The sequence below is a fragment of the Fluoribacter gormanii genome (assembly GCF_900156395.1).
In the GTDB taxonomy this organism is placed as follows: Bacteria; Pseudomonadota; Gammaproteobacteria; order Legionellales; family Legionellaceae; genus Legionella; species Legionella gormanii.
Map to the genome: position 1 here is coordinate 1 of NZ_FTNL01000012.1, position 57671 is coordinate 57671.

The window sequence follows — 57671 nt, forward strand, 5'->3', positions numbered from 1 at the left end:
CCTCTGGTATCAAGTGCTGGTTTTGATAGTACACAATCCAAGAACGGACTCTGTTTCCATATTGGGTATGTGCCTTTACTTCCGAGGGAAAAGAGGCGGTGACCTGCTTTTGACAACAGGAGCAGAACTTCATTTCCGCACGATGCTCTGTCACCTCAACCTGCACGATTGGTAAATCAAAAACTTGTCGTTTGATTATACCTTTGGCTGCTTGCTTTGCCAGAGACCGACCACAATCGGGGCATTCTTCTAGCTTATGGGTGACACCATGATCCGCATGAACAACCTGCTTGAGCGTTGTGCCTTTATGCCCCTTATGACCGCCGCTTTTATGCTTGCCATTTTCACGCAATGAAGTAGTGCGTGGTGGTTTTCTTAAGCCATCACTGGATGGTGGTTTTGAGCTGTTGCTGCTGTTCTTGTTTAAACGTTTTTCCAGCTCTGCTATCCTTGCCGCCTGTTGCGTCATTCTCTTTTCTAGTTCCGCAATTCTAGCCAATAGTGTGCTGATGATTTGTTTCGTAGTATTTCATGCAGCTATTTGATCACAACCACATAATTATTAAAATGTTTTTTTACATGACTGTATCCGAGATACACCGCAGGAGATCCCTCACCCTCGCTGCGCTCGGGTTCGGGATGACGTGGGGAGTTACTGATAATCAATAAATTGATTTATTTATGTACTAAAATAACTATAGATTTTTCTGTAATTTTAACCAGACCAAGGAGTGATAATCATGGATTTTAGTACGTTAACGAGTCAAAGCCCCAAAGTTATGGCTGTAATGGAGGCTCTAAAGAATGATCCCAATTTTTTAAATGAACTCAAGGAAGATCCACAGCAAGCATTGGGTAAAATTGGAATAGAGCTTAATGAAGAAGAAATGGGTATGGTTCAGAAATTAAGTGAGTTCCGTGAACTCGAAGCTGAGGCTGAAGGTTTTTTTGCCAAGATCAAAGGCTTTTTTGGTTTTAAGAATGCAAATTAAGCATAAGGTACTAATCAGGTTTACTACAAATTAACTTTGCGTTGCTCCTGTTTTAAAACATAATGAAGTTCAACTGGACTTCATGGATTCAATAAATATGGTCTATATTATTTAATGTCATTTACTGAAATGGAGTTTTCAAATGAAAAATGCTAATTTAGCTTCAAGATGGGTAAATCGATGTATTACGATTCTTTTTTTATTGGGTAGCCCGTTAGTTGGGGCATATGCGGCTTGTTGTTCAGGGCATGGTGGGGTTGCTTCTTGTAATACTACTACCGGATTCCAGATGTGTAAGGATGGTACAGCCTCTCCAACATGTAAGTGTAAGAAAGCAAAAAGCACAACAGCAACAACAACCACTACTAAGTCACATACCACCACTAAAACAACTCCAGCAACCACCACAACGACTACAACTAAATCTAAAAGCTGGTGGGGTGGAAAATCGACTACGACTCAACCTGCTACGAGTACAACTAAAACCACTACCACAACTACTACAAGTTCTAAAGGCTGCTGTTCAAAGCATGGAGGGGTAGCTCAATGTGATGCATCTACTGGCCATTTAAAATGTAAGGACGGAACACAATCGCCTTCCTGTGCGTGTCATTAAGCATTTAATCTTGCTGTTATCGCATAGCCCGGACGGAACATCCGGGCTTAAAATTAATTCAACTTGTCTCCTGTTGCTTGCAGCCCGGAGTTCTTTAAATCCTATTTTCAGTAATATCAATCATCATTTGCAGGGATTTTTTAGCATTATCGATAACCCATTGTTGATCATTTTCGGGTAATCTGTTTCTACTTCCAGTAAATTCATTGACTACATCACCTGCCTTAACTTCATTATAAGACATTGTTTTTCCTTGTCTAAGTAAATCGACAAGGGCAACTAGATGGGGGGGATCATTACGTGACATAGTAGCACAGCCACAACCTATTCCTTTTTCATTTTCTTTTTTAGGTGCTTCTGCTAGATTGACTACCTCTATATTTAAACTTTTGCAGTGTTGTTTTAGATTTTCTACCATGTGGTTTTCGGTACCAATGGCATAACGTTTTGTGTTGGCGCGATCGTGGACTACATAATCCCATATAAACGCTGTGGAGCCGGATTGTTGTGCTACTTTAATTACTGAGTTCCGGCATTCCGGATGAACGATCGTAGTGTATCCTTGATTATGCCAATAATCACACATTTCAGGTTGATAATGGGTATGTACGGCGCATTGACTCGCGAATAATATTAATTGGGCGTCATCAAACTGTTTTAGAGTTTTTGAGTCTTGGGTCGCAAGTGAATATTGAGCTCCTGCAGTTCCACCCGGCCAATAGGCAAGATTTTTTATCCCTAACCAATATGCTACGTTTTCACCCATATGTTGATCAGGAATAAAGAGTATCTTTTTATTTTGTTTTAGTGCCCATTGAAATATTTTTTTTACATTGGAGCTTGTGCAAACGGCTCCGCCTTGAGCACCAGTTAAGGCTTTGACTCGACCCGATGTATTCATATAGCAAACCGGTAAAATATTCTCGGAACCATAACGTTCATTCAAATCAAGAAAAGCAGGTTCAACCATGAAGTCCTTGGCAAGCATTTCCATAGTGCAACCGGATTTGGGATTGGTTATATAAACCTGTTGGTTTTTATTCGCCAAAATACTAATTGATTCGGCCATGAAATGCACGGCAGACTCTATAATAACGGATTTTTCAGGATGTTCCGCTGCCATTAACGCTAACTGATAGGAGTCACCAATAAGTCCTCCAAATTGTTCAACCAAGCGGACAATATCACCACCCATGTAATAATGAGCTAACAGCAATAATCGCTCACCAAAATGATCTTGAGCTTTTTTAAGATAAGGGGTCATCCACTTCAAGACTGTCGTGAGTTTACGATCTGGAAGTGCTTGGTATTCCTGGGCATAGGGAATAAATTCTTCTTGGTACCAGTCAATTGGGTAATCAGTCTGGCAAATGCTCATATCATTTCTGATCTGCATTAACGTGGTTTCAGGGGTGTAAAGCGTGGAGTTTTTAAACATCTATTTTGCCTCAAATCATTTTAACGTATCGCTCAAGAATCTTATTATTCAGGTGAAGTATCCATCAGTCCAAGTTTAGCAATGCTTTCTTGTGCCTCGGCATTTTTATTCGGATAATCTTCACGGAAGTGACCCCCACGTGATTCCCGTCTTGCCAGAGCAGCTCTTACAATTAATTCAGCATTAAGAATGATATTTCTTAACTCAATAAAATCTCTCGTGATGCAATGTCTCCAATAATATTCTTCAATTATTTTTTTACGTTTCATTATTAATTGTAGTAGATCTTCAAGCCCTGCTTCAGTTCGCACTATGCCAGCATAAGACGTCATTTCTCCTCTTAAACCACGCCACTGCGCATTGATTTGGCTGGCACGCCTGGTATTAACTTCACTGGGCGCGCTCCAATTAGGAATATGGTCTGAGTATTTCCAAGGAGCAGAAATATCTTTTAAAGTACATCGTGCTGCATTGGAGCCCATGACCAATGCTTCGAGTAATGAATTACTTGCGAGGCGATTGGCTCCATGTAAACCGGTAAAAGCAACTTCGCCTATGGCATAGAGTCGTTTTAAATCGGTACGGCCATCAATGTCAGTAAGTATTCCTCCACACTGGTAATGTGCTGCTGGCACAACAGGAATCATATCCTGACTCATATCAATGCCAATGGATAATAGAGTCGCATAAATTTGTGGAAAACGTTTTTTTAGGAATTCTTTGGATTGATGGGTTATATCAAGATAAACATATCCCATTTGACTGCGTTCAATTTCACTAAAAATAGCACGCGCAACGACATCACGCGTTGCCAGTTCCATTTGCTCTGGGGCATAGTGTTTCATGAACCGTTCGCCTGTTTCCGCGTTTTTAAGTAAGGCGCCTTCACCACGGACCGCTTCTGAGATAAGAAAGTTATTTAGAGAGTGGTGATGTAGTAGAGTAGGGTGGAATTGGTAGAATTCCATGTTACCAACACGAGCCCCAGCACGATAAGCCATAGCAACACCATCTCCTGTAGCAACCATGGGATTAGTGGTATATCTGTAGGTTTTACCGGCGCCACCTGTTGCTAGAACGACACAGTTTGCTAGAAAGGTATGAATTTTATTTGCTGCACAATCCAGAACATAAGCACCTAAAATCTCTCCTTGAATATCGGTTCGATGTGGATGATAGTGCGTAATCAGGTTTACAGCGACATGATGCTCAAAAAAATGAATCTGGTGCTGTTGTCGTGCCAGCTGATTCATTATTTGAGTAATTGATAAACCGGTTTGATCGCCACAGTTAAAAATACGTCGGTGTGAATGTCCTCCTTCTTTTGCAAGATGAAAATTTCCGTTGTTATCTTGCTTAAAGTGAACATTATACTGGCCCAGTTGTTTTATTATGTCCGGACCTTGTCGAATAATGAATTCGACGGCGGGTAAATAGCACAGCCCATCACCGGCAACCAAAGTATCAGAGATATGTGATTCCAGGGAGTCTTCTGCTGAAAAAACTGCAGCAATTCCACCTTGAGCATAGCGACTGTTGCACTCAATCGCTTCGGCCTTGCTGATTAGAGCAATTTTTAATCGGGGTTGCAGGCTGATAAGCTGTAAGCAATATTGCAGTCCTGCCAGCCCTGTTCCCATAACAAGAACATCAAATTCAAAGGTTTGCCCTTGTTGTGAGGGGGTGTTACTCATAAAAAGGCCTTTACTAACTGGGTTGCCAGACCCGTATAGTTCTCTGGTGTAAGTTTGATTAATTGCTCTTTGGCTTCTTCAGGTATCGATAACTCTTGAATGAATTGCTTGAGACTTTGTTCATCAATTCCATGACCTCGGGTTAACGATTTTAGTTGTTCATATGCATTAGGCACATTATAGCGACGCATCATGGTTTGTACCGCTTCAGCCAACACTTCCCAATTTGCTTTTAAGTCTTCTTGTAAAGCACGCTTATTGATTTGTAATTTGTCATTACCTTTGGCTAAAGATAGATAGGCAATGAGGCTATAAGAAAATGCCATACCTATATTACGCAATACGGTAGAGTCTGATAAATCTCGTTGCAGTCGCGATTGAGTGAGCTTATTAGCAAAGTGAATAAACAGGGCATTAGCCATCCCCAAATTTCCTTCTGCATTTTCAAAATCAATGGGATTGACCTTATGAGGCATGGTGGATGAACCAACTTCTTCTGCTACTGTTTTTTGTTTAAAATACCCTAGAGAAATATAACTCCAAATGTCTTGTGTATAATCGAGCAATATGTTGTTAATACGCACCATAATTTGCGATACTTCTGCCAAACCGTCATGTGGCTCGATTTGGGTCGTATAAGCATTAAAGGATAAGCCAAGAGATGTTACAAAGTTGGCACAGTGTTTGCGCCAATCTACCTCAGGGTAGGCGACAATATGAGCGTTATAATTGCCAACAGCACCATTGAATTTACCAGGAATCAAGACTTCACATAATTGTTGTTGTGGTCTTTTGAGACGGGCAACGAAATTGACTAACTCTTTCCCCATGGTTGTGGGTGTTGCTGGTTGACCATGTGTCCTGGATAACATAGGGACATCAGCATGTTGCTTACCAAGCAGAGTAATGCCCCCCATGATTTCAGCAAGCGTAGGTTGTATGACTTGGGCAATTGCCTGCTTTACCATTAATGCATAAGCTAAATTGTTGATGTCTTCTGAAGTACAAGCAAAATGAATAAATGCAGTAATTGCTTTCAAATTGGCATGATGCTGGAATTTGTCCTTTAGATAATATTCTATTGCTTTAACATCGTGATTTGTTTGCTTCTCAAATTCTTTAATTTTAAGGGCCTCATCCTCATCAAAATTAGCAATAATGTTATTGAGAAAATCTTTAGCCTTCTGATCCAAGAGGGGAACCTCAGTAATAGCATTATTAGCTGCTAAGGATTCAAGCCAGCGAATTTCTACAGTCAGGCGATAATAAATTAAGGCGAACTCACTAAAATAAGGACTCAAAGCCCGTGTTTTATTAATATAACGCCCGTCGATTGGGGAGATCGCATTTAAAGCAGTAAGAGTCATAAGTAGCTAGCCCTAATGATAAAGCACATATAATATTAGATGCGCGAACAGATGTGAATTAAAGTGAGGAATTTTATCAGAAAATTGATATTTTTTTAATATGTTTGTGTATAATGATTTCATTTTTAAAAAAGAATCGCAGCATTTTATGAAAACAATCATTGAATCATATCAAGCAGGCCTGTTTCACAAGAAGTATTGGGTACAAAATATTATTTCCGGAATTATCGTAGGGGTTGTTGCGTTACCTTTGGCAATGGCATTTGCTATTGCTTCGGGTGTCCGACCAGAACAGGGTATCTATACAGCGATTATTGCTGGTTTAATTGTTTCAATTATGGGGGGAAGCCGTTTACAAATCGCTGGCCCTACTGGTGCTTTTATTGTTGTGCTTTCTGGTATCACAGCAAAATATGGAGTTACTGGTTTACAAATTTCAACGATACTCGCTGGATTCATGTTGTTATTTTTTGGCCTTGCTCGTTTAGGGGGGATTATTAAGTTCATACCTGCTCCTGTGATTATTGGTTTTACTGCAGGAATTGGTGTAGTGATTTGGGTAGGGCAATGGCACTACTTTTTTGGTCTTCCCTCAGGAGGAAGTGGCCATTTTCATGAAAAATTATGGTATTTATTACAGTCTCTCCCCCATCTCGATATAACTACAACCATTTTAGGCTTTTTCTCACTGTTGTTGGTTATTTTTTCAAACAGGATTCCCGGGTTAAAACGCGTCCCAGGTCCACTTGTGGCTCTATTGATCGTGACTGGATTACAATCAGTTTATCATTTTTCTGGAGTTGCTACTATAGGCTCCCTATTTGGTGGAATACCTCAAGGCCTGCCAGAATTTAAATTGCCCAATCTGACAATCGATAAAATGATTGAGTTAATCGGCCCCGCTTTTACTATCGCAATGCTTGGTGCTATAGAGTCGCTGTTATCTGCTGTTGTTGCTGATGGTATGGCAGGGACAAAACATAATTCAAATCGGGAGTTAGTAGGGCAGGGAATAGCAAATATTTTTGCACCATTGTTTGGTGGGTTTGCTGCAACTGGAGCTATAGCCCGTACAGCGACAAATATTCGTAATGGGGGCAATAGCCCTTTGGCAGGCATAATCCATGCGCTCACTTTGGTTTTAATTATCCTTTTCCTGGCCCCTTTGGCAGTAAACATACCGCTTACTGTATTGGCTGCAGTTTTGTTTGTTGTAGCCTGGAATATGAGTGAAGTAAAACATTTTATCAAACTGATAAGGTGTGCCCCAAAAGCGGATGTAGTGATTTTGTTGGTAACTTTTTTTCTTACAGTATTTGTTGATTTGGTAGTCGCAGTAAATATAGGTGTTATCATTGCTATATTACATTTTATACGGGGTATGGCTACCAGTGTTGAAGTACAGCAAATGACCTCGGAAGAGTTAGCCCATGAATTGGCAAAACAAAATATAGAAACCCTACCCGATGGAGTATTGGTTTATGCTGTAGAAGGGCCTTTTTTCTTTGGTGCAGCAGAAGCATTCCAGCATGCTTTGGCAGTAACTCACACAGATCCCAAAACATTAATTATTAGGATGCGCTGGGTACCATTTATGGATGGTACTGGTTTACAAACCTTAGAAGAAATTATTGAAGATTTGCAAGAACGTAATGTAAGAGTAATTTTAAGTGGTGCTAATCCACGTGTAGAGGAAAAATTGCGTAAGGGTGGTATTATTAAACTTTTAGGCGACGCAAATTTCCATAAAGAATTTTCTCAAGCTTTAATTGCATGTAATGCATAAACTCATTCGCACATCAGTACTCATGCACAGGATTAGATAAAACAACTCATTTATTCTGAGCTATGAGTACTAATGTTTTCTGACAATTAAAGTTTCTAATTCCCATAGCCGCACATTTTCAGTAAAATGATTATCATTTTATGGACTTGGGGTAGTTATGACGGTCAAAACACATATTATTGATTTAGCACATCTTGGCATGCACGACCTGGAGCAGGTTGGTGGAAAAAATGCTTCTCTTGGAGAGATGATCAGTCATTTATCCTCAGCGGGAGTATCTGTTCCTGGTGGATTTGCAACCACTGCGGATTCATTCAAAGAGTTCCTGTCTCAAGATAATTTAGATAAAAAAATCTATGCAAAATTAGCTACCTTAGATCCAGATAATGTCCAGCAATTAGCTGTTGTTGGGAAAGAAATCAGGGAAATGATTGTTAATACGCCATTTACTCCTGAGTTTGAACGAGCTGTGCGAGCTGCATACGAAAAACTGTCGCAATCTATAGGCCATGATAATTTCAGCGTTGCCGTTCGTTCATCAGCGACAGCAGAGGACTTACCTGATGCCTCATTTGCTGGTCAACAAGAAACTTTTTTAAACGTCAAAGGAATTGATGAAGTTTTGCTCTCAATAAAACATGTTTTTGCATCACTATTCAATGATAGAGCAATCACTTATCGAACACATCACCAGTTTGCTCATCATGAAGTGGCCTTATCTGCAGGTATTCAACAGATGGTTCGTAGTGATATGGCTGTAAGTGGGGTGATGTTTACTATGGATACTGAGTCAGGTTTTGACCAGGTAGTATTTATTACTTCATCTTATGGTTTGGGGGAGATGGTTGTTCAAGGAGCCGTCAATCCTGATGAATTTTACGTGCATAAACCCGGAATACAAGCGGGTAGACCGGCAGTTATTCGTAGGAACCTCGGTAGTAAGGCCTTGAAGATGATTTACTGTGATGACCCCAGCAAGCAACAGCGAGTCAAAACCGTAGAGGTTGATGCAAAAGAGCGATTACTGTTTTCTTTAACTTCAAGTGAAGTAGAAAGCTTAGCCCGCCAAGCCATAATTATTGAGAAACATTATGGTCGACCAATGGATATAGAATGGGCAAAAGATGGTTTAAATGGTCAATTATATATTTTACAAGCTCGGCCTGAAACCGTAAAAAGTCGGGATAATAAACAAATATTGGAGCGTTATACCTTACAACAAAAAGGTACGGTGTTAGCTGAAGGGCGCAGTATCGGCCAACGTATAGGTCAGGGTAAGGCAAGAATTATTAAAGATGTTAGTGAAATGGATCGTGTGCAACCAGGCGATGTGTTGATTTCCGATATGACAGATCCTGATTGGGAACCTGTAATGAAACGTGCTGCTGCAATTGTGACTAATCGTGGGGGCAGAACATGCCATGCAGCTATTATTGCACGTGAATTAGGTATTCCTGCTGTAGTTGGATGTGGAGATGCCACGAAAACAATACGTGATGGCGATGAAGTGACCGTCAGTTGTGCTGAAGGAGACAATGGCTATGTCTATGCAGGTTTGTTGCCATATGACCAAGTGCGTCTTGATGTAGAAACCATGCCTGAATTACCAATGAAAGTCATGTTGAATGTTGGTAATCCTGAAAGAGCGTTTACATTTCAATCGATTCCTAACTCAGGAGTAGGTTTGGCTCGTCTTGAGTTTTTAATTTCCAATACTATTGGTATCCATCCGCGTGCATTACTTGATTTTGATCATTTGAAGGATAAAGAATTAAAACAATTTATTGCTGAGAAAACAGCAGCCTATAATTCTCCAGTCGAATATTATATTGAGCGACTTAAAGAAGGAATTGCGACAATCGCTGCGGCATTCTATCCCAAGCCCGTAATTGTACGATTGTCAGATTTTAAATCCAATGAATATGCAAATCTTGTTGGCGGGAACTTATATGAGCCGCATGAAGAAAATCCAATGCTGGGTTTTAGAGGTGCATCTCGATATGTTTCTGAATCATTTGCAGAATGCTTTGCTTTGGAATGTAAAGCAGTTCGCCGCGTTCGTGAGGAAATGGGTTTAACTAACGTGGAAGTTATGATTCCTTTCGTGCGAACAGTTGCTGAGGCTAGTAATGTAATTCAAGTTTTAAAACAACATGGACTTGAGCGAGGTAAGCATGGGCTACGGGTGATTATGATGTGTGAATTACCTTCAAATGCATTGCTGGCCAAAGAATTCTTAGAGTATTTTGATGGATTTTCTATAGGTTCTAATGACTTAACTCAGCTGACGTTAGGTCTAGACAGGGATTCAGGATTAATCGCCGCTCAGTTTGACGAGCGTAATGAAGCAGTGAAGGTTTTATTGCATATGGCAATTACTGCTTGTAAAAAGGCGAAAAAATATATTGGTATCTGTGGTCAAGGTCCATCGGATCATCAGGATTTCGCTCAATGGTTAATGAAAGAAGGAATAGAAAGCGTTTCACTCAACCCGGACTCTGTTTTAGAAACATGCCTATTTTTGGCAAAGCAATAGATTAGATAGAGTAAATGTAACTGTTCAATAAGCCTGATCAAAATAACCTGTTCCGCAACTTGTGGAACACGGATTTTTTTGAGCAAGCTGCAGTATAGGGGCATGTAGTTGGGTGGACATTGATAAGTTATGCTAAATTGCTGAAGAGGCATTCTACTCCAGACAATTTTCAAAAAAGTATTTAAGCGAGGTATAAAACAGCAATGCAGGGTTTCAAATGGTGGCTTCTAATTGCAGGAATATGTCCTGTCATGGCTTTCGCGTCTACTGAGGCCGATCATGTTGATCCGGTTACATTCGTATTACTTGGCGTCACTACTATTTTTTTCTTTGCAATTATTGGTCGTTATACCGCAAGGAGGATAAATCAACCCAGTGTTCTTGGTGAGCTGCTAATAGGAATTCTTATTGGCAATTTATTCTATTATTATGGATTTCCATTAGCAGTTTTATTAAGAGAAGGCTCTTCAATTTTTGATGCTGTTAAAGAAGTACTCCTGGGGGTTCCATTAAATCAGGCAGTTAGTTCAGTTATTTCCAATGAAAATTATGCACAACAAGTTGTAGGTGCTTTAAGTGGGCCTCATGGTTCAGATTATCTGAAAATTGCTTATATAGTTGATATTTTCTCGAGATATGGGGTGATTTTTCTCCTATTTATGGTTGGTTTGGAAAGCTCTATTGAGGAAATGAAGCATACAGGGCGTGATTCAATTATTGTCGCTTTGATTGGTGTGATTGCCCCCATGTTATTGGGGTTTGGTACTGTTTATTTGTTGATGCCTAATGGTTCTTACCAATCTGATCTATTTATTGCAGCAACCTTGAGTGCAACAAGTATAGGAATTACTGCACGTGTTCTTTCCGAAATGAAAAAATTACGCACCAGAGAAGCAAGAACCATATTGGGTGCGGCAATGCTTGATGATGTATTGGGCCTGATTATTTTGGCTGTAGTTAGTTCCTTGGTAATTAGTGGGGCAGTAGATCCCATGGTTGTGTTGCGCATTATTGTAAGTGCTATGCTCTTTTTTGCAGGTACCTTATTTTTAGGTCCAATTGTTTTACGCAAGGCAATTCATTTTTTTCGTTTTCTCGAACCTTGGGAAGCAAAATTATTCATTTCTTTTCTGTTTATCATGACACTTTCTTGGCTCGCTTCAGTGCTACAACTTGCAACTATTATTGGAGCATTTACTGCAGGAGTCATTCTTCATGATGACTATTTTGATGGTGTCCCTTTGAGTCAACAAGAAAATCGCAGTATTTATCACTTATTATCCCCATTAGAATCAATCTTGGCACCGATGTTTTTTATTGTGATTGGCATCCAAGTCAAATTGGAAAGCTTTTATCATTTGAATGTAATTGTTTTGGCAACAGGTTTAATCATTGTAGCGGTGATTGGCAAATTAGTAAGTGGATATGGGGCACGCGCGCCAAATGATCGATTACTAATTGGTATCGGTATGTTACCTCGCGGAGAAGTGGGGTTGGTTTTTGCTTCTATTGGCCGAACTCTAGGTGTTATTTCTGATGATTTGTTTTCAGCAATTGTTTTAATGGTAATGGTGACGACATTTATTGCTCCTCTCTTATTAAAAATACGATATGCGCAGAAAGACAGGAAAATAGTACATGAATAAAGCTTTGTTACAGATAGAGGCAGAGGTAACACATGCATTGCATGAAGATGTAGGTGAGGGAGATATTACTGCAACTTTATTATCTGCCGATCTTCAGGCTGAAGCAGAAATTATTTCTCGAGAGCCTATGGTGGTATGCGGCCAGCTTTGGGTTAATGAAGTTTTTAATCAACTTGATACTCAAATCAAACTGGAATGGCAAGTTACAGAAGGAGAATGGTTAGCGGCTCCATCTACTTTGTGTACTTTATCTGGCTCAGCAAGAAACATCTTAACTGGTGAGCGCACCGCATTAAATTTTTTACAAACTCTTTCGGCTACGGCAACACAAACTTATCATTATGCTCAAAAACTTCATGGCACACAGACGCGCTTATTGGATACGCGAAAAACACTTCCTGGATTTAGAGCAGCACAAAAGTATGCAGTGACTTGCGGAGGAGGTTTTAATCACCGTATGGGGCTTTACGATGCCATTCTAATTAAAGAAAACCACATTAAAGCCTGTGGTTCCGTAGCTCAGGCCGTTGCTTTGGCAAGGAAAATCAAAAAGAATGTGTTAGTTGAGGTGGAGGTCGAAACTCTGGATGAGTTACGTGAGGCAATTTGTGCTCACCCTGATAGAATTATGTTGGATAATTTTAGTCAAGACATGCTCGAAGAAGCGATTAGAATAAATCAACCAAAACGTTGTGCTTTAGAAGTGTCAGGAGGAGTTACTCTGGAAAATATTGCTACAATAGGTCAATTAGGTGTTGATTTCATTTCTGTTGGTGCGATTACCAAATCAATTCAAGCCATAGACTTGAGCTTACTAATTAGGAAAATTTTATGATGCCAATGATAATTTTTACGGGAGGAGGTACAGCAGGACATGTGGCACCAAACTTGGCATTAATAGATGAGTTTAGCCATAAGGGTTGGGAAATCGCTTATATTGGTTCTGCCAATGGTATTGAGAAACAGATGATCGAACCACTTAAAATTCCATTTTATGGCATAAGCAGTGGTAAATTGCGTCGGTATTTAAGTTTAAAAAACTTATTGGATCCATTTAAGATTATACTGGGTATTGTGCAATCTTTTTTCTTGCTTAATAAATTAAAACCTGATGTGGTTTTTTCCAAGGGTGGTTTTGTTGCATTTCCGGTTGTGGTAGGTGCGTGGTTAAATCGGATCCCTGTTGTTGCTCATGAATCTGATATGAGTCCTGGACTCGCCAATCGACTGTGTTTTCCCTTTGTTAATAAAATTTGCTTAACTTTTGAAGCAGGAAAAAAACACTTTAAAAAGCAAGATAAAATAGAAGTAACTGGTACTCCAATCCGTAAGCAGTTGTTCGCCGGTAATAGCGACCGTGGACTCGAGTTATGTGGGTTTAATGCAGAGAAACCTTGTCTTTTAGCTATAGGAGGCAGCTTGGGAGCAGGTTCTATCAATCGGATTATTCGCGAGGCTTTACCCGAATTAACCAAGGAGTTTCAAGTTATTCATATATGTGGAAAAGGAAAACTAGAGTCATCCTTAATTAATCGCCAAGATTACAAGCAGTTTGAATATGCTAATGAAGAATTAGCTGATTTATTTGCCGCAGCATCAGTTGTTGTTTCACGAGCTGGTGCTAATTCTCTTTATGAAATTTTAGCTCTCGGGAAGCCTCATATCTTAATTCCTTTACCAGCTGAGGTTAGTCGAGGGGATCAAATTCAAAATGCTCGCTATTTTCAAAGACTAGGCATAAGCCTTGTGATTGATGATCGGTCTTTGGATATGGATACTTTACTGCAAACTTTACATGAACTGGAGAATAATAAAAGGGATATTAATAATAAAATCAATGCACTAAATATTAAGTCCGCTACAGACCAAATCGTAGCTATTATTGAGGAGCAAGTTCATGTTCAATCCGCAAGCGCTGTATGAGTTCGTTTGTCACCAGTGGGATGAGGAAATTATCCCTAGTCTATGTGATTACATAAAAATTCCTAATAAATCACCCCATTTTGATCCTAAATGGCAGGAACATGGACTAATGGATAAGGCTGTATCCCATATTGCTGATTGGTGCAAGGCACATGCCCCTAAAGGAATGATGCTGGACATTATGAAGCTCGAAGGACGTACTCCCTTAATTTTTATCGAAGTTCCTGGCGAAATTGACGAGACTGTTTTGTTGTATGGCCACCTTGATAAACAACCGGAAATGTCAGGATGGAGTGAAGATTTGCACCCTTGGCAACCGGTGTTAAAAAATGGGCGTTTATATGGTCGAGGCGCAGCAGATGATGGCTATTCTGCATATGCCTCATTAACTGCAATTTGCGCTTTACAGAATCAAGGATTGCCCATTCCTCGTTGTGTTTTGATTATCGAAGCATGTGAAGAGAGTGGTAGTTATGATCTGCCATTTTATATTGAACAGTTAAAAGATCGGATTGGCAAACCTAAGCTGGTTATTTGCCTTGATTCTGGCGCTGGAAATTATGAACAATTGTGGATGACTACTTCATTACGAGGAAATTTGGTCGGTGAATTGTCAGTGGAACTCATTCAAGAAGGCGTTCATTCGGGGGCTGCAAGTGGAATCGTAGCAGACAGTTTTCGAGTTGCTCGGCAACTAATTAGTCGTATTGAAGATGAAGTTTCAGGAGAGGTGAAACTATCCGAATTGTACTGCGATATCCCTGAAGAACGAATAAAGCAAGCAGGGCAGTGTGCCGAAGTTTTAGGAGACTCTGTTTACGTGGAGTTTCCTCTGCATGAAGGGGTAGATCCTATAACAAAGGATAGAGTGCAATTGATTCTAAATAGGACATGGAGACCTGCCTTGACTGTTACTGGAGCTGATGGGTTTCCTGCTATAGAGAATGCAGGGAATGTGTTACGACCACAAACCGCACTAAAATTGTCTATGCGTTTACCACCTTTAGTAGATCCTAAAAGTGCAGCAACAGTGATGCATGATGTATTAACTAAAGAACCTCCTTATCATGCTAAAGTTAGTTTTAATGTAGGTGATGGTTCGCAAGGATGGAATGCGCCTCCACTTTCTTCCTGGCTAGAAAAAGCTGCTGATGCAGCATCAATGGCTTACTATGGAAAACCGGCTGCTTATTTGGGTGAGGGGGGAACTATTCCTTTTATGGGAATGTTAGGTAAGAAATTTCCTGAGGCCCAATTCATGATTACTGGAGTTTTGGGACCTCAGTCTAATGCCCATGGTCCTAACGAATTCTTGCACTTGGATATGGTGAGAAAATTAACTGCATCTGTTGCATATGTACTTTATCATGTAAGTTAATATATTTTAACGCTTGATTAAGAAGTTGTTTTTCTCTTCAAAGCGCTTACAATTTTTCCTTCTCCCCCATGGGGTGAAGGTACCCGCAAGGGCGGATGAGGGTGAAGCACGAAAGATAATCCCTCACCATAACCCTCTTCCCATCATGGGAGAGGGGATACTAGCTGATGTTTATTTTAGTTAGGTAAGAAATTTCCCAGCCTTATTTCAATCCAAATTTTTGTTACTCATTGAACTTAAAGCAAAAAAATTAAAAAAACTCTCGACAGAGCACTCAAATCTTGGGATACTTTTGCCGGCTCTGGAACGAGCCACTTAGTCCAACAATTAGGAGAAAATTATGAAAGCAAAATTTATTGCTACGGTTTTGTCATTATCTGTAGTTACATTTTCAGCTCATGCAGTTGTTCCCAAAGAAACCTCAGTCAAAAAGAAGCCTCCTGTGGTAATTCATAAAATTGATCTCAACTCGGCTGATGTATCAATGCTTACTGGCTCAGTTAAAGGCATAGGAAAAAAGCGAGCTGAAGCCATCATTGCATATCGTAAAAGTCATCATGGCTTTAAATCTTTGGAAGAGCTTGCTGATGTGAAGGGCTTAGGCCAACATTTCATGACGGCGAATCGAGATAAATTAAATCAGGTATTTGTTATAAATAAAATAGAATAAAAATCATATTAAATTAGAGGAATATTATTTTGTCACTGTTGTTAGCAGTATTAGTACAACAGTGACATGCAAATTAAATTTTTTAGAGTACTTGTTCAGGTGCTTTAATCGCTTCCAAATCAAGTTTTAAATGACTAATTTCGCTTTTAAAGAATGTAAAACTTGTTGCTGATCGAATCGGAATAAATCCTCTTTTATGATGAATTGCTTTAAGAAATTTTCCGATATCACTTTCTTTACCTTTTTCTTGGCTCAATTGATCATTTATTTCTTCATCAGACAATCCCGCTAATTTATTTTTGTCTTCAATGGATAGCTGTTGGAACGATGTTTCAATTGCCTCAATTTTCTTATGTGGATCAGAGGAGAAGAAACCAGCTCGCTCTAAAATTCCCTTATTTATTTTTTCTATAAATTCATTAATCTTTTCCAATCGCCTGATTTCAGTAGCTATCTCTGATAATCCTTTCTGATCGTTACAGTTAATTATTTTTTGTTTTATCTTACTTGTATCTGCTTTATTTAAGCGCAATCCGCCAAGGGCGATAAATAGTTCCGGTTTTATATTATTGGCTGGTAATTCGACTTGCTGATTTGAACTATTTGCTACGAGTATTGGTTGTTGTGCTTTCAGCAATAATTCTTTGAGTTGAACATTCTCTTTCCGCAAAGTTTCTAGCTGTACTTGAAGATGAATCACATCAGGTGGAACCTCACTTGCAGGTTCCGGGAGCTGTTTCTCATTTTCTACTCGCTTAAGTAATGACTCATATTCTCGTTGTAATGCATCCAACTGATATTGAAGCGGGTTTATTTCGGGTATAACTTCTTTACTTGATGATTTTGAAGTTTGTTTCTCTAGTTCAAGTTGTTGTTGCAGTAATTCATTTTCTTGTTGTAAGAGTTCTAGCTGTTTTTTAAGTTCATGAATAGCTTTTTCGTGATTTTGTGCAGAAATCAAGCTTCTTTTTAATTCTTCGTTGTCCCTTTGAACAATCTGTAACTCTTGCTTCAAATGTTCTAAGGAAGCACTGTGTTGTTGAAGAGTGATACTTGCTAGCTCAATTTCTTTTTTTTGTTGCTCAATGGTTTCTTTAGATTTGGACTCGACTTTTTCTAGTCGCGCAAGCTCTAAACCTTGTTCTACCAGCTTGTGGCTCGCTTTATCAGCATCAAGCTTAAGCTGCTCATATTCTTGTTGTAGGGTTTGTAGGTGACTATTAGACTCCTCTAGAGTAGTCGTTCTTTGGGATAAGAGTTCATTTGTCTTTTGTAACTCTTCCCTGGAAGCAGATAGTTCTTTTTTTATTTTATCTAAAGCGGCTTGCCATTGTGTGCCATAAACTTTAATAAGTTGAGTAAGGGGCATGGCTTGTAATGCTGCGGCATTCTCAGGATCTTTCTCCATGAGACTTTTTCTAAATTCACTAATATAGTGGTTAATTTTCTCTTGATTACCTTCTGGAAAACCAAGAGCTTCAAAAGTTTCACTAAAGACTTCTTGATGTTTTCTGGCTTCTGCAGCAAATTCTTTTTGTGCTTCATGACGTGCATTAGCTATTCCAAAGCATTGTTGGCATTGATTTATCGCAGGTTTTATATCTTTAAGAAATTTTTGTGCTTCTTCTGCTTTACCCTTTTTTAAAAGGATAATATCTTGTAAGCTTTGCTCAATGGCTTTACGCATGGAAGTCCATTGCAAATCGATCCCAGAAGTCTGAGCCTGCTTACCTAATTTTTTTGCTGCAGCTATGGCGGCTTTCTCCTCTTCAGGTAAGATGCTAAAAGGAGTTCGCATGAAATCAACTAAGCTAAGGATTGAATCAAGGAGGTTATTTACTTTTTCTGCATACTTGGCTTTGAACATTTCCTTTTGTTGTTGAGGAGGTATGTCTTTAAATATTAGAAGTTTTAATATCGTTTTATGTTTTTGGGAGGGAGACCCATCGAGACTGTCAAAAAATTGTTTTGGTGTAAAGTTTTCGGGAATTAATGGTCTAACAAAAGTATGCACTGCCTCAATTTGTTCGTCACTTAATTCAACAATTGGCTTGTCATTAAGTGTAATTCCTAAACGTAAATACGCGCCTAACAATGCGGATGCATCAATTGCTGCTTTGCCTGGTTGAGGGATATGAAGTCGCTGGTCTCCTAGCAGGCTTATAAAATTAGCAATGTTTTGCATTACCTTTTTATATTCCGCGTTATCTTTACCTTTATTAGTCGCTTCTTTTAAAAATGAAAAAAGGTTGAAAAGAAGTTTACCCATTAAATCAGGATCACCATGGGTCCACTGCGATAATTCATTTGATTTTAAACTGGTTGGCATAATAAATAAAAACCTTAGGGACGTTCATTTATGTCAGAGCAAAGAGTATATAATATAATCAAAATGATTACAAAATATATTTTTAATTTGAAATTGAACCACAATGAACATTTGAATCAATTTCAAAATTTTAATTTTTAATAAATGAATTATAATTATTTGCTTAAATTTATTGCCAAATACGCATAAATAGAACTTAAAGTAATTTATATTATTCCCAATGCTTATCAAAAATTGAAAATCATCTTCATGTATAAAAATTCACTGTTTAATTTTAAATTGTTGTGTAAGAACTGTCGATTTTTATCCAAATTTAGTATAAAGTAGCGCAAAAAAAAGAACGGGATAGTGCGGCTTATGTTCAGAAAATTAAGGGGCGTGTTCTCCAATGATTTATCAATTGATTTGGGGACAGCTAATACATTGATTTATGTAAGAGATAAAGGGATTGTTCTAAATGAACCCTCTGTTGTTGCTTTACGTAATGAATCAGGACAAAAACGTGTTGCGGCTGTAGGCCTTGAAGCGAAGCGAATGTTGGGAAGAACCCCAGGAAACATCAATGCCATTAGACCAATGAAAGATGGCGTGATTGCTGACTTTTTTGTTACTGAGAAAATGCTGCAGCATTTCATTCATAAAGTGCATGAAAATAAATTCTTACGTCCAAGTCCACGGGTTTTGGTTTGTGTTCCTTGTGGTTCAACACAAGTGGAACGTCGTGCGATTCGCGAATCTGCAATGGGTGCTGGTGCTCGTGAAGTATTTCTTATTGAAGAGCCGATGGCAGCTGCTTTAGGATCTGGAATGCCAGTTGAAGAAGCCAGTGGCTCCATGGTTGTGGATATAGGTGGTGGTACGACAGAAGTTGCGATTATTTCTCTAAGTGGAATTGTATATCATCAATCCGTTCGTATAGGTGGCGATAAGTTTGATGATGCTATTGTATCTTATGTGCGTCGCAACTATGGAACACTTATTGGTGAAACTACGGCAGAACGTATTAAACATGAAATTGGCTCAGCCTTCCCAAGCCGTGATTTATTTGAAATAGAAGTTCGCGGAAGAAACCTTGCTGAAGGTGTTCCCCGAAGTTTCATTTTGACTAGCGCAGAAATTTTAGAAGCACTTCAAGAACCTTTATCAGGTATTGTTGGTGCAGTTAGGGCCGCTTTAGAATTAGCTCCACCAGAGTTGGCAGCTGATATTGCTGAGCGCGGTATGGTTTTAACCGGCGGCGGTGCTTTGTTGAAAAACATAGATACATTGCTAATGGAAGAAACTGGTTTACCTGTATTGATTGCTGAAGATCCGCTTACCTGTGTAGCACGTGGTGGTGGTAAAGCTTTAGAAACCATGGACTTGCGTGGCGGTGATTTCCTCTCAACAGAATAATACGTATAACAGATTATTTAGTCGACGCGGGTACAGTTCTATAGGATTTGTGCTCGCTCTTGTCTTTTCTGTTTTTTTGATGTTCTCTGATTATCACTATCGTTATTTAGATAATGTGCGTAGTGGTTTTTCTCTTGTTGTCGCCCCTTTGCAATATGCAGTAGATTACCCAGTACGCGTTATAGGCTGGGTGCAGTCGCTTGTTAGTGCGAAGAAAGCTTTAATTGCTGAAAATATGCAATTACGCTATCAGCAAACCATGCTGGAAGCAGAGCTACAAAAGTTAATCATAATTCAAGAAGAAAACTCACAATTAAAGGAATTGCTCCTTACCTCTTCAAAAGCAGATATGAGTGCAATGGCAGCACAAATTCTGGCTGTTGATACAAGTAACTCACGTCAGGTAGTTATTTTAAATAAAGGAAAACGTGATGGTGCCTATGTGGGCCAACCCGTTTTGGATGCAAAAGGCGTTATGGGGCAAATTGTTGATGTTGGTCCTATAACAAGCACTGTCCTACTTATTTCTGACTCCAAGAGTGCTGTCCCTGTTCGCAATAATCGTACGGGAGAGCGCGCAATTCTTGTTGGAACAAATGACATAGAGAAATTATCGTTAATTAATTTACCGAAAACTTCGTCGATTCATCCTGGTGATGTACTGGTTACTTCAGGTTTGGATAGACACTATCCTGAAGGTTACCCGGTGGGGAGCGTAGAAGAGGTGAACAGTATTCCCGGTGAGGATTTTGTTAAGGTTAAAGTAAAACCTGTTGCACTTCTAAATCGTAATCGACTGGTATTGCTGATATGGCAAGACGCAGAGCAAGAGCAATTGAATACACAAATTAGTGAACGTTTAAATGCTAAGGAGACTATGTGATGAGAAATCTTCGCATACGCTTATTTGCAGGATTTATTGTGGCTCTCCTTTTGTCTATATTGCCTATGCCTGAATTAATCTCTGCTTTTAGACCTCCCTGGGTTTTATTACTCGTTCTTTATATAGAATATTTTTTGCCAGGTAATTTTAGACTCACTACATTACTGTTTGTGGGATTGTTACTGGATGTCTTATTGGCAACCGTAATTGGAGAACATTCATTTGCCTTGCTTTTGGTGACCTGGATTGCTTCGAGTAAATCAAGACGATTTCAATTTTTTTCCATGATGCAGCAAATCTTTCTAATTGGATTTTTTTGTTTTTTATACCAATCGATTATATCTTTAATTACTGCTCTACTCGGCTTCAACTATAGCTTATTCATGCCTGTAGCTAGCGCTTTGGTAGGCATGTTTATCTGGCCATGGATTCGCCTGCTTGGCGAAGATACTTTGTTAAAACGTTTGGTTTATCGTTAAGCCGACATACCTCTTGGCACTTGGGATGTCGGTTAGGCTTTATTGGGATTGATGATTTATTATTCTGTATTCACCAGGTTGTAAATTCTCTAGTTTCCAGTCACCAATTTGATGACGAACTAATCTTAACGTAGGGAACCCAATTGCTGCAGTCATTTTGCGAACCTGATGATTTTTTCCTTCTTTTAAAATAATTTCCAGCCAACTGGTAGGAATGTTTCTTCGGAAACGAATAGGGGGAATACGTGGCCATAATTGAGGCTCATCAATCAGTCTGACTTGAGCAGGTAAAAAGCGAATATCTTTAAGAATCAAACCCTTTTTAAGAGGAACTAAATCTATTTCATTAGGTATGCCTTCCACTTGAACCCAATAATACTTTCTTTTATTGAATTTGGGATGAGTTAACTGATGTTGCAAGGCCCCATGATTTGTCAATAATAATAGACCTTCGCTGTTTTTATCTAACCTTCCTGCTGCGTAAAAATCAGGTTTATTAATAAAAGCCGATAAAGTGTGTTCCGGAACATCACCAGAGAATTGGCTAACGACACCATAAGGTTTATTGAACAATATAATTTCTGGCATGAAGTATGATATAAAAAAGAGTTCTAAGTGTGCTTATAGTAGGAGCTTTCGACATGATGAGCAATTCCAAAATTCAATTCATTGTTTTTGTAGGTTAATTCTTATACAATAACTCAAAAATTATACTTTATGGTGATAATTGTTTATGAAATACACAATATTAGTTTCTCTCTTTTTTTGTCAATTTACGTATGCGATGAATCATGTTGTAATGGTTGGTGATGAAAAAGTTGAAATTAAGCACATTGTGGGTAGAGGTAAGACTTTTGTTCACTTGCATCATAATGAGCAAACTGCTTTAAAAGCGGCTCAGGCTGTGATCCAGAAGGAGGGTGGAAGTCTTATTGCTTTAGTGCACTCCGGTGGTCGCAATATTGTCTTTCATCTGAATAACCAACGTTATGAGTTTGATCCAAACCGAATTTTTACTGATAATGGGATCAAAAGAACGCTCTCGCAGTTTGGTCAATATAATCCTCAGGCTCATCAGGAAGTACATAAGCTGGCAAGTAAAATCAAGCAGTTACTGCCAAAAGGTAAAATAGTTGCTGTTCATAATAATTCAACTTATTCACTTAAAGATTATTTGCCAGGAAACACTCTGGAAAATGATGCACAGGCGATACACATGATTCCTGAAAAATATTTCCGGAATTTTTATTTAGTTACTAAAATTAATGATTTTCTTCGTTTGAAAAGTAAAGGTTACAATGGAATCTTGCAAAAACCTTCTGCAACAGATGATGGATCGTTGTCTATTTACCTGGCCAAAAATGATTATATCAACGTTGAAGCCGGATATGATCAGCTTGTTGAGCAGATCAAAATGTTGCAACATGCATAGTAAACATTCAAGCATGGATAATTAAATAAAAATGGTACTTGGGATTCCAAGTTATCACATGCTATCATTGCTTTTTCTCTAATTTTACGGAGTTGTCAATGACATACGATAAAATCAAAGTGCCTTCACATGGTGAGGCTATTACAGTTGCTGCTGATCTGTCACTTCGTGTACCTAATAACCCCATAATTCCTTTTATTGAAGGAGATGGAATTGGTGTTGATGTAACCCCTCCAATGATTCAAGTTGTTGATGCTGCTGTTGCAAAAGCATACGGCGATAAGAGAAAAATTGCCTGGATGGAAGTTTATGCCGGCGAAAAGGCAACTAAAGTTTATGGTGCTGATCAATGGTTACCAAAAGAAACCTTAGATGCGATGAAAAAATATGTTGTTTCGATTAAAGGCCCACTGACAACTCCAGTTGGAGGCGGAATTCGTTCGCTCAACGTCGCTATTCGTCAAGAAATGGATCTTTATACTTGTTTGCGTCCAATTCGATATTTTACCGGCGTTCCAAGTCCACTAAAAGAACCTGAAAAAACCGATATGGTTATTTTTAGAGAAAACTCTGAAGATATCTATGCTGGAATCGAATGGAAGGCTGATTCTCCAGAAGCTAAAAAAGTAATTGAATTCTTAATAAAGGATATGGGTGTTAAAAAAATCCGTTTTCCTGAAAATTGTGGCATAGGCATCAAACCTGTTTCTAAAGAGGGAACTATGCGTTTGGTAAGAGCTGCAATCCAATATGCAATTGATAATGACCGCCATACAGTAACTTTGGTCCATAAAGGCAACATCATGAAGTTTACCGAAGGTGCGTTTAAAGATTGGGGCTATCAAGTTGCACGTGATGTTTTTGGCGCTAAAGAATATGAAGGTGGTCCTTGGATGGAATTCAAGAATCCCAAAACAGGCAAGCAAATCATCATCAACGATGTTATTGCTGATGCATTCTTGCAACAAATCCTTTTAAGACCGGAAGACTACAGCGTAATTGCTACACTTAACTTAAACGGTGACTATATTTCGGACGCATTAGCTGCCCAGGTAGGCGGTATTGGTATTGCTCCAGGTGCTAATATAAGTGATGACGTTGCTGTATTTGAAGCAACGCATGGAACAGCACCAAAATATGCAGGTAAGAATAAAGTAAACCCAGGGTCAATTATTCTATCAGCTGAAATGATGCTACGTCACATGGGATGGAATGAAGCTGCTGATTTAATTATCAAAGGTATGCAAGGTGCCATCGCAGCTAAAACAGTCACCTATGATTTTGAACGCGGTATGACCGGTGCAACTTTGGTGAGTAGCTCGGGCTTTGGAGATGAAATAATTAAACATATGTAAATCCTATGGGTAAATGTAGCCTCAGTGAAATGCAAGACAATTTAGGAATATTTCCAATTTTGTTTTTTCATCAAAGGCTACGTCTTTACCCATTTCAATTTACACCTTAAATGAATGTAATCTAATCAATATGTTTTTGATTATTTCAAAGACTAATTTTTTCATTAAAAATAGATGATTTTACTGGCCAAAAGTGCGTAGGGAGTCTATAAAAATAATATAGAGGTTGTATGTTATGAGCGGGCAAAATCTAGAGGAAATTGTAAGGCATAAAGTTGCTGAACCGGAGTTAAGTCCGGAAATCAGGCTGCCTAGAAAGTACAAAGTAGTGTTGCTCAATGATGATTATACACCTATGGATTTTGTAGTTGAGGTACTGAAGCATTTTTTTCACCTAACTGAAGAAACTGCAATTCAGGTGATGTTACAGGTTCATATCCAAGGAAAAGGCGTGTGTGGGGTATTTACACGAGATATAGCAGAAACAAAAGTAGCACTGGTAAATGAATACGCCAGAATGAATCAGCACCCATTGCTATCCAGCATGGAACCCGAGTAATTTGCTGTGGGCTGAAGAGGAGCAACGACAATGTTAAATAAAGAACTTGAATTCACCTTGAATTTAGCCTTCAAGGAAGCAAAAGAGAAGCGCCATGAATTTATGACCGTTGAGCATTTGTTGTTGTCATTGCTTGATAACCCGGCGGCAGGAAGTGTATTGCAAGCTTGTGATGCAAATATTGAAGCATTACGCCGCGATTTAATTGAATTCATTGATGAGACAACTCCCAGAATTCCTGAAGATGAATTGGATAGGGAAACTCAACCTACACTTGGTTTTCAACGCGTGTTGCAACGCGCAGTATTTCATGTTCAATCTGCAGGAAAAACCGAAGTAACAGGAGCTAACGTTTTAGCAGCAATCTTTAGCGAACAAGAAAGTCAAGCGGTTTATTTCTTACGCCGTGAAAACATTACGCGACTTGATGTAATTAATTACATATCTCATGGTGTATCTAAATACCAAAACAATGATATGCATGAAAATATGAATTCTATGGAAGATGACATGAACTCATCAGAGGGCAATGAATCACCTCTGGAAAGTTACTGTACGAATCTCAACCGACGTGCGAAACAAGGAAAGATTGATCCTTTGATTGGACGTCATGAAGAAATACAACGCACTATTCAAGTATTATGCCGACGCAGAAAAAACAATCCATTGCTTGTTGGCGAAGCCGGGGTAGGTAAAACTGCAATTGCCGAAGGCTTGGCTCGACGCATTGTAGATGGTGAAATACCCGACGCAATCCGAGATTGTGTTGTCTATTCCCTTGACTTAGGTGCTTTGCTTGCTGGAACCAAATATCGTGGTGATTTTGAAAAACGTTTAAAAGCAGTGTTAAAACAATTAGGCCAACAAGATGGCGCCGTACTGTTCATTGATGAAATTCATACAATTATCGGTGCTGGAGCTGCATCAGGTGGCGTTATGGATGCATCTAATCTAATTAAGCCCCTGTTGGCAAACGGTGAGCTAAAATGTATTGGTTCTACAACGTATCAGGAATACCGAGGTATCTTTGAAAAGGATAGAGCTTTAGCAAGACGTTTCCAAAAAATTGATATTCCTGAACCAACAGTAGATGAAACTTTTGAAATATTAAAAGGATTAAAAGGACGTTTAGAAGAGCATCATGGTGTGAAATTCACTATTCCTGCACTAAAAGCAGCTGCTGAATTATCTGCAAAATACATCAATGACCGCTTTTTACCTGATAAAGCAATCGATGTAGTTGATGAAGCAGGCGCCTATCAGAATTTATTAACGGCGAGTAAACGCAAGAAAATCATTAGCGTGACCGAAATTGAGAGTGTTGTTGCGAAAATAGCGCGCATACCGATTAAGAAAGTATCTGCTCGAGATAAAGATACGTTACGTAATTTGGAACGCGATTTGAAACTCTTAGTCTATGGACAAGATCAAGCGATCACAGCGTTAGCTTCTGCAATTAAATTAGGCCGTTCAGGACTTAGAGATCCCCAGAAACCTGTAGGTTGTTTCCTATTTGCTGGACCAACGGGTGTTGGAAAAACAGAAGTAACCAGACAATTGGCTAATGTTCTAGGAATTGAACTATTACGCTTTGATATGTCTGAATACATGGAAAAGCATACTGTTTCACGTTTAATTGGGGCACCTCCTGGATATGTTGGTTATGATCAGGGTGGTTTGTTAACTGAAGCAGTCACCAAAAATCCTCATGCAGTGTTGTTACTTGATGAAATAGAAAAAGCGCATCCAGATGTATTTAATCTGCTGTTGCAAATTATGGACCATGGTACATTAACCGATACTAATGGCCGTCAAGCAGATTTTAGACATATTATTCTGGTGATGACCTCTAATGCAGGGGCAGGAGAGATGGTACGAAACTCCATTGGTTTTTCACAACAAGATAACAGCAATGATGGGCTTGAGGTGATTAAAAAACAATTTAGTCCTGAATTTAGAAACAGACTCGATGCGATTATTAATTTTGCTCCATTGGATGCTGTGACAATTGGTTTGGTTGTTGATAAGTTCATTATGGAGTTGGATGAGCAATTAAGTCATAAAGGTGTTACCTTTAACGTCGATAAAATGGCTCGTGAGTGGCTTATTGAGCATGGTTATGACAAAGTGATGGGTGCTCGCCCAATGGCTCGATTGATTCAAGAGAATGTAAAAAAACCACTGGCTGATGAGCTTTTATTTGGTAAATTAATGCACGGTGGCCACGTCACCTTGAAAGTTAAAGATGGTAAGCTACATTTTGACAGTCATGATCATAGAGAGGGTGTTTTTTAAATGTCATTGACTGTAATTATAATAACTAAAAATGAAGAAAGAAATATTAGAAGATGCCTTGAATCCATACGATTTGCTGATGAAGTGGTCGTACTGGATTCAGGAAGTACCGATAAAACAGTAGCGATTGCCAAAGAATACACTGAGCACGTTTTCTCTACAGACTGGCCGGGTTATGGTGCTCAAAAACAAAGAGCATTATCAAAAGCGACCGGAGATTGGGTATTAAATCTTGATGCTGATGAGTCAGTCAGTGAGGAATTGCAGCAAGAAATCATTTCGGCGATGTCGTCGAATTCAGCCGATGCATTTAGAATTGCAATCCAAATGTTTTTTTATAATCAACCGCTAAAATATTCTTCTAGCCCTAAGCGTCACGTTCGTCTTTTTAAACGTGCAAACGCCTATTTTAGTAATGACATTGTGCATGAAAAAATAGTACTTCCAGAGGGTACACGAATTGGTAAAATCAAAAACGTGATTATGCACCACTCATTTAAAGATGTAAGTCATGTCTTGTATAAGATGAATAAATATTCATCTTATAGCGCAAAAACATACATCTTAAATAAGAGGAGATCCAGTTTTATTAAAACTATGGCAAGTACTTCATGGATGTTTTTCAGATGTTATTTCTTGCAACGTGGTTTTTTGGATGGCAGAATAGGTTTTTTATTTGCAGTGTTTAATGCGCAAGGTACTTTTTATCGCGGTGTTAAACAATTGTATCAAGACAGCAATATCGATCAATTGCCCAAAAGCACAGAGGAATTAATTTGAGACTGAGCTTATTAGAAGGAACAAATAATTTACTAATACCCACGCTTCTTGTTTTATTAGCTTTTTTTATTCCTATAAGTGTGAGTATTAAGTCAGTTTTAGTAGTGATTAGCTTAGTAGCTCTGGTGCTTGTTCCTTATTACCGACAATACTTGTATTATTCTTTTAATACATTATGGGCTCGGTCCGCCATAGGTTTATTTCTTTTTGTCATTATCGCCTGTTTTTGGTCAGAAGCACCGTTCTCATTGCAATACAATGTTGTTGATAAATATTCTAAATTAATTTTCCTGCCAGTGCTTGCTGTAGGCTTTATTAAGCCAAAAACAAGAATCTGGGTTCTAAATAGCTATATATTAACCATGCTATTGACTTGTGTTCTTTCAGTGCTGAAGGACGAACAGTTATTAATGTTTCATTCCATAGATCCTGCTGATGTATTTTACAATCACATTATTACTGGGTTTATGGTGGCCTTGGGCGTGTATTTTGCCGCAATTTTAGTATTACGACCGAATATAAATAAAGGATTACGAGTTTTCTATTTAATTATGGTTGTGTTGGGAACATATCAGACATTTTTTCTTAATCCTGGCAGAACAGGCTACATTATCTATGGTGTTTTAATGTCTTTATTGATTGTGCAAAAACTGCCTCTTAAAAAAGCTTTGATCGGAATTGTAGTATTTTTAGGAGCAATGAGTTTAGCCTATACCCTGAGTCCTGTGATGCAAAATGGAGTCCGTATAATGATGGATGATATTAAGCTCCTGCAACAGCATCAAGCAGATACTTCTTTGGGATTTAGAATTCAGTTTCATCAATATGCTCAATCTTTATTTGAAAAACATCCACTGATAGGAGTCGGCACAGGAGGTTTTCAATATAGCTTTGCCAAAGAGCAACCTATTCCCGCCTGGGGGAAGAAACTTAATGAACCCCATGGTCAATATTGGCTGACGCTTGCAGAACTCGGCTCAATTGGGATGGTTCTTTTTCTTTTTTTTATAGGCACGTTATTTGTTACTGCTTTCAAGCTTAAAGAAATGAAACCAATTCTTTTGGGCTTATTGGTTTCTTTTTGTGTGTTATCTTTCTCAGATACTATATTTTGTTATTCAACAATAGGTTACTTGTTAATTCTTTTCAGCGCCTTATGTTTTGGGGAACTAATTGAACAACATCAAGAGACAATAGTCCAAAAAGCTGAGTTGTAAATAAGCATCAGATCAGAAAGAGCGGGTATGTTTTAAATATCCGATAATTGTACTGGCCAGAGATGATAAAAATGATGGACCGGTCCATTTCCTAAACCAACGCAGTTTTCTTTTGCTGCCTGTATTGCATTAAATAAATAGTTTTTTGCAATACTGCATGCAGAAATTAAGTCCATTTTTTGGGCTAGGCAGGCTGTTATTGCTGCAGATAGGGTGCATCCAGTTCCGTGAGTATTTTTAGAGTTAATTCTCGGGCTTGAAAACCAATGAGTATCTCCGTTTGATCCTATTAACAAATCATTCGACTCTTGTGAGTGCAAAAGGTGTCCGCCTTTGAGTAAAACGTATTTAGGTCCAAATTCTAGCAGCTTTTGACCCACATAAAGCATTTCTTTTTCAGATGATGCCTGGGCTCCTGTAAAAGTAGATGCTTCTGGTAGATTAGGGGTTATCAAAGTAGCAAGAGGCATAAGTTGTGCTATCAAGGAATTCACTGCCTCGGGCAATAATAAGGGGTCACCACTTTTTGCAACAGTTACAGGATCAATGACAACAGGAATATCTATCGCTCTTCTTTTAAGGAATGAGGAAACCAGCTCGATGATTTCATTATTGAAGAGCATCCCTATTTTTATACTGTCAGGTTTAATGTCATCAAAAATAGCATTTAGTTGATCTTCTATAGCTTGCAATGGAATAGTGTAACAGTGTCTTACACCACATGTATTTTGTACGGGTAGTGCCGTAAGTACAGTCATTCCATAGCAACCTAATGCAGAAAATGTTTTTAAATCAGCTTGAATTCCTGCTCCACCTGAGCCATCAAATCCTGCTATAGATAAGGCTTTATATCGCATATAACTACACTCTCGTAACCGCTTTTGACATTGAAATCCAGTCAGGATCAAACAGGTTATTAATAAATGTTTCTTTGAATGTGGCAGGTCCTTTGACGTGTTCGTGGGCCAATTGACCACATAAGCCAAAATAGGTAGTTGCTTGTACTGCAGCTTGAAAATGATTAGAAAGGCAAGCAACAAAGGCACTAAGAACGGCTGTCATTGTGCAACCCATTCCCGTGATCAGTGGCATAAGGTTAGAACCAAATGGCAGTATCTTGTCGTCGACTCCATTAGTTATAAAATCTTCAGGCCCACTAATTACAACTGTTTTTTGGGATTTTGCTAGTCTATGCGCGCTGTTGATTGCTTTAGTTACAGGATCCGAGCTTTCAACCCCTTTAGTGCTTCCGTTTGCACCAGCTAATGAAATGATTTCACTGGCATTGCCTCTGATAACTTGAGCGTAAGAAAATAATTCCATTGCTGCAGAGGTTCGAAGTTTGCTTGCTCCTGCGCCAACTGGATCAAGAATGAGTGGTTTACCTATCGAGTTTGCAATCTTTGCTGCACATCGGGCTCTGTCCATAAATACATCATTCAAAGTGCCTATATTAATATATACTGCCTGACTTATAGAGACCAATTCTTCAATTTCATCTTGAGATTCAGACATAAGTGGTGCAGCACCCAAAGCCAAAAGGCTATTCGCCATAAAATCCATAGTCACATAATTAGTTAGGCAAAGTATTAAGGGTTTTTGTTGTTTTAACAGGGTGAAAGTGGATTTTATTTGGTCAAGCATATGCGTTCCTGACAAGCGATACTTCGCAGCGTAAGACTAAGCCGCGAAGTATATATCGGAAACCTACCAAGCTGCAATTTTCTCTTCTGGCCGTAAAGAGCACTCTTCTGAAATTGATCCATCATTGCATACAACGAATCCAGTTACGCTGTAGGTAGAAACAACTCCACCTTTCCATAAGCAGCAACCACGAAATAATTGCAAATCCATCACGGCATGTGGTGTGCAATAACATGTAGAGTAAAAACCATTTTTACAAACAAGACGGCCTGCTGATGAATCACAATAACTCACTCCGCCCATTTGACCACAACAACCGGAAATATATTGTGATTGGGCGTATGCTGGTGAAATAAGAAGACTTAATATACCAATACAAAAAAGAGTTTTAAGTGACCGCATCTTGATTTCTCGAATTATTTTTCTTTTTAGGATAGCATAGGGTCTGTTTTAATTTCTACTATCTTGTCCAGGCTGCCCTGATTTTCTGCGTTCCGGGATTCGAAAATCGCACGTTTTGGGGCTCAAACGAGTAAGAAGTAAACAACCACAATATTTTATAAACCATTAGTTTGCACTTGGATTGCTTGTAGCAAATTAGGATACAGTACAAATAGATAACTTGTAGCCAAGCCTGCTAAAAGACCAAATAAATGTGCTTCCCAGGATACCCCTTTATCTCTAGGAAAAATACCAAAGAAAATACCCGCAAAGTAATAGAGGCTGATCACACCCAGAATTATGGTCGTTAAGGTGCCGCTTTGATATATATTACTAACCAAAAAACCCCAGTAACCAGTTATAAGTCCGCTTGCACCTACATGCAGACCCGGTTTAGCGAAACACCAAATCGCAATTCCACTTAAAAAAGTAATCATTACGGTAACAACAAGATAGTAGTTAAGCCCATTAATCAAAATGAAATTACTTAAAACTACCAAAGGAATCGAGTTAAAAAATATATGGTTGAAATTTGAGTGCAAAAGAGGGGCTAACATAATCCCAGGTAAGCCACGAAGATGCCTCGGAATAATGCCCAGCAATAAGATTTTTTTATAGACCTGACTTACAAAGAAAAAAAGCCAGGGAATTAATAAAATAACTTCAAGAATGGGAATATTATTTTTTGTTTGGCTTATGATCCAGCTAAGACTATCATTTAATTCTTCAAGCATTTTTTACTCATGTATTTTGGTTATTTCGCAGCTTAAATTACCTTGTGCCAAGCGTATATCGACTGTATCGCCAACATTAACTTGTTGGCTGGAAAACAATACTTTATTTCTTTTCGTTGCAATGGCATATCCTCTATCCAGTGTAGCCAAGGGGCTAACGGCATGCAAGGTAGATAATTGGGTTCTTAATTGATATTGAAGTTGATTGAACTTATTTTGCATGTGCTGGATTAATTGTGCTGCGACTTTTTGTAAAAGGATCTGTGTTTGTTTGATTTGTGTTTTGGGATTTTGGGCATTCAAATGATTGATGCATAGATGGACCTGATGTGTTTTTTGTTTGATGATGATGCGTATGCCAGCAATCAATTGTCGTTCCAAATAATCGGTGGTTTGCCAATAACTGGCAATCGCTTTTTGTGGTGATGATATTTTGTCAATTAAGTGCTGTAATTTGGTTTGATTTTTTTGCAAAAATCGGTGCATTCCTTCACACAAACGAGAGATAGAATGATTTAATAATTTAAACAACTCATTACAATCAGGAGTCACTGCTGTAGCAGCAGCGGTAGGAGTTTCTGCTCTGTAATCTGCTACAAAGTCGGCAATTGTAAAATCCGTTTCATGGCCCACACCAGATACGATAGGAATTGAGCTGTTTGCAATGGTTCGTGCCAGTTGTTCATCATTAAATGCCCATAAGTCTTCAATGCTTCCACCACCTCGTGCAAGCAGAAGCACATCACATCGCTTTTCTGTATTGGCATGTTTTAATGCGTTAATCAGCTGTTGCGCTGCGCTGGCACCCTGAACTTCACTGGGATAGATGAAGATATCAGCTAACGGAAATCGTCGTGCTAGAGTGGATAATATATCACGAATCGCCGCCCCGGTAGTTGAGGTGATAACTCCGATGGCGCGAGGCATAGCTGGAATGGTTCTTTTTTTTACTGAATCAAATAAACCTTCAGAAGAAAGTTTGTTTTTTAATTCTTCAAAACGTTGATAGAGGGCTCCCAAGCCTGCTTCGGTAATTTGCTCCACGATTAGTTGATAATCACCTCGTGCTTCATACAGGCTTAATCTTCCGCTTGCAACTAGATGTTGACCGTCACACAATTTGTTTGCAAGTCCATTGGCATGACGATTTTTAAAGTAAACACAACGAATTTGGGCATTATTGTCTTTTAATGTAAAGTAAAAATGCCCAGAGACTGGTTTACTCAAGTTAGAGAGTTCTCCTTCAACATGAACTGTTCCCAATTCATTTTCAAGATAGCTTTTAACTTGTCGATTAAGTTGGCTGACAGTAAGAATTGCATTTCTTTTTTCCACAATCAATTTGTGCGTGCTCCATAATAATAAGTTACGATATAGAATTTTAAACATGCATTGCTTGCAGAGTACCAAAATTAATTACTTACATATAGTAATGAAAGAATTTAACTTCAGTTCAACCTATCTTGGCAAACCTTCCAAGAATAAGCTATGATCCTTGCTTTAAAAATTAAGAATAAAAATAAAATGAACTCATTCCAAAATAAAAAATTAAGTGTTTTCAGCTCATTTTTGTTTTTGCTTGTAACCATGAGTATGACGGGTTGTGTCGACTTATCAGGAGGTAGGGCTTCTGAGAAAAGGCCAATACCCAAGAACGCGCAATCCGTGATTCATAAATCCGAAAGTCAGAAAAAAGCGAAAATAACAAAGAAAACTGTGAAAGTGAGTAAATCTCAACCTTATCATGGTGAGGTACATACCATGCTGGGTGGACTTGGGCTTTTTAGCACTGGGATGAGAACACTGAGCGATACTGTTACTGAAGAATGCAATGTGCCAGCGCCCAGTGATATGTGGTACAACGCCGGTAATGTCACTCGCTCAATAGCCACTTATTACCAAAAACATCAAATTCATAGACCTATTATTTTAGTGGGACATTCTTTAGGTGCTAATGAGCAAATTAAGGTTGCTCGTAATCTGGATAAAATGGGTATTCCTGTGGATTTATTAATCACTGTGGATGCTGTATCTCAAACTATTGTGCCACCTAATGTGAAACATGCGATGAATTTTTACAAGCCTGGATATGTACCTATGTTTAGTGGTTTAAAGCTTAGAGCAGTGAATCCAGAGCAAACACGTATTGACAACATTAACGTGTCTACGTTAAAAGGCATCGAAGTCAATCATTTCACTATTGATAAAGATCCCGTTGTACAAGCAATGATAATGGAAGAAGTAAAAAAGGTGTTGAGTAATGCAAATCAAGCAAAAGGGTAAAGAGAATTGTCCTCGTGTCTGCATAATTGGAGCAGGTCCAAGCGGTCTTGCTGCAATTAAAAATTTACAAGAAGAGGGTGTAACCGATATCACCGTATTTGAAAAAAACAATCAAATCGGTGGGAACTGGGTATATGACGAGAGGAACGATCATTCCAGCGTTTATGAAACGACTCATATCATTAGTTCAAAGCGTTGGTCGGAGTTCGAAGATTTTCCTATGCCAGCGCATTATCCTGACTATCCATCCCATACTTTGGTTTTGGATTATTTTAAAAACTACGCGAACCATTTTGATTTAACTAAATATATTCGTTTTAATACGAATGTTTTGAAGGTAGAACATACGGATCTGCGTCAATGGAAAGTTATTTTTGAAAATGATCAAGGTACTCATGAAGAGTTTTTTGATTATCTATTAGTCGCTAATGGCCATCATTGGGATCCGTTCATGCCAGAATATCCAGGTGAATTCTCTGGCCAGCTGCTTCACTCGCATCAATATAAGAAAGCCTCTGTTTTTAAAGATCAACGTGTTTTGGTCATTGGCGGTGGTAATTCTGCTTGTGATATTGCTGTAGAAGTAGCACGCGTTTCTTCGAAAATGTGCATCAGCATGCGTAGAGGCTATCATATTTTTCCTAAATTTGTTTTTGGCAAACCAACAGATGATGCTGTAGCAAAAATTAGATGGATGCCTTCCTGGTTAAGACAGAAGATTTTGAGTTTTTTTGCTCGTATCTTGCAGGGGCGATATGCGAAATATAAATTAATGAAACCTGATTGTGGCCCTCTAGAAATACATCCAACAATTAATACAGAGTTACTCTATTTTATTCGCCATGGAGAAGTTTTCCCTCGGCCAGGAATTACTCATTTCGAAGGAAATCGAGTCCATTACACAAATGGTGATTCTGAAGAGTTTGATACAGTCATTTTTGCTACAGGTTATAAAATAAGTTTTCCATTCCTCGATAAGGCAATTGCTGACTTTAGTAATTCAACCAAGATACCACTGTATCGGAAAATGATGCATCCAGACTTTGATAATCTCTATTTTATTGGTTTGTGCCAGCCTCAAGGATGTATTTGGCCTCTAGCTGATTATCAGTCAAAAATCGCAGCGCGCATTATTATGGGAACTTTGAAGCGACCTGATAAATTGCATGAAAAAACACTTCAAGAAATGAATAAGCCCCATTATCGATTTAAATCCCATATACGACATGCTGTAGAAGTTGATTATCATAAGTTTCGTCGTGAGTTATTGGATATGCTAGAAGCTTAATAGCATACTCGTAGCCTGGGTGAAGGCAATGCCTTAACCCGGGAACTCTTTGTTGGAATACCCAAGATGCCGCATACCCAGGTTGACTCTATTGAATGTTCACCAGGATATGTTATCACGAATACTCATTGGAATACGTCATTCCCGAACAACTTACGTCCATTCAGAGCCTGATGTGTCGTCATTTTTTTTCATGGTTTTGTGAGGTGTTACTGGGCAAATTGTTTATTATATGGCGTTATTCCCGCCTGCGCTGGAATGACATCAAATTAGAGCAAACTAAATTATTAATGTTGAAATTAATAATTAAACCTTCTTGTATTTAAAAAAGGGTGATCATACCTTGGAACCTGAGCGAAGCGAGTGATCTGCCCTTTGTGTATGGTATTATCAGAATGACGCTAAATTTAGGGTCTACTTCGTGCTAGACCTCTCAACATGAAACGTAATGGTGAGTCCCTCAGAATAAGATGTGGGTGTGAGTTATTAATTCCTGGACTCTTGCCGTTTAATTAGCGCCCCCATTAATTTCTCAATATTGGTTACATATGGGTTTTCCTGGTGGATCATGGCATTAGTTCGTTCTTCACAATATCCTTTAACCTCTTTATCCGGAAAAATATAAAATTTCTTCTGTCCGACTTCATGAACAATATGTTCTGCAATATCTATAGCGGGACGTGAATGGGATAAAAGTGACTTTAGTGCTTCATGAAAAGAAGAATTTGCACTGGCTGTATGGGACAACAGGGATGTGTCTGTAAAGGAAGGAAAAACAACAGAGATATCTACCGGTTTTTTCATACGTACCAAATCGAAATGTAATGATTCAGACAATGCAAGTACAGCATGTTTTGACATGGAATAAGAAGCGGTTTGTGAACCTGTACATAATGCATATAGGCTCGCTATATTGATAATATGTGAATGAAAATTTTGCTGAAATAAGAAAGGAATAAAAGCCTGAATTATATGAATCATTCCATATAAGTTTACATTCATTACTCGTTGGATATGTTCTGAAGGCAAATCCCAGATAGGCTCTAATGGACCTATAATACCTGCATTATTGTAGATCCAATCAATACGTCCTAACTTACTCTCAACCTCTTGTGCCAATCGTGCTACGTCATCAGTTTGTGTTACATCACAGGAAATTGGCAAAATTTGTTCCGGAAAGAGGGGCGATAATCGTTCGGTTTCTTGTTTGAGTTTAATACTATCTTTGTCTACCATAGCTACAGTATTGCCTTGTTGTAAATTGACTAGGCTTAATGCTAAGCCAATTCCGTTCGCAGCACCGGTGATTACAGCTACTTTCATTTTTTTTCCTTTTGCTATAATTTTATAAATCATACAAACATAAGGGTGTTATCTTGAAAAACGACAATGAAATACCAGAGCCTTATGAGTATCCTGATGATCCTGAAGAATATCCAATTGAACCAGAGCCTTATGAGCCGGATGATCCTGGGTATCCTGAGCCTGAACCATCACAACCATCTGAGCCAAATTGGGAGTAGTTGGTTAACAGCCGTTAACATATTCATGTTAATCAATGGTGGACGCTTTATAATACGGGGTAAGGTAGGCCTTAACGCCAAGCATCCGGGTTTCCCGGGAGCGATACCTATTCCAAGATTAATTTCCATTTATAAGTTGCTCCAGAGCCTTTCCTATATCTTTGGCTCTCATTAAACTTTCTCCAATAAGAAAAGTGTTAATCCCATGAGATTGCATCAAATGTATATCTGTATGTGTATTAATACCGCTTTCAGTGATGGTTATTTTATCTTGGGGAATATATTGTTTTAATTGGATACTTAGTTGGATATCTGTTTTAAAAGTATGAAGACTACGATTATTAATACCTATTAACGGGGTAGGTAAGCGTAAAGCACGCTCCAGTTCCTCTTCACTATGACTTTCTACAAGTACAGCCAGCTCCAACTCATGAGCTAGTTGGCAAAAATCCGTTAATTGAACATCATCAAGCAAAGCAACTATAAGTAAGATACAGTCTGCGCCTAATGCCAGGCTTTCATAAATTTGATACGGATCAATAATAAAGTCCTTTCGTAATACAGGTACGTTGCAATGCGTTTTTGCCAGAGCCAAATAATCAGGATGACCTTGAAAAAAATCAATATCTGTAAGCACAGAAAGGCAACGTGCGCCATGTTGTTCATAGATTGTTGCAATTTCTTCTACATTAAAATCCTCTCTGATTAATCCTTTGCTTGGAGATGCACGCTTAATTTCTGCAATAATTGCAGGATTTTGCTCACCTTGCAGAGCAGCAATGAAATCACGACGCTCCATAAGGGGGAGTTGTGCCAATACACTTAAGGGGCTATTTTTCTTAGCAAGAGCGACCTCTTCCTGTTTACGTTGGGCTATACGTTGTAACACACTATTCATGATGCGATTCTTTATTTAAAGTTTGAGTTAGTTGGCTAAGTTGAGTAAAACATTGACCTGCTTTGCCGCTGTCTATAACGATTTTGGCTTGCTCTAATGCATGAGTAAACGAAATATTCTCATGGGCACAGTAGATTGCTGCGGCAGAATTTAAGAGCACCATATCACGAGCGGCCCCCTGTTTTCCGGAGAATACTTCCTGAATCAATTCTAAACTTTGAGTGGGTGAGTCAACGATAACTTCTTCTAAAGAGTGATGATTGATTCCATAATCTTCTGGATTAATTATCCAATGATCGAAGATACCTGCTCGATACTCTATGATATCGGTAGGCGCTGCAATACTGATTTCATCTAATCCATCTTGAGAACATACCACTAAAGCCCGGTTACTTCCCAAGTGAGCAAGAACAGAAGCCAAAGGTTTTTGCCACTCTTTTGAAAATACACCTACTACTTGTTTTTTTACTCGAGCAGGATTGATTAAAGGACCAAGTAAGTTGAACAAGGTTCTAATACCTAGTTGTTGACGTGCTGCACGTGCATGTTGCATGGCAGGGTGGTAGTGAGGCGCAAATAAAAATGCCAAGCCGCATTGTTCGATACACATTTGTATGTGCTGATCGGAAAGACTTAATATAAAACCGGCTTGTTCTAATAAATCAGCACTTCCACTACGACTGGAAACAGACCGATTACCATGTTTTGCTACTGGGAATCCCGCTGCGGCTACCACAAAACTGCATGCTGTAGAAACGTTAAATGTATTTTTACCATCTCCGCCTGTCCCAACGATATCAATTAAGTTGGTGCCTAAATCGATAGGATGGGCTAATCGCTGCATGACTTCAGCTGCAGCAATTAACTCTTCTGTGGTTTCACCTTTCATACGCATGAGTGCTAAAAAAGTCGCGATTTGTATATCATTGTATTGGCCGGACATGCACGCATGAATTACTGCTTGCATTTGCTCAGGTTTTAAATTTTTTTTCGCGATTAAGTGCTCAAACAGAACGTTGGGTTTCATATTTTAAGAAATTCTCTAATAATTGCAGTCCATATTGGCTTAATATTGCCTCTGGGTGGAATTGTAGACCAAAAACAGGATATTGACGATGTGAAATTGCCATAATTGTATCATTTGTCCATGCGTCAATAGTGAAGCACTCTGGAAGGCTTTGTTTTTCAACCATCAAAGAATGATAACGAGTTGCTTTGAAATGGTTCGGGATGCTTTTAAAAATTCGCTGTTGATTATGTTCTATAGTTGAGGTTCTTCCGTGCACTATTTCTGGGGCGGGTATTATTCGACCGCCAAAAACTTGAGCAATGCTTTGATGTCCAAGACAAATACCTAAAATAGGAATAGTCGGATAAAAAGCGCGTATTGCCTCCATTGAAATACCTGCATCCTTTGGAGCTTTTGGCCCTGGTGAGATGACCAAGTATTGAGGATCTAGTTTATTTATCTGGCTTATACTGATTTGATCATGGGTATAAACTAATACTTCTTGGTTGAGGCATTGAAAATATTGTACCAGGTTGTAGGTGAATGAATCATAATTATCAATAATGAGCAGCATGTTAAATCAAAATATTGGTTGGTGACGTATTTCATGTGCAAAGCCTAACCCAATGTTTGCTGAATATATATTGCCGGGTTCAACTTCGCTGCACTCAGGCTACTTATTTATAATGAGAAATCCTCGCCTAAATAAACTGCCCTAACTTGTTGGTTTGCCAGTATAATCTCAGGGGTTCCTTCGCACAATATTTTTCCTTGACTGACAATATAAGCACGCTCGCAAATATCCAGGGTTTCTCTGACATTATGATCCGTGATTAAAACTCCGATGCCTTTATTACATAAATGCTGAATGATTTTTTTGATATCAATGACCGAAATAGGGTCAACTCCAGCAAAAGGCTCATCAAGAAGAATAAAGGAGGGCTCAATGGCTAAGGCTCTCGCAATTTCAACACGCCGTCGTTCTCCTCCAGATAAAGACATGCCGAGGCTTTTATGTAGATGTGTAATATGAAATTCTTGAAGTAGAAGATCCAGCTTTTCTTCTCGAGCCTGTTCGTTTAAATCAGGTCTAAGCTCCAGAATAGCCATGATGTTCTCGGCAACAGTCAGTTTACGAAAAACAGAAGCTTCTTGGGGAAGGTAGCTGATTCCCAAACGCGCTCTTTGATGCATGGCACTTACAGTTATATCTTGATTAGATAGGAAGATTTGACCTTCATCGCAGGATTGCAAACCGACTATCATATAAAAGCAGGTTGTTTTTCCCGCTCCATTAGGGCCTAACAAACCAACGCACTCACCTTTTTTTATATGGATACTGATGCCGTTAACCACGGTTCGCGATTTAAATGATTTTTTAAGATTCCGCGCTTCCAGTATACTCATGATGGTTTCTTTTCTGGGTGATAAATAATAACAATTCTTTGACTGTCATCACCGTGAGACAGAACATGTTGTTTCTCAGTATCATAACTTATTTTTGCAGCAGAAAAAGAGTTTTTTCCCTGTTCTACTCGAGCATTCCCTATTAATTCAATTAAATGGCGTAATGGATAATATCGAATGGTGTCTGCATAAGCATGTACGGGAGGTTTTTTAGGATCCGTTATTGTCGAATAGTGCGCCTGTTTTTCTTTATTTCCATTGGCGATGGCTATAACGAGTTGGTTTTTTTCATTCCCTATAGTCACCGCTTTAGAGGCTTGTAGATTTGTTGTTCCCTGCACTAATTCAACATTACCAATATAGATTCCTTTATGATCTTGTTGGCTTAAGTCAGCTGAGTTTGCCATGACATGCATTACTTTTTCTTTATCCTCTGTCAACGCATATGCAGAAGAAGTGAACAAGAAAAAAAGGAGCAAACTGTAGTTAACCATTCGCTGGAGCATAACTTCCTCTTGCTTGGTGCAGTAACTCTACTCTTTTCTCATCGAGATAAGCATTCATTCCATTTGATTGAACGACATTACCTGGTTGTTCGTATGTTACGAGCAAATCAGAACTTGCTTTCTTTTCTTTAGGAAAGTAGGTAACTTCTTCTGTTTTTAAAGTACTTTCTTGCGTTCCTTTTTTTTGACGCACAACAACATTGCCAGTAAAAGTGATTTGTTTACCACCTTCAAATGATTTGGCTTTGATTGAACTAATATCCCAGGGTGGCTGTTCTTCTTGGCTCACAATAATATGTGGATTTTGTAATAAATAGACATTATCTTTTTGAATATGCTGCATGAATGGAGAGGTGAGGACATTGGCAAGAGTCCCTTGCTGATTAAACTGACGCACTGTAACGTTAGAAATAGTTGTGTCTACTGAATTAGCCAAGGTTTCACTGTCCAGGCGAATTCTTATTGAAGAATGGCTGTAATACCATCCTGAACAGGCCAGGATAATCAAAGTAAAAAACAGCCATATGAGTTGTTTTGTCGCATTCATTATTTTAGATAACCTGCAATTGCTGAATCCATCTTATTCTGGGCCTTAAGAATAAGGTCACATAACTCACGTACCGCTCCACGGCCTCCAGATAGCGTTGTTTGCCACATGGCAATTTCTTTAATTTGATGTACTGCATTGGCAACAGCAACACTAAGACCAACCCGCTGCATGATTGGAACATCAGGAATATCATCACCAATATAAGCGAAGTGTTCATCCTGGAGATTTAATTTGCTTTTAAGCTGTTTGTAAGTCTCTTGTTTATCCAATTGATCTTTATAGTAATGGATGATACCTAATTGTTGCATCCGGTGATCTACTACTGAATTACGCGAACCGGTAATAACAGCGACCTCAATCCCTGCACTCATAAGTAATTTCAAACCTACCCCATCATGAATATGGAATGTTTTCTGTTCATTAAAGTGGTTATCGATATACAAAAGACCATCAGTAAGAACACCATCTAAGTCACAGATAAGGCATTTAATGTTCTTGGCTCGCTCGATTAATTTATTCATTTAAAAAACACCCGCTTTTAACAAATCATGAAGATGAAGAACGGCTTTAGGTCGTTTTTCTTCATCAACGACGATTAATGAAGTAATACTGTGTTTTTGCATAATAGTCAAAGCCTCAGCAGCAAGCATTCCCATGGGAATTGTACGGGCATCGCGCGTCATGACTTCTTTTATTGGCGTCGTATTAATATCATATTGGCGTGTTAGAGTGCGTCGAATGTCACCATCTGTATAGACCCCAACAAGATAGCCTTTGTTATCAACGACGCAAGTCATACCCAATTTTTTTTCTGTTACTTCAATTAGCGCTTCACTTACTGTTGCATTTTCATGAATAAGCGGAAGCTGCACTCCCTGGTGACAGAGTTCGTCAATACGCAGCAAAAGTCGTTTGCCTAAAGAGCCTCCAGGATGTGATAAAGCAAAGTCTTCCTCACTAAAACCTCTAGCTTGCAAAAGTGCAATTGCTAGTGCATCGCCCATAACTAAGGCTACAGTAGTACTGGTTGTTGGGGCAAGACCTAGAGGACAGGCTTCTTGCTTGATACTGACATCCAAGTTAACATCGGCAGCTTTTGCTAAAGGCGATTCAGAATTACCAGTTAGGGTAATCAAAGGAACTTCCAATCTTTTTAACAAGGGAAGCAATGTGACTAATTCCAATGTATTGCCTGAGTGAGAAATGGCAATTACGATATCTTGGCGAGTAATCATTCCCAGATCCCCATGACTTGCTTCGCCTGGGTGCATAAAAAATGAAGGACTTCCAGTGCTTGATAGAGTTGCCGCGATTTTATTCGCAATATGACCGGATTTTCCCATGCCAGTAACCACGATCCGCCCATTACAGGAGAGCAGTAGTTCACAGGCTTTTGCAAACCGGCTATCGATTCGCTGGGTCAATTCAAAGACAGCTTGTGCTTCAGTTTCAATAACAGCAAGTCCAAGTGTACAAAAATTCATAGGCTATTTGATGTTTTTTACTTTTTGTCATTCTAACAAAAAAACATTTGAATAAATAGGATTAAATAGTTCAATTTTTTTACGATTCAGTATAAATGCTCAGGATAATTAAAAATGCAATTTTTAGACTTTTGCTTTTTTTGCTCAGGATGCTCTTTAAAGATTCGCAAAAAAGCTTGGCTATTATTCAACCTTAAAAAGCATTTTGAGCGAAAAAATCAACTCCCCTAAAAACCTAGCATTTTGGAGAGTATCTTGGGTATACTTCTATTTTTGGCTATAACCGGAAAAGAGAGCATGCCTGAAAATTGGGTTGAAATAAAAAATTTAATCTTCACTCGCGAGAGTCGTTGCATATTCAATGGCATTGATATGATGGTTCAGCGTGGCAAAATTACCGCAATTATGGGGCCAAGTGGTTCTGGAAAAACTACTTTATTGCAGTTAATCGGTGCTCAGCTAAGACCTGACAGTGGCTGTATTCAAGTTAATGGCCAAAACATACATCAATTATCTCGCAAGGCTTTGTATGAGGCTAGGCGCAACATGGGATTGCTTTTTCAAAGTTCGGCTTTATTTACCCATCTTTCAGTATTTGATAACGTGGCTTTTCCTTTACGGGAGCATACTCAATTAAATGAGTCCATGTTGCGAGATATTGTATTGATGAAGCTTGAAGCCGTAGGCTTGCGAGGAGCCGCTGCTTTAATGCCTGCTCAGTTGTCAGGTGGTATGGCCAGGCGAGTCGCTTTAGCACGCACTATAGCTTTAGATCCTGAACTTATGATGTATGATGAACCATTTACAGGACAAGACCCTATCTCTTTAGGTGTTTTGGTCCGTTTGATCAAAAGGTTGAATGAGTTGTTGCATACAACCACAATTATTGTTTCACATGACGTTGAAGAAACTTGTTCTATAGCAGATTATATTTATCTAATTTCTGGTGGAAAAATCATAGGCCAAGGAACCCCCAATGAACTCATTGAATCATCTGAACCTCAGATCAGACAATTTATGCATGGAGAAGCTGATGGAGTTGTCCCTTTTCATTATCCTGCCAGAGCGTATATAGAGGAGCTATTAGATGCTTGAGTTCATCACACGTATGGGGAATCGTAGTTCACGAGTTTTACAAAATTTGGGAAACTCAGGCTTATTTTTGTTTTTTATGCTGTTCAGACGCCCTGGTGTTTCAAAACTTTGGCCTTTGTTGCGTTATCAAATCCATTTTGTTGGTGTTTTGTCGTGCTTGATTATTGTTGTTTCTGCTTTATTTATTGGGATGGTTGTGGGGCTTCAGGGGTATAATACGTTGCAAAAATTTGGCGCTTCAAGCCAATTGGGCCAATTATTAGCCTTAAGCATCTCAAGAGAACTTGGTCCAGTAATTAGTGCTTTGTTGTTTGCTGGGCGTGCAGGTTCAGCTTTAACTGCTGAAATTGGTTTGATGAAAGCAACAGAACAATTATCCAGTATGGATATGATGGGTGTTGATCCTTTAGGAAGAGTTATTTATCCTCGTTTTATAGCGGGTTTTATTACATTGCCTCTTTTGGCATTAATTTTTTCTGCTGTTGCTATTTTTGGTGGTTATTTTATCGGTGTTCACTGGTTAGGTGTGGATGCAGGAAGTTTCTGGTCAAATATGCAAGCCGCAGTGGATTTCCGAATCGACGTACTCAGTGGTATCATTAAAAGTTTAGTTTTTGCTTTTGTTGTAACCTGGATTTCTGTATTCCAGGGTTTTGAATGTGTGCCTACTGCAGAAGGTATTAGTCAAGCGACGACTAAAACAGTAGTTTATTCATCGCTTGCTGTATTAGGACTTGATTTTTTGTTGACCGCAATGATGATTGGAGATTGGTAAATGAGTAAGCAACGTTACGTAGATTTTAGTGTTGGCCTATTTATGTTGCTTGGTATATTGGCTTTGCTGGTCATGACAATGAAAGTAAGTAATTTTTCTAGTTTTGGATCTCATGACAGTTATGATGTAACAGCTGATTTTACTGATATTGGCGGCTTAAAAGTGCGGGCACCTGTTACTGTAGCAGGAGTTAAGATTGGAGAAGTAACCCATATCGAGTTGCAACCAGGAGAGCTTAATGCAAAGGTAACTATGCGTTTGCGAAGTGATAAAAAAATACCGTATGACGATGCTTCCGCCCGCATTTTGACAGAGGGGTTGCTTGGCTCTAATTATATTAGTATCGTTCCAGGCTTTGAGGATGAGGGGGATAAAGACCATCCTTATTTGCAAAATGGAGATGTGATTGGAAAGACTCAAGAGGCAATTATCCTAGAAAATTTAATTGGTCAACTACTATTTAACATTAAAAAATAAGGTCAGAACATGAGAATAATAAAAACAATTTTATTAGTTGCCAGTGTGATTTTATCTCCGATAATGAATGCATCACAAAATTCTCCTATTCCGATGTTAGAGCAAACAGCCAACAACATCATCGCTACTCTAAAGGAAAATAAGGACAACTTAAAAAGTAATCCGAATATTATTTATCACGCTGTAGAAACAAATTTGCTACCCATTGTTGATGTTGCAGGCATGTCACGCTCTGTTTTGGGAAGACAGGCTTGGAGCAAGGCAACAACCTCGCAAAGAGCACAATTTTCTAAAGCGTTTACCCGCTTGGTAATTCGTACTTATTCCAGCCCTTTGTCACAATACACTAATGAAAGCATACAATTTTTACCTTTAAGAGGCTCTTTGAACGCTCGATTTTTGCGTGTGAATAGCATTATCATTCGTGCTGAAGGCCAAAATATTCCATTGTCTTATAGCCTTGTTGCTAAAAATGGTCAATGGAAGATCTATGATCTTAGCGTTGAAGGGGTTAGCCTGTTGCAAAGTTTCCGCTCGCAGTTTGCTGCCGCATTACAAAATTCCAGTATTGACGAAGTCATCAAGTTAATGGAACAAAAGCAACTTAAAAGGACTTCCTAATTGTGAGAAATGTTAATTTTAAACCTGGTGTCGATCTGACATTTAAGTCTGTTGTTGTAGTGCGAGCCAAGCTCTATCAGGCTTTGATGGAAGATAAAAGTGACCGATTTAGTTTGGATCTAAGTGATGTAAAGCATTGTGATAGTGCTGGTTTAGCATTGCTTATCGAAGCTAGAAAATTATGTAAAAAAAATAATAAGTTTTTTGAAATTATAGGTATGCCTACCGAAACTCAATCTTTAGTAGAGTTCTGTGGTGTGAAGGGCATTTTGGAGGCTGTGTAATATTTGATTGTTCCAATAGGAATGTCTACTTTTTAAAGAGCGGTTACTTTTTTAGGATTATAAATTGTAGCCTGGGTGACGGTGAGAGCCAGAGCCCGGGTTTTCTTTTTTTATTTGGAATAACAGAACATTGGATGATGCATTTTTTCATCTCAGATAGCTTTGTTGCCAAAAGTTGTATTTATTTCAATTTGTGAGCTAATTTTAATGATAAGTAATGAAGAAATCGAAGAAAAATTTAAAGCCATTGATGATGTTTCTTACATCAAAGTGGAGGGGGATGGTTATCAATATCAGATAACCGTAGTCAGTGATGTTTTTTTAAATAAAACAAAGGTCGCCAGGCAGCAGTGGGTTTATGCGCAATTGAAAGAATTGATTACCACCGGCAGGCTTCATGCGATTAGCATGAAGACGTGGACAAAAGAAGAATGGGGGAAGCAACATGGATAAATTATTAATAAATGGCGGCAAGGCATTACATGGTGAAGTAGTTATTTCGGGAGCAAAAAATGCTGCTTTACCTATTATGGCTGCAAGTTTGCTTGCAAGAGATCATGTCACTATTTCCAATGTTCCTCATCTCAAAGACATAACTACCATGATGGAATTACTTGGTCAATTAGGCGCTCAATTAATTGTTGATGAAAAAATGAATGTCCAAGTGGATGCCAATCAAGTGAATGAGTTTGTTGCTCCTTATGATTTGGTTAAAACCATGCGGGCTTCAATTTTAGTGTTGGGACCTCTTCTTGCTCGATTTGGTAAAGCAGATGTGTCTTTACCCGGAGGTTGTGCCATTGGAACAAGACCTGTCGATTTGCATTTAAAAGCATTAAAAACTATGGGAGCCGATATTACCGTGAAAAATGGTTATATCAATGCTCGCTGCCGACGAGGTCGTTTGCAAGGTAAACGTTTAATGTTTGATACAGTCACTGTGACTGGTACTGAAAACATACTCATGGCCGCAACCTTGGCTGAAGGAACAACCATTATCAAAAATGCTGCTCGTGAGCCCGAAGTGGTTGATTTGGCTAATTTTCTAATTCAAATGGGTGCAAAAATTTCTGGTGCAGGAACCTCAATAATCGAAATTGAAGGTGTTGAGTCCCTTTCTGGAGGCACTTACTCTGTAATGTCTGACCGTATTGAGGCAGGAACATATTTGGCTGCAGGAGCTCTAACTCGAGGACATGTTACAGTAAAACGAGTTCGTCCTGATACGTTATTATCGCAATTATGTAAGTTTGAAGAAGCTGGGGCAGAGTTAACCATAGGTGAGGATTGGGTAAGTCTTAACATGCATAACCAACGTCCTCAAGCAGTAAATATTTCTACCGCACCGTATCCTGCTTTTGCAACAGACATGCAAGCTCAATTTATGGCGATGAACTCCGTTGCAGAGGGTTCTTCTACTATAGTCGAAACGATATTTGAAAATCGTTTTATGCACGTACAAGAATTACAACGCATGGGAGCGCAGATTCAACTTAATGGAAATACTGCAATAATTAATGGAGTTGAGAGATTAACCGGCGCCCCCGTTATGGCAACTGATCTACGTGCTTCAGCCAGTTTGATTTTAGCTGGATTAGTGGCAGACGGTGAAACCTCAGTTGAGCGTATCTATCATGTCGATAGAGGTTATGAGCGTATCGAAGAAAAATTATCTTTATTAGGCGCTGACATCAAGAGAGTTTCTGACCGGTGATTACTAAAGAAGAACTATCCTTATACCTGCACCAGCTTTTGAGCTGTGAACGATATAGTGATTATGCGCCCAATGGAATGCAAGTTGAAGGTAAAGAGCAGATTAGTCGAATTTGTACTGCAGTGACCGCTTCTGATGAGGCGATCACTCAGGCAATTGCGAGGGGGTCAGATGCTTTGTTGGTTCATCATGGCTACTTTTGGCGTGGTGAGGCACCAATGGTTACAGGGATGAAGCGTCAACGAATTTATAAACTATTGTGTAATGAATTAAATTTATTCGCGTATCATCTTCCTTTGGATTGCCATCCTGATCTGGGAAATAATGCCTGCCTGGCCAAGTTATTTGAGGTGGACTTTGTTCATATGCACCGCGCAGGAGGTACTGATAATCTGCTGTGGTCAGGAAAGTTAGCTCAAACAATGAAGCAACCAGAGTTTTCTGAATATTTAGCAAAAAAATTGCGGCGAACTCCATTGTTCATTGCTGGTAGTGAAAAACCGATCACACATATTGCTTGGTGTAGTGGAGGAGCGCAAGATTTTATCGAGGATGCATTTCGTTTAGGCGTGGATGCTTATATTAGCGGAGAAATATCTGAACGAACTTATTATCAAGCAAAAGAATTAGGTATTCATTATTATTCTTGTGGCCACCATGCTACAGAACGCTATGGAATTCAGGCTTTAGGTAATCATCTTGCTTCTCAGTTTGAGCTAGAGCATTTATTTATTGACAGTGATAATCCAATTTAGGGGCTTTAGGAAGGTATATTTGGTTCATTAAGCCTGAGGTCAAATCTAGTTTTCTACACGATTCAAACAGGTTTTGAACAAAAATAAATCAGAATTGGGGCAATGCCTATATGCACATTGTATATAGGAGCAGCACAAGAAGTATTTAATAAATTGCACAATAACTCAATGTTCATACTTCAATTACATTGATCATCAAAAATAACCATTATTTGCAATGAATGGAATTAGATGTGCTACATTTAATTAATCAATAGTGATTTACCTTATGTTACTCTTGTACCAGTAAGCGTCATAGGCTAACATGATTTAATAATCGCTAAAGGATTGTTTTAATGAGCAATTTTCGTTACTTTATGTTTTTAGTTTTTTTATTTTGTTCCTTTTTGAGTCATTCAAATGCAAATGAAAAGCACAATAAAGCTTTTCGAAATTTTTGGCATCCTACCTATCTTGGGGAGCGTTTGGATTATTGCACTTTGGATGGTAAGGAGTGTGGCAAAATCGTGGCGGATCGTTATTGCCAAATGTTAGGTTACGATTATTCGAGCGATAACGAAATTGCCTACAATATAGGATTAACACATTACCTATCAACCAGCTCAACCTGTAAAGGCTGGCGTTGTAATGGCTTTATGACAATTGTTTGTGCTACTGGATTAGCTCATATCCCTCCAAAACCTTATCATTATCGGGAAAAGAGTTTTGCTGACCCTCGCTTTAATGATTATCGCGTGGATTGGTGCTATGACCAAAAACAAGGTTGCGGCTCACGTGCCGCCAATTCGTTTTGCAGTCGTATGGGTTATATACAAGCGAAGCATTTTGTGAAAGAAACTCAGGTAAGTGCAACCAAAACAATTGGTAGTCAGGAGTTGTGTTTTGGAAATAAGTGCAATGCGTTTAAATTAATCGTGTGTTATCGATAGTGAATTATTGAACTCTTCCTCGCTTTTGGAAGAAAGAATGATGGTGCAAGGTATATAAAACTTAAGGATAAGTTTATGAGTATTAATGACAAAGTTTTTATCATTGATAATAATGAAAGTCGTGGCAACACGTTGCGTACCATACTTGATTTTATTGGTGAATCGACTGAAGTCAATAAGTATGGCGAATGGAAAATTGCTGATATTGAGCCTGATGTTGTTCTTCTGGGGGCGAGTGAAGCAATACAGGAGACAATTAATGAACTCGATGCTTTGGTAAACAAATTCCCCAAGGTTCCAGTTATTCTTGTGGGCCAAAAATTAAATAATACCCAATGCCTCTTACGCAATGTTGTTGCTTGTCAAGCATTCCCATTTACTTATGCCCAAATAATGGAGTCATTGCATCAATGTCAAATTGCTAAAGAAGCAGTCAAATCTATTATGCTCAACAATCATAAAAATCCTTTACTACGCAGTCTTGTGGGGAATAGTGTCAGTATTCGCAATGTGCGCAGATTAATAGAGCAAGTATCTGATACTGAAGCAAGTGTTCTAATTTTAGGGGAGTCTGGCACGGGTAAAGAGGTTGTAGCACGTAATATCCATTCTCTGTCTTCACGCGCTACTAAGCCTTTTATTCCTATTAACTGCGGCGCCATTCCCGGAGAGTTGCTTGAGAGTGAGTTATTTGGCCATGAGAAAGGCGCGTTTACTGGAGCGATTACCTCACGTCAGGGACGATTTGAATTAGCAAATGGCGGTACTTTATTTCTTGATGAGATAGGTGATATGCCATTACCCATGCAAGTAAAATTATTACGGGTATTACAAGAGCGTTGTTTTGAGCGAGTGGGCTCCAATAAAAGTATCGATGTGAATGTACGGATTATTGCGGCCACTCATAGAAATTTAGAGGAAGCAATTAAAGAAGGGAAGTTCAGAGAGGATTTATTTTACAGGCTTAACGTATTTCCCATAGAAATGCCTCCTTTAAGGGAACGAGCAGAGGACATTCCGTTATTATTTAATGAATTGATCTCTCGCATCGAAAGCGAAAACAGGCCTAGCGTGCGTTTAATGCCGGATGCTATGGCTACGTTAAGTCAGTATAGTTGGCCAGGTAATATCAGAGAGTTAGCTAATTTAGTAGAACGATTAACTATTTTGTTTCCTAAAGGAATTTTGAGTGAAGAAGATTTACCACAAAAGATACGGGGTGAATATAAGCCACCGCATATAGAATCTGATACATCGAGTTCTGAACGTGAAGCTTTATTAGAAGCGATGAGTCAGGAGCAAATTTCTTGTACAGAGGGCATAGACTTAAAAGAACATTTGGTAAAGACTGAGTTAGCTCTGATTAGTCAAGCTTTAAATGAATCAGATTGGGTAGTTGCTCATGCAGCAAGTTATTTGAATATGAGGCGCACTACTTTAGTTGAAAAAATGCGCAAATATGGGCTCACCCGCCCCGAACGAGTGTGAAGCGATTTTGGAATTAGCTATTTGGCAAAGTGTATGACATAGAGTATGTAAGCCCCGGGTTTCGCTACGCTTCACCCAGGCTACATTGTGATCAGTTAAACTACTTATTGTTTTGTGTCATCAGTTTTCGGTTCTTCTGGAGTTACAACTGGTTGAGTGGGCTCAGCAGAAGCACTTTCTTCAACGGTTTTTTTAGGCTTAGCCTCTTTAACAGGAGCTACATTTGTTTGCTCTGCTTTTTCCGTTTCTTCTGCTTGCTCCGCTCTATTTTCTTTATAGGACTGAACGATTTCACCAACACTTTTTTTAATATCTGTATATAACTTGCTTGTCATTGAAGCTAACTCTTTGAGATCAGGCAGTTTTGATTTAAAGTCACTCATAGCTCACTCCATTATGTAATCTAAATTAATTATATACCATTATCTGAAATTCAGCAGTTCATCCAGTATTTTGAATATTAAGGCTTTTTATTATTCATCATTATGATTGAACGGCTGAATTTAATTTGTTAACCCCAAGGGTGCATAAACCTCATTGCTGGTTTAAGCAATTTATTAGCTAGAGTAGCTTTGGGGGGGACGGTTAGTTTGAATGCTTTAAAGTGTGCAATTTTTTCAATCAGATAGTCATCGCTTGTACATAATTTATCGACGAGATGCAGGGCAAAGGCATCTTTAGCTAGCCAATGTTCTCCTGTAGAGACTTTATCTATATCCAGTTGCTCGCGATGTTCAGCCACATAATTTCTAAAAGCAGCATGTATCTTTTCAAGATCTTCCTGAGCTTTTTTCTTGCCTTTTTCAGTATTCTCACCCAACACTGTTAAAGTTCGTTTGTATTCTCCAGCAGTTAACAATTCCACATCAATATCGTGTTTTTTAAGCCAGCGATGGAAATTAGGGATTTGGGCTACTACACCTATGGAGCCAATAATCGCAAAAGGTGCCGCAATGATGTGATTCGCAACACAGGACATTAGATAACCGCCACTAGCGGCCATTTTATCAATACTCACAGTCAACGGAATATCTCTATCACGAATACGTTGGAGCTGTGACGCAGCCAATCCATAGCTATTGACTACACCACCTGGGCTATCCAGGCGCACTAAAACTTCATCTCCCGACTTCGCAATGCAAAGTATGGCCGTAATTTCTTCTCTAAGTTGTTCTACCTGGGATGCTCTGATGTCTCCATGAAAATCAAGAACATAAAGAGTTGGCTGTTCTTCTTTATTTTTTTTCTTTTTGGGTGGCTTTTTTCCAAGCACTTCTTTGTTCATTGTGGATATGATATGATCATAATGTTTATTTAAGGATGTGATTTCCAGTTTAGGTTTGGGTTTGCGGCTCATAGAAAAAAAACCTGCAAATATTATGAGAAAGGCAATTACTACAGTCACTGATTTTAAAAAAAACATACCGTATTGAGCTAAAAATTCCATTATTAACCTTTAAAAAATAAAAACAAAATTATGGCTCTCAATAAGAGAGTTCGCAAGAGCTAGTTTAAGTAATTCAAAAAGTTGAAGGAGAAGATAATATTATGCCATCTAATGAAAAATTAAGACAAAAGAAAATTGAGAGCTTACAGTATGCTGCGCTTATTTTAATTAACATTTTGGATAAGTCGATTGATAAAAATGCCATTGAAGGGATTTTTAGAATATCTGGAGCAAAACGTCTTATAGATTCTAAAATAGATGAAATTCAAAAAGGCAAAATGGATTTTGGCACCTTGAATCAGCTTGAACAAGCCGCATTACTTAAAACAGTAATACGCGAATTGCAAAATATAGGGGAACCTTTCATTAGCTATGATAAGTTTGATAATTTAAAAAAAGCAAAAGAAAAAATACATGAAACTCAACCTAAATTAGGAGAGCCTTTCAATGAAGCAAGAATAGAATATGATGATTTAATATATAATCTATTAAATGAAGGTTCAGATATTAATAAAAAAATTGCCTTTCGCTTACTTGTTCTGCTAAATAAGGTATCAACGAAGCCTACAGCAAAAATGCCTGCAACAAATTTGGCTATCGTAATGACTCCAAATATATTGAAAATTCCTTCTGAAATATCTCTTCAAAATCAGGCTTTAATTTCTTTGTCTATGAATGGGGTTTGTTCTGATTTGATTGAAAAAATTGGTGACATTAAAAAGCCAGAAATTCATTTGCAAGGTACACATTATGAAGCTCAAACAATAGATGTTTCAGAAAATAGATTCCATCTTTTCAATGCATCGAGTGACAAGTTAGATGCTGCTTATGAAGGGCTTAAAGGTGATGTATTAAAAAGCCGAATTTTGTTAAATTTTAAACAACGACTTGAAAAAGCAACTCTGGAGAATTTGGATCAAGAAGTAGATCAAATAAAAACGACTAGTGAATATAATGTTCTTGCTTCAAGTCAAGGACTTACAACCTGGGTTTTGAGCTTTTTTATGCAACGTGATACATCTTCTGTAAAAGCTTTTAGAGAGATGGTCGCAGAACGAAGAAGCGATCTGGAGTTTGAAAGAACCTTGGAAATGAAATAAAACTTGTTTTGTTTTTTAGTTCAAGTACTATTCATTTATTAAAGTGTAGCCTGAGTAGCGTAGCGGCACAGCCATTAAGTGAAGCAGTTGGACTATAGTTCATGTCCTCTCTTCGCGAGGTCGGGGATCTATTTTTAGAGGAGCTCAGAGCTTCATCTAAAATAGATTCCCGCTTTCGTGAGAATGACAAAATACTCGATTTAATGAGTTAATGGTAGAAAAGTTTAGTAGAAACGGGAATGATGAAGTTGAACTATTTCAAAGCTCCGCTATGCCTCGTTCAGGCGTTGACGCCAACCCACAGTGTATTATTGACCTATGCTTGATGTGATTAACCTTGATTTTGATTATCAAGATCAGCCTTTATTAAATAAAGTGGCTTTTCATTTGCCGTCAGGGGGATTAATTCATTTACGTGGGAGAAATGGTGCAGGCAAGACCACCTTATTGAAATTAATCGCCGGTTTATATCATCCGCATCAGGGTGAAATTCAATTTCTAGGTCGAAATATAGACCAGGACCGAGCAGAGTATCAACGAAATGTATGTTTTGTTGGTCACAAAACAGGGATTAATCCTAATTTAACTTTAAAGGAAAATTGCTTTTTTGATCTCCATTATACTTCTTCATGTTCACGTTCCACCAAGAAAGATGAATTGAATAATCTAAAAGAGTTCGCTTCGATTTTTAAACTTGAACATCATCTTGATATCCCTTGTGGTTTATTATCAGCAGGGCAGCGCAGGCAAGCTGGATTGCTACGCTTGTGGTTCTCTGATGTTAAATTATGGTTGCTTGATGAGCCTTTAGTTGCACTAGATGATACGGCTATTACACGGATTCTAGATAAAATAGCAGCTCATCGAAAGCAGGGTGGGGCTGTTTTATTGACTTCGCACCAGCAATTACCACTCAAATCCTCTGATTATGAGGAGTATTGTTTGTGAGCTCATCTTTTGCTTTATTTGCCAGACAATGCAAGCGCGAGTTGCTTATTCAGGTGCGTCAAATTCGTTTTTTAGTCAATTCATGTCTGTTTTTTTTAATGTTTCTTTTTATGTTTCCTCTTACAGTAAAGCCAGAGGTCATTTTGCTTAAAACTATAGTGCCTGGTTTAGTCTGGATGGCGATACTTTTGTCTTTATTGCTCTCTGCGGAGCGCTTATTTCAACAAGATTATGAGCATGGAGTAATTGAACAATGGATTGTTTCTGGTCAATCATTACCTTTGCTAGTTAGTGCAAAAGTAGTGGCGCACTGGTTATTTAATTTACTGCCTTTACTCGTTTTATGCCCCTTAATTGCTTTATTGTTTTCATTAAGTGTATGGGAAACGGAAGTTCTTGCTCTGACTATTATTTGCGGAACGCCCGCATTACTCTTTCTTTGTGCTTTGGCTGCTGCGTTTGGTGTCGGAGTCAACCAAAAAGGCCTTTTGATGGCTTTGATTTTATTACCATTAACCTTACCTTTACTGATTTTTGGAAGTGGAACGTTAAATATTGCCATGCAAGGTTTGCCAATTAGTGCCTATCTGGCCTTGTTATCAGCAATGTCTGTAGTTGCTGTGGGATTTTTACCTTTTGCAATTGCCGGGGTGATACGTATCAGTCATGTTGAATAGGAGCTGCTTCCCTTTCTACTATTCTAGGCAACTTGTCTTGATTATGGATTTTGCTAATAAGTGGATACGTGATAAAATCCGCTTTTTTTGATTTCAATTATTCCTATGTGGAAATTATTATACCAGCTTGCATCGCCTAAGTTATTTTATAATTTTGCTGGACGCCTTATTCCAAGTTTGGCAGTTGGTGCATTAGTTACCTTATTTGTTGGTATTATTTGGGGGCTGGCATTTACTCCCCCTGATTATCAACAAGGTGATGCGTTCCGTATTATCTATGTGCATGTTCCCAGCGCGTTTTTATCAATGATGCTCTACGCTTGGATGGGGTTTTTAGCAGTATTACTTCTGGTTTGGCGCATTAAGATAGCAGGTCTTTTAATTAATATTGTGGCTCAAGTTGGTCTTAGTATGGCTTTTCTTGCGCTGGCAACCGGAAGTATCTGGGGAAAACCCATGTGGGGCGCCTGGTGGGTTTGGGATGCTCGTTTAACTTCCGAATTAATCCTTTTATTGCTTTATGCTGCGATTTTAGCGACGCACTATGCTATAAAAAACAAAGAAGATGGAGATAAAATCATTGCCATCTTAACTTTAGTTGGGATTCTTGATTTACCAATTATTCACTATTCGGTTTATTGGTGGAATACCTTGCATCAAGGATCTACTTTGTCGGTTTTTGCAAAACCCAAAATTGATGGAAGCATGTTATATCCCTTATTGTTGACCATAGCAGGATTTTCTTTATATTGTTTATGGATCATTTTAGGGAAAGCACGCCAAGAATTATTGTTTAGGGAAAAAAGACAATCTTGGGTCAAGATTCAATTTGAAGGGGAAGGTAAATGAATCAATTTTTAGAATGGTTGGCAATGGGGGGGTATTCCATTTATGTCTGGCCAGCCTATGGTTTGGTTTGTGTTGTTTTAGTAATGAATTTATTAGGTATGAAATGGAAGGGAAAACAAACACGCCAAAAATTACAACAATGGTTTAAGCGATAAATAATGACTCCAGCACGCAAACGCAAGATAATGATTCTAGTATTTACCATGTCTATTTTATCCATTGCTGCAGCGTTGGTTTTATATGCTCTAAGACAAAATATTAGCTTGTTTTATACTCCAACCCAAGTTGTAGCTGGTGAAGCGCCACAACAGCATAATATTCGTGTGGGGGGAATGGTTAAGAACGGTTCCATTGTCCGTTCGAAAAAAAGTTTGAGTGTTACGTTTAAAATAACTGATTTTGATCAGACGATCACCGTAACTTATAAGGGGATTCTTCCTGATTTGTTTCGAGAGGGGCAGGGTGTAGTTGCTGAAGGGCAGCTGCTTGATAATCAACATTTTCGTGCCTCACAAGTATTGGCGAAACATGACGCAAATTATATGCCGCCGGAAGTGAAAGCCGCTTTATCCAAAAAGGTACCCTCATGATTGCAGAATTAGGAGTTTTTTCTTTAATTTTGGCTTTGCTTTCGTCCATAATGCTCGCATTGATTCCGCTTGTAGGGTTGCAATTAAAGCGCAGTAATTGGATGGATGCTGCAGGTACCTATGTGGTCTGTCAGTTTTTCTTTATGGCCTTGTCTTATTTTTTCCTGACCCTTTGTTTTTTAAAGAATGATTTTTCAGTAATTTATGTCGTAAGTAACTCGAGTATTTCCTTACCCTGGTTTTACAAACTCTGTGCAGTTTGGGGCGGGCATGAAGGTTCTATGTTGTTATGGGTCTGTATTCTTAGTTTTTGGATGTTGCTTGTAGCTTTTTGCAGTACGGGTCTCGATAAGGCTATGCGTACGCGTGTTTTAGTTGTTCTTGGTTGGTTAAGTATAGGCTTTATTCTGTTTTTACTGACCACCTCCAATCCTTTTTTGCGCCAATTTCAATTTTTAAATACCCAAGGCCGTGATTTGAACCCTTTATTACAAGATCCAGGGTTTCTATTTCATCCGCCAATGTTGTATATGGGGTATGTTGGTTTTTCTGTAGCTTTTGCTTTTGCGATTGCGGCACTTTGGGCCGGAAAGGTAGAAACCAGTTGGTCCAAATGGACTAGGCCATGGACCTTAGCGGCCTGGTGTTGTTTAACTGCAGGGATTACTTTAGGGAGTTGGTGGGCCTATCGTGAATTAGGTTGGGGAGGATGGTGGTTTTGGGACCCAGTGGAAAATGCCTCTTTTATGCCCTGGCTGGTAGGTACTGCTTTATTGCATTCTTTGGCAGTGACTGAGCAACGTCAGCAATTTAAAGCGTGGACGATGTTGTTGGCCATTGCAGCTTTTTCTTTAAGCTTAATTGGTACTTTCCTTGTACGTTCCGGTGTCCTCACTTCGGTTCATGCATTTGCCGTAGATCCGCAGCGTGGTTTATATATTCTAGGTTTTTTAATATGTGTTATCGGCGGCTCTCTATTATTATTTCTCTTTAGAGCACAAAGCTTACACTCAGGCAGCAACCCCAGTCCTTTTTCTCGAGAAAGTGCGTTGTTATTAAATAATGTTTTCTTAGTGGTCATTATGCTTACGGTTTTAATGGGAACAGTGTATCCGTTGCTTGTTGAAGGGTTAGGGCTAGGTAAATTATCTGTAGGTGCTCCTTATTTTAATGCAGTATTTGTTCCGTTGATGATTCCTCTCTTGTTATTGATGGGAATTGGTATTCATTTAAGATGGAATAGTGATCGTTGGCAAAATGTGTTAAGGAAACTATGGAAAACCGCATTTCTCAGTTTTTTATTTCCTTTGATTTTGTTGCTTACTACTTCCAGAGAATTTGACGTTACTGCCTTTATGGGATTGATCCTGGCGTTTTGGGTGATT

60 protein-coding genes (1 of these 60 running past the window's edge) are annotated in these 57671 nt (G+C 38.7%); 38 read left to right on the forward strand and 22 right to left on the reverse strand.

Annotated features, from left to right (window positions below; genetic code table 11):
• Nucleotides 1–469, reverse strand: a 469-nt coding sequence (locus BW930_RS08750) for a DUF6444 domain-containing protein (protein WP_175607551.1), incomplete at its 3' end; no start/stop codon positions are given.
• A 271-nt stretch (nt 470–740) separates the two neighbouring features.
• On the opposite strand from BW930_RS08750, the gene BW930_RS08755 reads away from it, so the two are divergent.
• A complete protein-coding gene (locus BW930_RS08755) occupies nt 741–992 on the forward strand; it encodes a hypothetical protein (protein ID WP_058468353.1) in 252 nt (83 codons plus the stop codon).
• Between the two features lie 142 nt (nt 993–1134).
• The gene (locus tag BW930_RS08760) at nt 1135–1608 is read left to right on the forward strand and encodes a hypothetical protein (RefSeq protein WP_131756843.1); all 474 of its coding nucleotides are present in this window, start codon (nt 1135–1137) and stop codon (nt 1606–1608) included.
• A gap of 94 nt (nt 1609–1702) precedes the next feature.
• Here BW930_RS08760 and nadA read toward each other — a convergent pair whose 3' ends face one another.
• The 3 genes from nadA to purB are packed head-to-tail and all read right to left on the reverse strand — an operon-like array spanning nt 1703 to nt 6107.
• Nucleotides 1703–3046: a quinolinate synthase NadA gene (nadA, locus tag BW930_RS08765; protein ID WP_058468351.1), complete on the reverse strand. Its 1344-nt coding sequence runs from the start codon at nt 3044–3046 to the stop codon at nt 1703–1705.
• 44 nt (nt 3047–3090) lie between these two features.
• The gene (gene nadB / locus BW930_RS08770; protein WP_058468350.1) at nt 3091–4740 is read right to left on the reverse strand and encodes an L-aspartate oxidase; all 1650 of its coding nucleotides are present in this window, start codon (nt 4738–4740) and stop codon (nt 3091–3093) included.
• Nucleotides 4737–6107, reverse strand: a complete 1371-nt coding sequence (gene purB / locus BW930_RS08775; protein ID WP_058468349.1) for an adenylosuccinate lyase — start codon at nt 6105–6107, stop codon at nt 4737–4739. The genes nadB and purB overlap by 4 nt, the downstream gene beginning before the upstream one ends.
• Before the next feature lie 148 nt (nt 6108–6255).
• Here purB and BW930_RS08780 point away from each other — a divergent pair, with 148 nt between their 5' ends.
• From BW930_RS08780 to BW930_RS08810, 7 genes are all read left to right on the forward strand, one after another.
• Nucleotides 6256–7893, forward strand: a complete 1638-nt coding sequence (locus tag BW930_RS08780) for a SulP family inorganic anion transporter (RefSeq protein ID WP_058468361.1) — start codon at nt 6256–6258, stop codon at nt 7891–7893.
• A gap of 157 nt (nt 7894–8050) precedes the next feature.
• Complete coding sequence (gene ppsA, locus BW930_RS08785) at nt 8051–10429, forward strand: phosphoenolpyruvate synthase (protein ID WP_058468348.1); 2379 nt, start codon at nt 8051–8053, stop codon at nt 10427–10429.
• Between the two features lie 203 nt (nt 10430–10632).
• On the forward strand, nt 10633–12075 hold the full coding sequence (locus BW930_RS08790; RefSeq protein ID WP_058468347.1) for a cation:proton antiporter: 1443 nt from the start codon (nt 10633–10635) through the stop codon (nt 12073–12075).
• Nucleotides 12068–12910, forward strand: a complete 843-nt coding sequence (gene nadC / locus BW930_RS08795) for a carboxylating nicotinate-nucleotide diphosphorylase (protein WP_058468346.1) — start codon at nt 12068–12070, stop codon at nt 12908–12910. The genes BW930_RS08790 and nadC overlap by 8 nt, the downstream gene beginning before the upstream one ends.
• Nucleotides 12907–13998 (forward strand): undecaprenyldiphospho-muramoylpentapeptide beta-N-acetylglucosaminyltransferase, encoded by a 1092-nt coding sequence (gene murG, locus BW930_RS08800; RefSeq protein WP_058468345.1) that lies wholly within the window; start codon nt 12907–12909, stop codon nt 13996–13998. Before nadC ends, murG begins: the two co-directional genes overlap by 4 nt.
• Nucleotides 13973–15376: a M20 family metallopeptidase gene (locus tag BW930_RS08805; RefSeq protein ID WP_058468344.1), complete on the forward strand. Its 1404-nt coding sequence runs from the start codon at nt 13973–13975 to the stop codon at nt 15374–15376. The genes murG and BW930_RS08805 overlap by 26 nt, the downstream gene beginning before the upstream one ends.
• A gap of 340 nt (nt 15377–15716) precedes the next feature.
• Entirely contained in the window at nt 15717–16046 is a 330-nt protein-coding gene (locus BW930_RS08810; RefSeq protein ID WP_058468343.1) for a ComEA family DNA-binding protein, read from the forward strand.
• Nucleotides 16047–16128: 82 nt separating this feature from the next.
• Here BW930_RS08810 and BW930_RS08815 read toward each other — a convergent pair whose 3' ends face one another.
• Complete coding sequence (locus BW930_RS08815; RefSeq protein WP_058468342.1) at nt 16129–18375, reverse strand: coiled-coil domain-containing protein; 2247 nt, start codon at nt 18373–18375, stop codon at nt 16129–16131.
• Nucleotides 18376–18732: 357 nt separating this feature from the next.
• Between BW930_RS08815 and BW930_RS08820 the strand changes: the two genes are divergently transcribed.
• From BW930_RS08820 to mreD, 3 genes are read left to right on the forward strand one after another with little or no spacing between them, the layout of a single operon-like run.
• Nucleotides 18733–19770: a rod shape-determining protein gene (locus BW930_RS08820; protein ID WP_003636696.1), complete on the forward strand. Its 1038-nt coding sequence runs from the start codon at nt 18733–18735 to the stop codon at nt 19768–19770.
• Nucleotides 19748–20653, forward strand: coding sequence for a rod shape-determining protein MreC (gene mreC, locus BW930_RS08825; protein WP_058468341.1), 906 nt, complete (start codon nt 19748–19750; stop codon nt 20651–20653). Before BW930_RS08820 ends, mreC begins: the two co-directional genes overlap by 23 nt.
• Nucleotides 20653–21132: a rod shape-determining protein MreD gene (gene mreD, locus BW930_RS08830; RefSeq protein ID WP_058468340.1), complete on the forward strand. Its 480-nt coding sequence runs from the start codon at nt 20653–20655 to the stop codon at nt 21130–21132. Before mreC ends, mreD begins: the two co-directional genes overlap by 1 nt.
• Before the next feature lie 39 nt (nt 21133–21171).
• Here mreD and BW930_RS08835 read toward each other — a convergent pair whose 3' ends face one another.
• Nucleotides 21172–21720 (reverse strand): pseudouridine synthase, encoded by a 549-nt coding sequence (locus tag BW930_RS08835; protein ID WP_058468339.1) that lies wholly within the window; start codon nt 21718–21720, stop codon nt 21172–21174.
• Between the two features lie 145 nt (nt 21721–21865).
• On the opposite strand from BW930_RS08835, the gene BW930_RS08840 reads away from it, so the two are divergent.
• The 6 genes from BW930_RS08840 (at nt 21866) to BW930_RS08865 (ending at nt 28770) form a co-directional block, all read left to right on the forward strand.
• Complete coding sequence (locus BW930_RS08840) at nt 21866–22564, forward strand: protein tyrosine phosphatase (RefSeq protein ID WP_172461591.1); 699 nt, start codon at nt 21866–21868, stop codon at nt 22562–22564.
• 98 nt (nt 22565–22662) lie between these two features.
• Nucleotides 22663–23919 (forward strand): NADP-dependent isocitrate dehydrogenase, encoded by a 1257-nt coding sequence (icd, locus tag BW930_RS08845; protein WP_058468338.1) that lies wholly within the window; start codon nt 22663–22665, stop codon nt 23917–23919.
• Between the two features lie 235 nt (nt 23920–24154).
• The gene (clpS, locus tag BW930_RS08850; RefSeq protein WP_058468337.1) at nt 24155–24478 is read left to right on the forward strand and encodes an ATP-dependent Clp protease adapter ClpS; all 324 of its coding nucleotides are present in this window, start codon (nt 24155–24157) and stop codon (nt 24476–24478) included.
• Between the two features lie 30 nt (nt 24479–24508).
• Nucleotides 24509–26773, forward strand: a complete 2265-nt coding sequence (clpA, locus tag BW930_RS08855; protein WP_058468336.1) for an ATP-dependent Clp protease ATP-binding subunit ClpA — start codon at nt 24509–24511, stop codon at nt 26771–26773.
• Nucleotides 26774–27553: a glycosyltransferase family 2 protein gene (locus BW930_RS08860; protein ID WP_058468335.1), complete on the forward strand. Its 780-nt coding sequence runs from the start codon at nt 26774–26776 to the stop codon at nt 27551–27553.
• Nucleotides 27550–28770: an O-antigen ligase family protein gene (locus BW930_RS08865; RefSeq protein ID WP_058468334.1), complete on the forward strand. Its 1221-nt coding sequence runs from the start codon at nt 27550–27552 to the stop codon at nt 28768–28770. Before BW930_RS08860 ends, BW930_RS08865 begins: the two co-directional genes overlap by 4 nt.
• 32 nt (nt 28771–28802) lie before the next feature.
• Here BW930_RS08865 and thiD read toward each other — a convergent pair whose 3' ends face one another.
• From thiD to xseA, 5 genes are all read right to left on the reverse strand, one after another.
• The gene (thiD, locus tag BW930_RS08870) at nt 28803–29627 is read right to left on the reverse strand and encodes a bifunctional hydroxymethylpyrimidine kinase/phosphomethylpyrimidine kinase (protein WP_058468333.1); all 825 of its coding nucleotides are present in this window, start codon (nt 29625–29627) and stop codon (nt 28803–28805) included.
• A gap of 4 nt (nt 29628–29631) precedes the next feature.
• Nucleotides 29632–30414: a hydroxyethylthiazole kinase gene (thiM, locus tag BW930_RS08875; RefSeq protein ID WP_058468332.1), complete on the reverse strand. Its 783-nt coding sequence runs from the start codon at nt 30412–30414 to the stop codon at nt 29632–29634.
• 63 nt (nt 30415–30477) lie between these two features.
• On the reverse strand, nt 30478–30816 hold the full coding sequence (locus BW930_RS08880; protein ID WP_058468331.1) for a hypothetical protein: 339 nt from the start codon (nt 30814–30816) through the stop codon (nt 30478–30480).
• 155 nt (nt 30817–30971) lie between these two features.
• A complete protein-coding gene (locus BW930_RS08885) occupies nt 30972–31589 on the reverse strand; it encodes a rhomboid family intramembrane serine protease (RefSeq protein WP_058468330.1) in 618 nt (205 codons plus the stop codon).
• A 3-nt stretch (nt 31590–31592) separates the two neighbouring features.
• Nucleotides 31593–32978: an exodeoxyribonuclease VII large subunit gene (xseA, locus tag BW930_RS08890; protein WP_172461590.1), complete on the reverse strand. Its 1386-nt coding sequence runs from the start codon at nt 32976–32978 to the stop codon at nt 31593–31595.
• Nucleotides 32979–33113: 135 nt separating this feature from the next.
• Between xseA and BW930_RS08895 the strand changes: the two genes are divergently transcribed.
• Both BW930_RS08895 and BW930_RS08900 read left to right on the forward strand, forming a co-directional pair.
• Complete coding sequence (locus tag BW930_RS08895; RefSeq protein ID WP_058468358.1) at nt 33114–33872, forward strand: thioesterase domain-containing protein; 759 nt, start codon at nt 33114–33116, stop codon at nt 33870–33872.
• Nucleotides 33850–35160, forward strand: coding sequence for a flavin-containing monooxygenase (locus BW930_RS08900; RefSeq protein ID WP_058468329.1), 1311 nt, complete (start codon nt 33850–33852; stop codon nt 35158–35160). Before BW930_RS08895 ends, BW930_RS08900 begins: the two co-directional genes overlap by 23 nt.
• 486 nt (nt 35161–35646) lie before the next feature.
• Here BW930_RS08900 and BW930_RS08905 read toward each other — a convergent pair whose 3' ends face one another.
• Nucleotides 35647–36483, reverse strand: coding sequence for an SDR family NAD(P)-dependent oxidoreductase (locus BW930_RS08905; protein WP_058468328.1), 837 nt, complete (start codon nt 36481–36483; stop codon nt 35647–35649).
• 53 nt (nt 36484–36536) lie between these two features.
• Between BW930_RS08905 and BW930_RS17140 the strand changes: the two genes are divergently transcribed.
• Nucleotides 36537–36683, forward strand: a complete 147-nt coding sequence (locus tag BW930_RS17140) for a hypothetical protein (RefSeq protein ID WP_165481614.1) — start codon at nt 36537–36539, stop codon at nt 36681–36683.
• A 118-nt stretch (nt 36684–36801) separates the two neighbouring features.
• Here BW930_RS17140 and trpC read toward each other — a convergent pair whose 3' ends face one another.
• The 8 genes from trpC to BW930_RS08945 all read right to left on the reverse strand — a co-directional run bounded on the left by trpC (nt 36802) and on the right by BW930_RS08945 (nt 42537).
• Nucleotides 36802–37581, reverse strand: coding sequence for an indole-3-glycerol phosphate synthase TrpC (gene trpC / locus BW930_RS08910; protein WP_058468327.1), 780 nt, complete (start codon nt 37579–37581; stop codon nt 36802–36804).
• Entirely contained in the window at nt 37574–38608 is a 1035-nt protein-coding gene (gene trpD / locus BW930_RS08915; RefSeq protein WP_058468326.1) for an anthranilate phosphoribosyltransferase, read from the reverse strand. Before trpD ends, trpC begins: the two co-directional genes overlap by 8 nt.
• A complete protein-coding gene (locus BW930_RS08920; protein WP_058468325.1) occupies nt 38586–39164 on the reverse strand; it encodes an anthranilate synthase component II in 579 nt (192 codons plus the stop codon). Before BW930_RS08920 ends, trpD begins: the two co-directional genes overlap by 23 nt.
• A gap of 107 nt (nt 39165–39271) precedes the next feature.
• Nucleotides 39272–39997 (reverse strand): LPS export ABC transporter ATP-binding protein, encoded by a 726-nt coding sequence (gene lptB, locus BW930_RS08925; protein ID WP_058468324.1) that lies wholly within the window; start codon nt 39995–39997, stop codon nt 39272–39274.
• Nucleotides 39994–40503 (reverse strand): lipopolysaccharide transport periplasmic protein LptA, encoded by a 510-nt coding sequence (gene lptA / locus BW930_RS08930; protein ID WP_058468323.1) that lies wholly within the window; start codon nt 40501–40503, stop codon nt 39994–39996. The genes lptB and lptA overlap by 4 nt, the downstream gene beginning before the upstream one ends.
• On the reverse strand, nt 40484–41050 hold the full coding sequence (gene lptC, locus BW930_RS08935) for an LPS export ABC transporter periplasmic protein LptC (RefSeq protein ID WP_058468322.1): 567 nt from the start codon (nt 41048–41050) through the stop codon (nt 40484–40486). The genes lptA and lptC overlap by 20 nt, the downstream gene beginning before the upstream one ends.
• Entirely contained in the window at nt 41050–41574 is a 525-nt protein-coding gene (locus BW930_RS08940; protein WP_058468321.1) for a KdsC family phosphatase, read from the reverse strand. Before BW930_RS08940 ends, lptC begins: the two co-directional genes overlap by 1 nt.
• A complete protein-coding gene (locus BW930_RS08945) occupies nt 41575–42537 on the reverse strand; it encodes a KpsF/GutQ family sugar-phosphate isomerase (RefSeq protein ID WP_058468320.1) in 963 nt (320 codons plus the stop codon).
• A 297-nt stretch (nt 42538–42834) separates the two neighbouring features.
• Here BW930_RS08945 and BW930_RS08950 point away from each other — a divergent pair, with 297 nt between their 5' ends.
• The 10 genes from BW930_RS08950 (at nt 42835) to BW930_RS08995 (ending at nt 50675) form a co-directional block, all read left to right on the forward strand.
• On the forward strand, nt 42835–43632 hold the full coding sequence (locus BW930_RS08950) for an ATP-binding cassette domain-containing protein (RefSeq protein WP_058468319.1): 798 nt from the start codon (nt 42835–42837) through the stop codon (nt 43630–43632).
• Nucleotides 43625–44407, forward strand: coding sequence for a lipid asymmetry maintenance ABC transporter permease subunit MlaE (gene mlaE, locus BW930_RS08955; RefSeq protein WP_058468318.1), 783 nt, complete (start codon nt 43625–43627; stop codon nt 44405–44407). The genes BW930_RS08950 and mlaE overlap by 8 nt, the downstream gene beginning before the upstream one ends.
• The gene (gene mlaD / locus BW930_RS08960; protein WP_058468317.1) at nt 44408–44884 is read left to right on the forward strand and encodes an outer membrane lipid asymmetry maintenance protein MlaD; all 477 of its coding nucleotides are present in this window, start codon (nt 44408–44410) and stop codon (nt 44882–44884) included.
• A 9-nt stretch (nt 44885–44893) separates the two neighbouring features.
• On the forward strand, nt 44894–45505 hold the full coding sequence (locus BW930_RS08965) for an MlaC/ttg2D family ABC transporter substrate-binding protein (protein WP_058468316.1): 612 nt from the start codon (nt 44894–44896) through the stop codon (nt 45503–45505).
• Nucleotides 45506–45507: 2 nt separating this feature from the next.
• Nucleotides 45508–45789 (forward strand): STAS domain-containing protein, encoded by a 282-nt coding sequence (locus tag BW930_RS08970; protein ID WP_058468315.1) that lies wholly within the window; start codon nt 45508–45510, stop codon nt 45787–45789.
• 207 nt (nt 45790–45996) lie between these two features.
• Nucleotides 45997–46242 carry a BolA family protein gene (locus BW930_RS08975; RefSeq protein WP_058468314.1) on the forward strand — a complete coding sequence of 82 codons (246 nt, stop codon included), beginning with the start codon at nt 45997–45999 and terminating at the stop codon, nt 46240–46242.
• Nucleotides 46235–47503, forward strand: coding sequence for a UDP-N-acetylglucosamine 1-carboxyvinyltransferase (gene murA, locus BW930_RS08980; protein WP_058468313.1), 1269 nt, complete (start codon nt 46235–46237; stop codon nt 47501–47503). Before BW930_RS08975 ends, murA begins: the two co-directional genes overlap by 8 nt.
• Nucleotides 47500–48258, forward strand: coding sequence for a Nif3-like dinuclear metal center hexameric protein (locus BW930_RS08985; RefSeq protein ID WP_058468312.1), 759 nt, complete (start codon nt 47500–47502; stop codon nt 48256–48258). The genes murA and BW930_RS08985 overlap by 4 nt, the downstream gene beginning before the upstream one ends.
• 335 nt (nt 48259–48593) lie before the next feature.
• Nucleotides 48594–49187: a hypothetical protein gene (locus tag BW930_RS08990; RefSeq protein WP_058468311.1), complete on the forward strand. Its 594-nt coding sequence runs from the start codon at nt 48594–48596 to the stop codon at nt 49185–49187.
• A 75-nt stretch (nt 49188–49262) separates the two neighbouring features.
• A complete protein-coding gene (locus BW930_RS08995; RefSeq protein WP_058468310.1) occupies nt 49263–50675 on the forward strand; it encodes a sigma-54 dependent transcriptional regulator in 1413 nt (470 codons plus the stop codon).
• A 104-nt stretch (nt 50676–50779) separates the two neighbouring features.
• Here the strand turns inward: BW930_RS08995 and BW930_RS09000 are convergent, their stop codons facing one another.
• Complete coding sequence (locus tag BW930_RS09000) at nt 50780–51058, reverse strand: hypothetical protein (protein ID WP_058468309.1); 279 nt, start codon at nt 51056–51058, stop codon at nt 50780–50782.
• A gap of 128 nt (nt 51059–51186) precedes the next feature.
• The gene (gene sohB / locus BW930_RS09005; RefSeq protein ID WP_058468308.1) at nt 51187–52122 is read right to left on the reverse strand and encodes a protease SohB; all 936 of its coding nucleotides are present in this window, start codon (nt 52120–52122) and stop codon (nt 51187–51189) included.
• Nucleotides 52123–52223: 101 nt separating this feature from the next.
• Here sohB and BW930_RS09010 point away from each other — a divergent pair, with 101 nt between their 5' ends.
• From BW930_RS09010 to BW930_RS09040, 7 genes are all read left to right on the forward strand, one after another.
• Nucleotides 52224–53222, forward strand: a complete 999-nt coding sequence (locus tag BW930_RS09010) for a RhoGAP domain-containing protein (protein ID WP_058468307.1) — start codon at nt 52224–52226, stop codon at nt 53220–53222.
• Between the two features lie 318 nt (nt 53223–53540).
• A complete protein-coding gene (ccmA, locus tag BW930_RS09015) occupies nt 53541–54170 on the forward strand; it encodes a heme ABC exporter ATP-binding protein CcmA (protein WP_058468306.1) in 630 nt (209 codons plus the stop codon).
• Nucleotides 54167–54847, forward strand: coding sequence for a heme exporter protein CcmB (gene ccmB / locus BW930_RS09020; RefSeq protein WP_058468305.1), 681 nt, complete (start codon nt 54167–54169; stop codon nt 54845–54847). The genes ccmA and ccmB overlap by 4 nt, the downstream gene beginning before the upstream one ends.
• Nucleotides 54848–54952: 105 nt before the next feature.
• Nucleotides 54953–55696: a heme ABC transporter permease CcmC gene (gene ccmC / locus BW930_RS09025; RefSeq protein ID WP_058468304.1), complete on the forward strand. Its 744-nt coding sequence runs from the start codon at nt 54953–54955 to the stop codon at nt 55694–55696.
• Complete coding sequence (gene ccmD / locus BW930_RS09030; RefSeq protein ID WP_058468303.1) at nt 55693–55851, forward strand: heme exporter protein CcmD; 159 nt, start codon at nt 55693–55695, stop codon at nt 55849–55851. Before ccmC ends, ccmD begins: the two co-directional genes overlap by 4 nt.
• Before the next feature lie 3 nt (nt 55852–55854).
• The gene (gene ccmE, locus BW930_RS09035; RefSeq protein ID WP_058468302.1) at nt 55855–56286 is read left to right on the forward strand and encodes a cytochrome c maturation protein CcmE; all 432 of its coding nucleotides are present in this window, start codon (nt 55855–55857) and stop codon (nt 56284–56286) included.
• Nucleotides 56283–57671: the 5' portion of a heme lyase CcmF/NrfE family subunit gene (locus BW930_RS09040; RefSeq protein ID WP_058468301.1), read on the forward strand. 564 nt of this gene lie beyond the right edge of the window; 1389 of the gene's 1953 nt are visible here — the first part of the coding sequence; the start codon lies at nt 56283–56285; the stop codon falls past the right edge of the window. Before ccmE ends, BW930_RS09040 begins: the two co-directional genes overlap by 4 nt.

Coding starts and splice junctions, on each gene's coding strand:
- ccmE (WP_058468302.1), top strand. CDS start 55,855: ATGACTCCAGCACGCAAACGCAAGATAATGATTCTAGTATTTACCATG.
- BW930_RS08940 (WP_058468321.1), bottom strand. CDS start 41,574: ATGAATAAATTAATCGAGCGAGCCAAGAACATTAAATGCCTTATCTGT.
- BW930_RS08835 (WP_058468339.1), bottom strand. CDS start 21,720: ATGCCAGAAATTATATTGTTCAATAAACCTTATGGTGTCGTTAGCCAA.
- BW930_RS08885 (WP_058468330.1), bottom strand. CDS start 31,589: ATGCTTGAAGAATTAAATGATAGTCTTAGCTGGATCATAAGCCAAACA.
- purB (WP_058468349.1), bottom strand. CDS start 6,107: ATGACTCTTACTGCTTTAAATGCGATCTCCCCAATCGACGGGCGTTAT.
- trpD (WP_058468326.1), bottom strand. CDS start 38,608: ATGAAACCCAACGTTCTGTTTGAGCACTTAATCGCGAAAAAAAATTTA.
- BW930_RS09000 (WP_058468309.1), bottom strand. CDS start 51,058: ATGAGTGACTTTAAATCAAAACTGCCTGATCTCAAAGAGTTAGCTTCA.
- BW930_RS08760 (WP_131756843.1), top strand. CDS start 1,135: ATGAAAAATGCTAATTTAGCTTCAAGATGGGTAAATCGATGTATTACG.
- lptC (WP_058468322.1), bottom strand. CDS start 41,050: ATGAATGCGACAAAACAACTCATATGGCTGTTTTTTACTTTGATTATC.
- BW930_RS08905 (WP_058468328.1), bottom strand. CDS start 36,483: ATGAAAGTAGCTGTAATCACCGGTGCTGCGAACGGAATTGGCTTAGCA.
- BW930_RS08920 (WP_058468325.1), bottom strand. CDS start 39,164: ATGCTGCTCATTATTGATAATTATGATTCATTCACCTACAACCTGGTA.
- BW930_RS08900 (WP_058468329.1), top strand. CDS start 33,850: ATGCAAATCAAGCAAAAGGGTAAAGAGAATTGTCCTCGTGTCTGCATA.
- trpC (WP_058468327.1), bottom strand. CDS start 37,581: ATGAATAGTGTGTTACAACGTATAGCCCAACGTAAACAGGAAGAGGTC.
- mlaE (WP_058468318.1), top strand. CDS start 43,625: ATGCTTGAGTTCATCACACGTATGGGGAATCGTAGTTCACGAGTTTTA.
- BW930_RS08895 (WP_058468358.1), top strand. CDS start 33,114: ATGAACTCATTCCAAAATAAAAAATTAAGTGTTTTCAGCTCATTTTTG.
- ccmC (WP_058468304.1), top strand. CDS start 54,953: ATGTGGAAATTATTATACCAGCTTGCATCGCCTAAGTTATTTTATAAT.
- ccmD (WP_058468303.1), top strand. CDS start 55,693: ATGAATCAATTTTTAGAATGGTTGGCAATGGGGGGGTATTCCATTTAT.
- BW930_RS08880 (WP_058468331.1), bottom strand. CDS start 30,816: ATGCGGTCACTTAAAACTCTTTTTTGTATTGGTATATTAAGTCTTCTT.
- BW930_RS08805 (WP_058468344.1), top strand. CDS start 13,973: ATGTTCAATCCGCAAGCGCTGTATGAGTTCGTTTGTCACCAGTGGGAT.
- thiD (WP_058468333.1), bottom strand. CDS start 29,627: ATGCGATATAAAGCCTTATCTATAGCAGGATTTGATGGCTCAGGTGGA.
- nadC (WP_058468346.1), top strand. CDS start 12,068: ATGAATAAAGCTTTGTTACAGATAGAGGCAGAGGTAACACATGCATTG.
- BW930_RS08820 (WP_003636696.1), top strand. CDS start 18,733: ATGTTCAGAAAATTAAGGGGCGTGTTCTCCAATGATTTATCAATTGAT.
- xseA (WP_172461590.1), bottom strand. CDS start 32,978: ATGTTTAAAATTCTATATCGTAACTTATTATTATGGAGCACGCACAAA.
- clpA (WP_058468336.1), top strand. CDS start 24,509: ATGTTAAATAAAGAACTTGAATTCACCTTGAATTTAGCCTTCAAGGAA.
- thiM (WP_058468332.1), bottom strand. CDS start 30,414: ATGCTTGACCAAATAAAATCCACTTTCACCCTGTTAAAACAACAAAAA.
- BW930_RS08790 (WP_058468347.1), top strand. CDS start 10,633: ATGCAGGGTTTCAAATGGTGGCTTCTAATTGCAGGAATATGTCCTGTC.
- BW930_RS08780 (WP_058468361.1), top strand. CDS start 6,256: ATGAAAACAATCATTGAATCATATCAAGCAGGCCTGTTTCACAAGAAG.
- BW930_RS08990 (WP_058468311.1), top strand. CDS start 48,594: ATGAGCAATTTTCGTTACTTTATGTTTTTAGTTTTTTTATTTTGTTCC.
- mreD (WP_058468340.1), top strand. CDS start 20,653: ATGAGAAATCTTCGCATACGCTTATTTGCAGGATTTATTGTGGCTCTC.
- icd (WP_058468338.1), top strand. CDS start 22,663: ATGACATACGATAAAATCAAAGTGCCTTCACATGGTGAGGCTATTACA.
- murA (WP_058468313.1), top strand. CDS start 46,235: ATGGATAAATTATTAATAAATGGCGGCAAGGCATTACATGGTGAAGTA.
- ppsA (WP_058468348.1), top strand. CDS start 8,051: ATGACGGTCAAAACACATATTATTGATTTAGCACATCTTGGCATGCAC.
- BW930_RS08965 (WP_058468316.1), top strand. CDS start 44,894: ATGAGAATAATAAAAACAATTTTATTAGTTGCCAGTGTGATTTTATCT.
- BW930_RS08810 (WP_058468343.1), top strand. CDS start 15,717: ATGAAAGCAAAATTTATTGCTACGGTTTTGTCATTATCTGTAGTTACA.
- BW930_RS08950 (WP_058468319.1), top strand. CDS start 42,835: ATGCCTGAAAATTGGGTTGAAATAAAAAATTTAATCTTCACTCGCGAG.
- mlaD (WP_058468317.1), top strand. CDS start 44,408: ATGAGTAAGCAACGTTACGTAGATTTTAGTGTTGGCCTATTTATGTTG.
- BW930_RS08755 (WP_058468353.1), top strand. CDS start 741: ATGGATTTTAGTACGTTAACGAGTCAAAGCCCCAAAGTTATGGCTGTA.
- BW930_RS08945 (WP_058468320.1), bottom strand. CDS start 42,537: ATGAATTTTTGTACACTTGGACTTGCTGTTATTGAAACTGAAGCACAA.
- sohB (WP_058468308.1), bottom strand. CDS start 52,122: ATGGAATTTTTAGCTCAATACGGTATGTTTTTTTTAAAATCAGTGACT.
- BW930_RS08975 (WP_058468314.1), top strand. CDS start 45,997: ATGATAAGTAATGAAGAAATCGAAGAAAAATTTAAAGCCATTGATGAT.
- lptA (WP_058468323.1), bottom strand. CDS start 40,503: ATGCTCCAGCGAATGGTTAACTACAGTTTGCTCCTTTTTTTCTTGTTC.
- ccmA (WP_058468306.1), top strand. CDS start 53,541: ATGCTTGATGTGATTAACCTTGATTTTGATTATCAAGATCAGCCTTTA.
- nadB (WP_058468350.1), bottom strand. CDS start 4,740: ATGAGTAACACCCCCTCACAACAAGGGCAAACCTTTGAATTTGATGTT.
- BW930_RS08995 (WP_058468310.1), top strand. CDS start 49,263: ATGAGTATTAATGACAAAGTTTTTATCATTGATAATAATGAAAGTCGT.
- BW930_RS09010 (WP_058468307.1), top strand. CDS start 52,224: ATGCCATCTAATGAAAAATTAAGACAAAAGAAAATTGAGAGCTTACAG.
- lptB (WP_058468324.1), bottom strand. CDS start 39,997: ATGAGTATACTGGAAGCGCGGAATCTTAAAAAATCATTTAAATCGCGA.
- BW930_RS08815 (WP_058468342.1), bottom strand. CDS start 18,375: ATGCCAACCAGTTTAAAATCAAATGAATTATCGCAGTGGACCCATGGT.
- nadA (WP_058468351.1), bottom strand. CDS start 3,046: ATGTTTAAAAACTCCACGCTTTACACCCCTGAAACCACGTTAATGCAG.
- murG (WP_058468345.1), top strand. CDS start 12,907: ATGATGCCAATGATAATTTTTACGGGAGGAGGTACAGCAGGACATGTG.
- BW930_RS08840 (WP_172461591.1), top strand. CDS start 21,866: ATGAAATACACAATATTAGTTTCTCTCTTTTTTTGTCAATTTACGTAT.
- BW930_RS08860 (WP_058468335.1), top strand. CDS start 26,774: ATGTCATTGACTGTAATTATAATAACTAAAAATGAAGAAAGAAATATT.
- clpS (WP_058468337.1), top strand. CDS start 24,155: ATGAGCGGGCAAAATCTAGAGGAAATTGTAAGGCATAAAGTTGCTGAA.